At 72.5% G+C, this 56,147-nt stretch carries 57 protein-coding genes (2 of these 57 running past the window's edge); 35 read left to right on the top strand and 22 right to left on the bottom strand.

The genetic code is table 11. From position 1 onward, the window contains the following. The 8 genes in view from AB0L65_RS25480 to AB0L65_RS25515 are tightly spaced (at most 8 nt apart) and all read left to right on the top strand, a layout consistent with a single transcriptional unit that may run on beyond the window. Positions 1–404, top strand: the final stretch of a protein-coding gene (locus AB0L65_RS25480; protein ID WP_364249470.1) for an ABC transporter substrate-binding protein. The gene continues 1,093 nt to the left of window position 1, outside the view; 404 of the gene's 1,497 nt are visible here — the last part of the coding sequence; its start codon lies beyond the left edge, outside the window; the stop codon is at positions 402–404. Continuing rightward, positions 401–1,339, top strand: a complete 939-nt coding sequence (locus tag AB0L65_RS25485; RefSeq protein ID WP_364249472.1) for an ABC transporter permease — start codon at positions 401–403, stop codon at positions 1,337–1,339. Before AB0L65_RS25480 ends, AB0L65_RS25485 begins: the two co-directional genes overlap by 4 nt. 8 nt (positions 1,340–1,347) lie before the next feature. Further along, positions 1,348–2,169 (top strand): ABC transporter permease, encoded by an 822-nt coding sequence (locus AB0L65_RS25490; RefSeq protein WP_364249474.1) that lies wholly within the window; start codon positions 1,348–1,350, stop codon positions 2,167–2,169. Further along, positions 2,156–3,070 (top strand): ABC transporter ATP-binding protein, encoded by a 915-nt coding sequence (locus AB0L65_RS25495; protein WP_364249476.1) that lies wholly within the window; start codon positions 2,156–2,158, stop codon positions 3,068–3,070. Before AB0L65_RS25490 ends, AB0L65_RS25495 begins: the two co-directional genes overlap by 14 nt. After that, complete coding sequence (locus AB0L65_RS25500) at positions 3,039–3,839, top strand: ATP-binding cassette domain-containing protein (RefSeq protein ID WP_364249478.1); 801 nt, start codon at positions 3,039–3,041, stop codon at positions 3,837–3,839. Before AB0L65_RS25495 ends, AB0L65_RS25500 begins: the two co-directional genes overlap by 32 nt. Next, positions 3,836–5,008, top strand: a complete 1,173-nt coding sequence (locus AB0L65_RS25505; RefSeq protein ID WP_364249480.1) for a M20 family metallopeptidase — start codon at positions 3,836–3,838, stop codon at positions 5,006–5,008. The genes AB0L65_RS25500 and AB0L65_RS25505 overlap by 4 nt, the downstream gene beginning before the upstream one ends. Further along, positions 5,008–6,123, top strand: a complete 1,116-nt coding sequence (locus tag AB0L65_RS25510; protein WP_364249482.1) for a P1 family peptidase — start codon at positions 5,008–5,010, stop codon at positions 6,121–6,123. The genes AB0L65_RS25505 and AB0L65_RS25510 overlap by 1 nt, the downstream gene beginning before the upstream one ends. After that, positions 6,120–7,550: an aldehyde dehydrogenase family protein gene (locus tag AB0L65_RS25515; RefSeq protein WP_364249484.1), complete on the top strand. Its 1,431-nt coding sequence runs from the start codon at positions 6,120–6,122 to the stop codon at positions 7,548–7,550. The genes AB0L65_RS25510 and AB0L65_RS25515 overlap by 4 nt, the downstream gene beginning before the upstream one ends. Positions 7,551–7,598: 48 nt before the next feature. On the opposite strand, the gene AB0L65_RS25520 is transcribed toward AB0L65_RS25515, so the two are convergent. The 3 genes from AB0L65_RS25520 to AB0L65_RS25530 are packed head-to-tail and all read right to left on the bottom strand — an operon-like array spanning position 7,599 to position 9,790. Then, positions 7,599–8,360, bottom strand: a complete 762-nt coding sequence (locus AB0L65_RS25520; RefSeq protein ID WP_350727847.1) for an SDR family NAD(P)-dependent oxidoreductase — start codon at positions 8,358–8,360, stop codon at positions 7,599–7,601. Between the two features lie 53 nt (positions 8,361–8,413). Further along, positions 8,414–8,950, bottom strand: coding sequence for a GNAT family N-acetyltransferase (locus tag AB0L65_RS25525; RefSeq protein WP_364249486.1), 537 nt, complete (start codon positions 8,948–8,950; stop codon positions 8,414–8,416). Between the two features lie 9 nt (positions 8,951–8,959). Then, positions 8,960–9,790 (bottom strand): SDR family NAD(P)-dependent oxidoreductase, encoded by an 831-nt coding sequence (locus tag AB0L65_RS25530; protein WP_364249488.1) that lies wholly within the window; start codon positions 9,788–9,790, stop codon positions 8,960–8,962. Positions 9,791–9,838: 48 nt separating this feature from the next. On the opposite strand from AB0L65_RS25530, the gene AB0L65_RS25535 reads away from it, so the two are divergent. Together AB0L65_RS25535 and AB0L65_RS25540 are read left to right on the top strand one after the other, a co-directional pair. Further along, complete coding sequence (locus AB0L65_RS25535; RefSeq protein WP_364249490.1) at positions 9,839–10,663, top strand: MurR/RpiR family transcriptional regulator; 825 nt, start codon at positions 9,839–9,841, stop codon at positions 10,661–10,663. A gap of 75 nt (positions 10,664–10,738) precedes the next feature. Next, entirely contained in the window at positions 10,739–11,512 is a 774-nt protein-coding gene (locus tag AB0L65_RS25540) for an aldo/keto reductase (RefSeq protein ID WP_364249818.1), read from the top strand. Here AB0L65_RS25540 and AB0L65_RS25545 read toward each other — a convergent pair. Both AB0L65_RS25545 and AB0L65_RS25550 read right to left on the bottom strand, forming a co-directional pair. Then, positions 11,469–11,744, bottom strand: coding sequence for a hypothetical protein (locus AB0L65_RS25545; protein WP_364249492.1), 276 nt, complete (start codon positions 11,742–11,744; stop codon positions 11,469–11,471). The genes AB0L65_RS25540 and AB0L65_RS25545 overlap by 44 nt on opposite strands. Further along, on the bottom strand, positions 11,728–12,528 hold the full coding sequence (locus tag AB0L65_RS25550; RefSeq protein ID WP_364249494.1) for an MFS transporter: 801 nt from the start codon (positions 12,526–12,528) through the stop codon (positions 11,728–11,730). Before AB0L65_RS25550 ends, AB0L65_RS25545 begins: the two co-directional genes overlap by 17 nt. Before the next feature lie 140 nt (positions 12,529–12,668). Here AB0L65_RS25550 and AB0L65_RS25555 point away from each other — a divergent pair, with 140 nt between their 5' ends. Beyond that, positions 12,669–12,860 carry a DUF1918 domain-containing protein gene (locus tag AB0L65_RS25555; protein ID WP_364249496.1) on the top strand — a complete coding sequence of 64 codons (192 nt, stop codon included), beginning with the start codon at positions 12,669–12,671 and terminating at the stop codon, positions 12,858–12,860. Positions 12,861–12,862: 2 nt separating this feature from the next. On the opposite strand, the gene AB0L65_RS25560 is transcribed toward AB0L65_RS25555, so the two are convergent. After that, the gene (locus AB0L65_RS25560; protein WP_364249498.1) at positions 12,863–13,528 is read right to left on the bottom strand and encodes a TetR/AcrR family transcriptional regulator C-terminal domain-containing protein; all 666 of its coding nucleotides are present in this window, start codon (positions 13,526–13,528) and stop codon (positions 12,863–12,865) included. 30 nt (positions 13,529–13,558) lie between these two features. Further along, positions 13,559–14,482: a MerR family transcriptional regulator gene (locus AB0L65_RS25565; protein WP_364249500.1), complete on the bottom strand. Its 924-nt coding sequence runs from the start codon at positions 14,480–14,482 to the stop codon at positions 13,559–13,561. A 168-nt stretch (positions 14,483–14,650) separates the two neighbouring features. On the opposite strand from AB0L65_RS25565, the gene AB0L65_RS25570 reads away from it, so the two are divergent. Next, positions 14,651–18,667, top strand: coding sequence for a hypothetical protein (locus AB0L65_RS25570; protein ID WP_364249502.1), 4,017 nt, complete (start codon positions 14,651–14,653; stop codon positions 18,665–18,667). A gap of 59 nt (positions 18,668–18,726) precedes the next feature. On the opposite strand, the gene AB0L65_RS25575 is transcribed toward AB0L65_RS25570, so the two are convergent. Then, a complete protein-coding gene (locus AB0L65_RS25575; protein WP_364249505.1) occupies positions 18,727–19,962 on the bottom strand; it encodes an alpha/beta fold hydrolase in 1,236 nt (411 codons plus the stop codon). Positions 19,963–20,087: 125 nt separating this feature from the next. On the opposite strand from AB0L65_RS25575, the gene AB0L65_RS25580 reads away from it, so the two are divergent. Then, positions 20,088–21,068: an acetylxylan esterase gene (locus AB0L65_RS25580; protein WP_364249508.1), complete on the top strand. Its 981-nt coding sequence runs from the start codon at positions 20,088–20,090 to the stop codon at positions 21,066–21,068. Positions 21,069–21,111: 43 nt separating this feature from the next. Here the strand turns inward: AB0L65_RS25580 and AB0L65_RS25585 are convergent, their stop codons facing one another. After that, positions 21,112–21,399, bottom strand: a complete 288-nt coding sequence (locus tag AB0L65_RS25585; protein ID WP_364249511.1) for a Fe-S cluster assembly protein HesB — start codon at positions 21,397–21,399, stop codon at positions 21,112–21,114. 123 nt (positions 21,400–21,522) lie between these two features. Here AB0L65_RS25585 and fxlM point away from each other — a divergent pair, with 123 nt between their 5' ends. Further along, positions 21,523–22,704, top strand: a complete 1,182-nt coding sequence (fxlM, locus tag AB0L65_RS25590; protein WP_364249514.1) for a methyltransferase, FxLD system — start codon at positions 21,523–21,525, stop codon at positions 22,702–22,704. Here the strand turns inward: fxlM and AB0L65_RS25595 are convergent. Continuing rightward, complete coding sequence (locus AB0L65_RS25595) at positions 22,697–23,155, bottom strand: pyridoxamine 5'-phosphate oxidase family protein (RefSeq protein ID WP_364249517.1); 459 nt, start codon at positions 23,153–23,155, stop codon at positions 22,697–22,699. The genes fxlM and AB0L65_RS25595 overlap by 8 nt on opposite strands. Before the next feature lie 147 nt (positions 23,156–23,302). Here AB0L65_RS25595 and AB0L65_RS25600 point away from each other — a divergent pair, with 147 nt between their 5' ends. After that, positions 23,303–23,950 (top strand): DUF4142 domain-containing protein, encoded by a 648-nt coding sequence (locus tag AB0L65_RS25600; RefSeq protein ID WP_364249520.1) that lies wholly within the window; start codon positions 23,303–23,305, stop codon positions 23,948–23,950. Here the strand turns inward: AB0L65_RS25600 and AB0L65_RS25605 are convergent. Beyond that, positions 23,938–25,644, bottom strand: coding sequence for an exo-alpha-sialidase (locus tag AB0L65_RS25605; RefSeq protein ID WP_364249523.1), 1,707 nt, complete (start codon positions 25,642–25,644; stop codon positions 23,938–23,940). The two genes, AB0L65_RS25600 and AB0L65_RS25605, sit on opposite strands and share 13 nt — an antisense overlap. A gap of 357 nt (positions 25,645–26,001) precedes the next feature. On the opposite strand from AB0L65_RS25605, the gene AB0L65_RS25610 reads away from it, so the two are divergent. From AB0L65_RS25610 to AB0L65_RS25650, 9 genes are all read left to right on the top strand, one after another. Beyond that, a complete protein-coding gene (locus tag AB0L65_RS25610) occupies positions 26,002–26,784 on the top strand; it encodes a hypothetical protein (RefSeq protein ID WP_350727863.1) in 783 nt (260 codons plus the stop codon). 69 nt (positions 26,785–26,853) lie between these two features. Beyond that, positions 26,854–27,099, top strand: coding sequence for a hypothetical protein (locus tag AB0L65_RS25615; RefSeq protein WP_364249526.1), 246 nt, complete (start codon positions 26,854–26,856; stop codon positions 27,097–27,099). Between the two features lie 17 nt (positions 27,100–27,116). Next, positions 27,117–28,517 (top strand): FAD-binding oxidoreductase, encoded by a 1,401-nt coding sequence (locus tag AB0L65_RS25620; protein WP_364249529.1) that lies wholly within the window; start codon positions 27,117–27,119, stop codon positions 28,515–28,517. 79 nt (positions 28,518–28,596) lie between these two features. Beyond that, a complete protein-coding gene (locus AB0L65_RS25625) occupies positions 28,597–30,165 on the top strand; it encodes an MFS transporter (protein WP_357740135.1) in 1,569 nt (522 codons plus the stop codon). 26 nt (positions 30,166–30,191) lie between these two features. After that, positions 30,192–31,313, top strand: a complete 1,122-nt coding sequence (locus AB0L65_RS25630; RefSeq protein ID WP_364249533.1) for an FAD-dependent monooxygenase — start codon at positions 30,192–30,194, stop codon at positions 31,311–31,313. 228 nt (positions 31,314–31,541) lie between these two features. After that, positions 31,542–32,576 (top strand): acyl-CoA desaturase, encoded by a 1,035-nt coding sequence (locus AB0L65_RS25635; protein WP_364249536.1) that lies wholly within the window; start codon positions 31,542–31,544, stop codon positions 32,574–32,576. Between the two features lie 124 nt (positions 32,577–32,700). Beyond that, complete coding sequence (locus tag AB0L65_RS25640) at positions 32,701–33,183, top strand: cation:proton antiporter regulatory subunit (RefSeq protein WP_319713832.1); 483 nt, start codon at positions 32,701–32,703, stop codon at positions 33,181–33,183. A gap of 8 nt (positions 33,184–33,191) precedes the next feature. Next, a complete protein-coding gene (locus AB0L65_RS25645; RefSeq protein WP_364249539.1) occupies positions 33,192–34,352 on the top strand; it encodes a cation:proton antiporter in 1,161 nt (386 codons plus the stop codon). Between the two features lie 17 nt (positions 34,353–34,369). Then, positions 34,370–34,963 carry a pentapeptide repeat-containing protein gene (locus AB0L65_RS25650; RefSeq protein WP_364249542.1) on the top strand — a complete coding sequence of 198 codons (594 nt, stop codon included), beginning with the start codon at positions 34,370–34,372 and terminating at the stop codon, positions 34,961–34,963. Here AB0L65_RS25650 and AB0L65_RS25655 read toward each other — a convergent pair. Beyond that, on the bottom strand, positions 34,902–35,510 hold the full coding sequence (locus tag AB0L65_RS25655) for a hypothetical protein (protein WP_364249545.1): 609 nt from the start codon (positions 35,508–35,510) through the stop codon (positions 34,902–34,904). The genes AB0L65_RS25650 and AB0L65_RS25655 overlap by 62 nt on opposite strands. On the opposite strand from AB0L65_RS25655, the gene AB0L65_RS25660 reads away from it, so the two are divergent. After that, on the top strand, positions 35,503–36,018 hold the full coding sequence (locus AB0L65_RS25660) for a hypothetical protein (RefSeq protein WP_364249547.1): 516 nt from the start codon (positions 35,503–35,505) through the stop codon (positions 36,016–36,018). The genes AB0L65_RS25655 and AB0L65_RS25660 overlap by 8 nt on opposite strands. On the opposite strand, the gene AB0L65_RS25665 is transcribed toward AB0L65_RS25660, so the two are convergent. Beyond that, positions 36,008–36,862: a helix-turn-helix domain-containing protein gene (locus AB0L65_RS25665; protein ID WP_364249550.1), complete on the bottom strand. Its 855-nt coding sequence runs from the start codon at positions 36,860–36,862 to the stop codon at positions 36,008–36,010. The two genes, AB0L65_RS25660 and AB0L65_RS25665, sit on opposite strands and share 11 nt — an antisense overlap. 113 nt (positions 36,863–36,975) lie before the next feature. On the opposite strand from AB0L65_RS25665, the gene AB0L65_RS25670 reads away from it, so the two are divergent. Then, positions 36,976–37,560 carry an NAD(P)H-dependent oxidoreductase gene (locus tag AB0L65_RS25670; RefSeq protein WP_350727873.1) on the top strand — a complete coding sequence of 195 codons (585 nt, stop codon included), beginning with the start codon at positions 36,976–36,978 and terminating at the stop codon, positions 37,558–37,560. A 4-nt stretch (positions 37,561–37,564) separates the two neighbouring features. Here the strand turns inward: AB0L65_RS25670 and AB0L65_RS25675 are convergent, their stop codons facing one another. The 3 genes from AB0L65_RS25675 to AB0L65_RS25685 form a co-directional block, all read right to left on the bottom strand. Next, positions 37,565–38,578 carry a hypothetical protein gene (locus AB0L65_RS25675; protein WP_364249553.1) on the bottom strand — a complete coding sequence of 338 codons (1,014 nt, stop codon included), beginning with the start codon at positions 38,576–38,578 and terminating at the stop codon, positions 37,565–37,567. After that, on the bottom strand, positions 38,568–39,158 hold the full coding sequence (locus AB0L65_RS25680; protein ID WP_364249556.1) for a copper resistance protein CopC: 591 nt from the start codon (positions 39,156–39,158) through the stop codon (positions 38,568–38,570). Before AB0L65_RS25680 ends, AB0L65_RS25675 begins: the two co-directional genes overlap by 11 nt. A gap of 97 nt (positions 39,159–39,255) precedes the next feature. Beyond that, positions 39,256–39,792 (bottom strand): hypothetical protein, encoded by a 537-nt coding sequence (locus AB0L65_RS25685; RefSeq protein ID WP_364249559.1) that lies wholly within the window; start codon positions 39,790–39,792, stop codon positions 39,256–39,258. Positions 39,793–40,239: 447 nt separating this feature from the next. Here AB0L65_RS25685 and AB0L65_RS25690 point away from each other — a divergent pair, with 447 nt between their 5' ends. The 4 genes from AB0L65_RS25690 (at position 40,240) to AB0L65_RS25705 (ending at position 43,320) form a co-directional block, all read left to right on the top strand. Continuing rightward, positions 40,240–40,962, top strand: a complete 723-nt coding sequence (locus AB0L65_RS25690; RefSeq protein WP_364249562.1) for a hypothetical protein — start codon at positions 40,240–40,242, stop codon at positions 40,960–40,962. Between the two features lie 112 nt (positions 40,963–41,074). Beyond that, positions 41,075–41,719, top strand: coding sequence for a response regulator transcription factor (locus AB0L65_RS25695; RefSeq protein ID WP_364249565.1), 645 nt, complete (start codon positions 41,075–41,077; stop codon positions 41,717–41,719). Between the two features lie 93 nt (positions 41,720–41,812). After that, positions 41,813–42,241 carry an ATP-binding protein gene (locus tag AB0L65_RS25700; RefSeq protein WP_364249568.1) on the top strand — a complete coding sequence of 143 codons (429 nt, stop codon included), beginning with the start codon at positions 41,813–41,815 and terminating at the stop codon, positions 42,239–42,241. 80 nt (positions 42,242–42,321) lie between these two features. Further along, positions 42,322–43,320 (top strand): PAS domain S-box protein, encoded by a 999-nt coding sequence (locus AB0L65_RS25705; protein ID WP_364249571.1) that lies wholly within the window; start codon positions 42,322–42,324, stop codon positions 43,318–43,320. Here the strand turns inward: AB0L65_RS25705 and AB0L65_RS25710 are convergent. Together AB0L65_RS25710 and AB0L65_RS25715 are read right to left on the bottom strand one after the other, a co-directional pair. Further along, entirely contained in the window at positions 43,315–44,499 is a 1,185-nt protein-coding gene (locus tag AB0L65_RS25710) for an acetate kinase (RefSeq protein ID WP_364249574.1), read from the bottom strand. The two genes, AB0L65_RS25705 and AB0L65_RS25710, sit on opposite strands and share 6 nt — an antisense overlap. Then, a complete protein-coding gene (locus tag AB0L65_RS25715; RefSeq protein ID WP_364249576.1) occupies positions 44,475–46,778 on the bottom strand; it encodes a phosphoketolase family protein in 2,304 nt (767 codons plus the stop codon). Before AB0L65_RS25715 ends, AB0L65_RS25710 begins: the two co-directional genes overlap by 25 nt. 61 nt (positions 46,779–46,839) lie before the next feature. Here AB0L65_RS25715 and AB0L65_RS25720 point away from each other — a divergent pair, with 61 nt between their 5' ends. From AB0L65_RS25720 to AB0L65_RS25740, 5 genes are all read left to right on the top strand, one after another. Then, entirely contained in the window at positions 46,840–48,546 is a 1,707-nt protein-coding gene (locus tag AB0L65_RS25720; protein WP_364249578.1) for an IlvD/Edd family dehydratase, read from the top strand. A gap of 186 nt (positions 48,547–48,732) precedes the next feature. Beyond that, positions 48,733–50,364 (top strand): glucose-6-phosphate isomerase, encoded by a 1,632-nt coding sequence (gene pgi / locus AB0L65_RS25725; protein ID WP_364249580.1) that lies wholly within the window; start codon positions 48,733–48,735, stop codon positions 50,362–50,364. 1 nt (position 50,365) lies between these two features. After that, on the top strand, positions 50,366–51,763 hold the full coding sequence (zwf, locus tag AB0L65_RS25730; RefSeq protein ID WP_364249582.1) for a glucose-6-phosphate dehydrogenase: 1,398 nt from the start codon (positions 50,366–50,368) through the stop codon (positions 51,761–51,763). Positions 51,764–51,816: 53 nt separating this feature from the next. Further along, a complete protein-coding gene (locus AB0L65_RS25735; protein WP_350727886.1) occupies positions 51,817–52,167 on the top strand; it encodes a spore germination protein GerW family protein in 351 nt (116 codons plus the stop codon). A gap of 1 nt (position 52,168) precedes the next feature. Further along, entirely contained in the window at positions 52,169–52,705 is a 537-nt protein-coding gene (locus AB0L65_RS25740) for a hypothetical protein (protein WP_364249585.1), read from the top strand. A 78-nt stretch (positions 52,706–52,783) separates the two neighbouring features. Here AB0L65_RS25740 and AB0L65_RS25745 read toward each other — a convergent pair whose 3' ends face one another. From AB0L65_RS25745 to AB0L65_RS25760, 4 genes are all read right to left on the bottom strand, one after another. After that, positions 52,784–53,983 carry an MFS transporter gene (locus AB0L65_RS25745; RefSeq protein WP_364249588.1) on the bottom strand — a complete coding sequence of 400 codons (1,200 nt, stop codon included), beginning with the start codon at positions 53,981–53,983 and terminating at the stop codon, positions 52,784–52,786. Positions 53,984–54,097: 114 nt separating this feature from the next. Then, positions 54,098–54,973, bottom strand: coding sequence for a carbohydrate ABC transporter permease (locus AB0L65_RS25750; RefSeq protein WP_364249591.1), 876 nt, complete (start codon positions 54,971–54,973; stop codon positions 54,098–54,100). Further along, positions 54,970–55,956, bottom strand: coding sequence for a sugar ABC transporter permease (locus tag AB0L65_RS25755; protein ID WP_364249594.1), 987 nt, complete (start codon positions 55,954–55,956; stop codon positions 54,970–54,972). Before AB0L65_RS25755 ends, AB0L65_RS25750 begins: the two co-directional genes overlap by 4 nt. Positions 55,957–55,959: 3 nt before the next feature. Then, positions 55,960–56,147: the end of an extracellular solute-binding protein gene (locus tag AB0L65_RS25760; protein WP_364249597.1), read on the bottom strand. The gene runs 1,096 nt beyond the window's last position; the window shows 188 of its 1,284 coding nt (coding positions 1,097–1,284); the start codon falls outside the window, past its right edge; its stop codon occupies positions 55,960–55,962.

A 56,147-nucleotide genomic window follows, 5' to 3' on the forward strand; every position in this document is an offset into this window, starting at 1 on the left:
AGGTCGTCAAGTCGCAGCTCGCGCAGGTCGGCATCACCGCCGACATCGAGCCCCTGGAGTTCCCGGCCCGCTGGCTGGACGTGGTGTTCAAGCAGGGCGACTACGACCTGTCCATCATCAACCACGTCGAACCTCGCGACATGGGCATATTCGCCGACAAGTCGTACTACTTCCGCTACGACAACCCCGAGTTCGGCAAGCTCCTCGCCTCCGCCGACGAGGGCACCGAGCAGCAGCAGACCGACGACCTGAAGAAGGCCGCCAAGCTGCTGTCCGACGACGCGGCCGCCGACTGGCTCTTCCTCTTCCCCAACCTGATCGTGGCGAAGAAGGGCGTCACCGGGCTGCCGAAGAACGCCATCGCGGAGTCCTTCGACTTCACCGCGCTCTCCAAGCAGCAGTGACGCTTTACCTGGTCAAACGCCTGGCGGTGCTCGTCGCGAGCACCGCCGTGGCGGGCGTGGCGGTGTTCGCGTTCATGGCGCTGCTGCCCGGCGACCCGGCGGAGGTCGCGCTCGGCGTGAACGCCACGCCCGACGCGGTGGCGGCGCTGCGCAAGCAGTTCGGCACCGACCGGCCGCCCGTCGTGCAGTTCTTCGACTGGTTCGGCGGGCTCCTGCACGGCGACTTCGGCACCTCGTACGTGACCAGCTCGCCCATCGGCCCGCAGATCAGCGACCGGCTCGGCGTCACGGCCGTGCTGGTGCTCGGCGGGATGCTGGTGGCGCTGGTCATCGCGGTGCCGCTCGGCACGTTCGCGGCCGTGCACCACCGCAACCCGCTCGGGGCGGCCATCAGCGCGCTCAGCCAGGTCGGCATCGCGATCCCGGCGTTCCTTGCGGGCATCCTGCTGGTGTTCGTGTTCGCGGTGCAGGCCCAGGCGCTGCCGTCCGGCGGCTACGTGCCGATCGTGGAGGACCCGGCGCAGTGGCTGCTCAGCCTGCTGCTGCCGTGGTTGTCGCTCGGCCTCGTGCAGGGCGCGGTCCTGACCCGGTACGTGCGCAGCGCCGTGCTCGACGTGATGCGCGAGGACTACCTGCGCACGGCCCGGGCCAAGGGCCGGGGCAGCACCGGAGCCCTGTGGCGGCACGGCCTGCGCAACGCCTCGATCCCCGTCGTCACCGTGCTCGGCCTGCAACTGGCCACGCTGCTGATCGGCGCGGTCGTGGTCGAGCGGGTCTTCGTCATCCCCGGGCTCGGCGACCTGCTGCTCAACGGCGTCGCCGGGCGTGACCTGCTGCTCGTCCAAGGTGTGGTGATGGTGCTGGTGGCGGCCGTCCTGCTGATCAACTTCGTGGTGGACGTGGCCTACCGCGTGCTCGATCCGAGGCTGCGATGAGGGGCCGGATGAACGCCGGGCTGCTGGTCGGCGGCGTGCTCGTCGGGCTCGTGGTGCTGGCGGCGGCGGTGTCGTTCTTCTGGACGCCGCACGACCCGACGCTCGTGGACGCGGCGCGCAAGCTGCGGCAGCCGGGCGGCGGCTACCTGCTGGGGGCCGACAAGTTCGGCCGCGACACCTTCAGCCAGATCATGGTCGGCGCCCGGACCACGCTCTACGTGGGCATCGTGGCCGTCGGCATCGCCGCCGTCATCGGCACGCCGCTCGGCATGATCGCCGGGATGACGCCGCGCGGCTGGCTCTCCGAGCTGATCATGCGGGTCAACGACCTGGTGTTCGCGTTCCCGGCGCTGCTGCTGGCCGTCATGCTCGGCGCGGTCTACGGACCGGGCACGCTCACCGCGATGATCGCGATCGGCGTGGCCACCGTGCCCGCGTTCGCCCGGGTGGCCCGCGCCGCCACGCTCCAGGTCATGGTGACCGACTACATCCTGGCCGCCAGGGCCGCCGGGCGCCGCCGCCCGGCCATCGCGATGCGCCACGTGCTGCCGAACATCGGCTCCGTGCTCATCGTGCAGGCGTCGGTGTCGTTCGCGATCGCGATCCTGGCCGAGGCGGCGCTGTCGTTCCTCGGCTTCGGCACCCGCCCGCCGACCCCGTCGTGGGGGCGGATGCTGCAGGAGTCGCAGGAGCTGCTGTTCTCGACCCCGCGCCTGGCGCTCTGGCCCGGCCTGGCGATCGCGCTCGCGGTGCTCGGCTTCAACCTCCTGGGGGACGGCCTGCGCGACTACCTCGACCCGAAGCTGAGGAGGGTCCGTGCTGAGAGTTGAGGGGCTGACCGTACGGGCCGATTCCCTCGAATTGGTGCACGAGGTGTCGTTCGCCATCGCGCCCGGCGAGCGCGTGGGGCTGATCGGCGAGTCCGGCTCCGGCAAGTCGCTGACCGCGCTGTCGCTCATGGGCCTGCTCCCCGAGGGCGTCACCGCCTCGGGCACGGCCACGATGGGCGGGAACGACCTGGTCGGCGTGCCCGAGAGCCGGCTGAAGCGGCTGCGCGGCCAGGACGTCTCCATGGTCTTCCAGGAGCCCATGACCGCGCTCAACCCGCTCATGCGCATCGGCGCCCAGGTCGCCGAGGTCATGACCCTGCACGGCACGCCGCGCGCGCGGGCCCGGGAGAAGGCGCTCGACCTGCTGGAACGCGTACGCCTGCCCGAACCGGCGCAGATCGCCCGCGCGTACCCGCACCAGCTCTCCGGCGGCCAGCGCCAGCGCGTCATGCTCGCCATCGCGCTGGCCAACGAGCCGAGCCTGCTCATCTGCGACGAGCCCACCACGGCGCTCGACGTCACCGTGCAGAAGCAGATGCTGGAGCTGATCGCCGAGGTCGCGCCCGCGCTGCTGTTCATCACCCACGACCTCGCCGTCGTGGCGTCGGTGTGCGAGCGGGTCCTGGTCATGTACGGGGGCCGCGTCGTCGAGAGCGGCCCCATCCGCGAGGTCTTCACCCGGCCCCGCCACCGCTACACCGAGGGCCTGCTGGCCGCCTCCAGGCTCACCCCGCGCGGCACCCGGCTGCCCACCATCAAGGGCAGCGTGCCGCCGGCCGGGCAGTTCCCCGGCGGCTGCGTCTTCCGCAACCGCTGCCCGCACGCCACCGCCGAGTGCGAGACCGTACCCGCGCTGACAGGAGACGGCCATGCCCACGCATGCTGGCACCCCGCTGATTGAGGCCCGCGACCTCAGCCGCGTCTACCACCGGCCCCGCACCTCGCTCACCAAGGCGAGCGCCGCCGTGCACGCGCTCAAGGACGTGTCGCTCACGGTGGGCCGGGGCGAGCGGTACGGCATCGTCGGCGAGTCCGGCTCCGGCAAGTCGACGCTGCTGCGCCTGCTGTGCGGGCTCGATCAGCCGACCGGCGGGTCGATCCTGTTCGACGGGCAGGAGATCGCCGGCAAGCCGGAACGCCGGCTGCGCTTCCTGCGGGAGAACCTGCAGATCGTCTTCCAGGACCCGATGAGCTCGCTCGACCCCCGCATGCGCGTCCGGGATCTGGTCGCCGAGCCGCTCGTCGCGCTCGGCCTGCCGGTCGGCGACCGCGTGACCGAGCTGCTGGAGGGGGTCGGGCTGCCCGCCTCGGCCGCCGAACGCTACCCGCACCAGTTCTCCGGCGGGCAGCGCCAGCGCATCGCCATCGCCCGCGCGCTCGCGCCCCGGCCGAAGGTGCTGGTGGCCGACGAGCCGGTGAGCGCGCTGGACGTGTCCGTACGCGGGCAGATACTCAACCTGCTGGCCGATCTCGTGGACGAGCTGGGGCTCACGCTCGTGTTCGTCTCGCACGACCTGTCCGTGGTGCGGCACGTGTGCGAGACGGTCGCGGTCATGAGCCATGGGGAGATCGTGGAGAGCGGGCCGGTGGACGAGGTCTGGGCCGCGCCCGCCCATGCCTACACGCGTACGTTGCTGCAGGCCGTACCGACTCTGGAGGGATTGTTTTGATCGACGTCGATGCCGACGGAGTGGTGGGGTTCACCCAGGAGCTGGTGCGGATCCCCAGCACCAACGACCCCGGGCGGCGTGAGCGGGCCGCCGCCGAGCTGGTGGCCGCCAAGATGCGGGAGTGGGGCTGGGAGCCCACCGTGTACGAGGTGGAGCCGGACCGGCCGAACGTGGTGGCCGTGGTCGAGGGCGGCGGCGGTGCCGGGCCGACCCTGATGTTCGAGGGCCACACGGACGTGGTGACCGAGGGCGACCTGTCCACCTGGACCGTCGACCCGTTCGGCGGGGAGATCCGCGACGGGAGGCTGTGGGGGCGGGGCAGCGCCGACATGAAGTCCGGCCTGGCCGCGACCCTCTACGCCACCCGCGCTCTGCAGCTGGCTGGACCGTTCCCCGGGCGGATCAAGGTGTGCGCGCTGGCCGACGAGGAAGGCCTCATGATCGGCGCGCACCACTTCGTCTCCGAAGGGCTGACCGCCGACGTGGACGGCGCGATCGTCGCCGAGCCCGAGGCGGGCGAGATCTGCGCGGTGGCCAAGGGCGCGCTGCGGCTGCGCGTCGACTTCGCCGGCAAGATGGCGCACGGCGCCATGCCGCAGCACGGCCGCAACCCCCTCCCCGCCGTGGGCTCGCTGCTGGTGGGGCTGGGGTCGCTGCAGGAGGAGCTGCAGGGACGGCACCCGGCGCACGAGCATCTCGGCGAGGTGTACGTGACGCCGACCGTGCTGCGGGCCGGCTCCGAGGAACAGGTGAACGTGATCCCGGCGGCCGCCTCGGTCTTCGTGGACGTGCGGACGATCCCCGGGGTCGAGCACAAGCTGATCGCCGACCGGGTGGCCGCGCTCGCCTCCTGCGACGGGATCGCCGCCGAGGTGTCGGTGCTGGTGGACCGGCCGCCGGTGGACGTGCCCGTGTCCGACCCGGTGGTGGCCGCGCTGGCCGCCGCCCACCGCACCGTCACCGGCGCGGAGCCGGTCTACGGCGGGGTGCCCGGGTCCACGGACGGGACGGTGCTGACGCACTGGGGCGGGATCCCGTCCGTGGTGTACGGGCCCGGCGGGAAGTGGATCGCGCACCAGGCGGACGAGTTCGTGGAGGTGGCCGAGATCGTCCAGTGCACCCGCGTCTTCGCCGAGGCGGCCCGGCGCTTCCTCAACGGGGACTTCTGATGCGCGCTGGGCCTTCCAACTCGCTGATGGACGTGGCCGGGCTCCGGGTCGGCCACGCGCAGCGGGTCGGCGGCGGCTACCGCACGGGCACCACCGTCGTCCTGGCCCCTCCTGCGGGGGCCGTGGCGGGGGTGGACGTGCGGGGCGCCGCTCCCGGGACCCGCGAGACCGAACTGCTGGATCCGCGGAACCTGGTGTCGCGCGTGCACGCCGTGGTGCTGACGGGCGGGAGCGCGTACGGGCTGTCGGCGGCCTGCGGGGTGGTGGAGCGGCTGGCGGACGCGGGCATCGGGTACCCGGTGGCCGGCGGGGTGGTGCCCATCGTGCCGGCGGCGGTCATCTTCGACCTGGGGCGCGGTGGCACGTTCCGCGCCGTCCCGGACGCCGCCTTCGGCACCGCCGCCCACGACGCCGCCACCCCGGACGGTGGGTCGGCCGCTCTCCCGCCGTCCGTGGCGGGGGTCCCTTGGGGGAGGAGCGGGACGGGCTCGCCGGACGGTGTCGTCCCCGCCCGAGGGACCGTCACCCTCGACAGCGGGGTGGGGAGTGGGTCGGTCGGGGCCGGGACCGGGGCCAGGGCCGGTGGGCTGGCCGGAGGGGTGGGGACGGCGAGCGTCGTCCTGCCCGGCGGCGCCACCGTGGCGGCCCTGGTCGTCGCCAACCCCGTAGGCTCGGTCCTCGACCCCCGCGACGGCACGCTCGCCGGCGCGAGGTACGGCCTGCCAGGCGAGTTCGACCACCTCCAGCCCCCGCTCCAGGCGGAGATCGATGCCTGGCGCCCGCAGAACGCCCCCTCCTTCAACACCACCATCGGCGTGGTGGCCACCGACCTCACCCTCACCAAGGCCCAGTGCGGCAAGCTCGCCGCGGTCGCCCACGACGGCCTGGCCAGGGCGATCAGGCCGGCCCACACCATGACCGACGGCGACACGATCTTCGGCCTGGCCACCTGCGCCGGCCCCGAGCCCGACCACGACACGCTGCAGGAGGTCCTGGCGGCGGGGGCCGACGTGTTCAGCCGCGCCATCGCGCACGCCGTCCTCGCCGCCACCGGCCACGAGGACGCGCCCGCCTACCTCGACGTGTTCCCCAGCGCCCAACGGAAGCGAGCATGAGCATCGACACCGCATGGCCGTCCGGCCTGCCCATCGGCGACGGATGGGTGGACACGGCGGAAACCGACGACGTCACCTTCCCGTACGACGGCTCCCTCGTGGCCACGGCCCCGAGGGGCGACGCCGGTCTCGCCCGGCGGGCGGTGGACGCGGCCCTGGCCGTGGCGCCCGCCATGGCGGCGCTCCCGTCGCACGCCCGCCGCGCCGCCCTCATGAAGGCCCACGACGCGCTCGCCGCCAACCGGGAGGAGTTCGAGCGGCTGCTCGTCCTCGAGACCGGCAAACCGCTGGTCGACTGCAGGGTCGAGGTCGCCAGGACGCTCGTCACGCTGGCCACGGCCGCCGAGGAGGTGGCCAGGCTGCACGGCGAGACCGTGCCGCTCGACCTGCTGCCCTCGGGGGAGGGGCTGGTCGGGTTCTGGACGCGCCGCCCGATCGGCGTGGTCGTCGGGATCACCGGCTTCAACTACCCGCTGCTCCTCGCCGCCCACAAGATCGCCCCGGCCGTGGCCGCGGGCTGCCCCGTGATCGTCAAGCCCGCGCCCGCGACCCCGCTGGCCACGCTCTGGCTGGTGCACCTCATCAGGTCGGCGGACGCGCTCCCCCCGGCCGCCGTGCAGCTCGTCACCGGGGACGTCGAGGTCGGCAGGACGCTGGTGGAGGACCGCCGGATCGGCGCGGTCTCGTTCACCGGCTCGGCCGCCGCCGGGCACGCCATCGCCCGCAACGCCGCCCCCACCAAGGTCCTGCTGGAGCTGGGGTCGAACGCGGCGCTCGTCGTGGCGGCCGACGCCGACCTGGAGGCCGCCGCCGACGCCGTCGTGCGCGGCGGTTACTACGCCTCCGGCCAGGCGTGCATCTCCGTCCAGCGGGTGCTGGTCGAGGAGCCCGTACGGGAGCGGTTCGTGTCCTTGCTGGCCGACCGCGTCAAGAGCGTCACGGTCGGCGACCCCCGCCTGCCGGAGACCCGCGTCGCCCCGCTCATCGACGAGGCGGCCACGGACCGCGTGCTGGAGTGGGTCGCGGAGTCGGGGGGCGAAGTGGTCACGGGCGGGCACCGCGACGGCCGGGCCATCGCGCCGACCGTGCTCGCGGGCGTCGGCGACGGGGCCGCCGCGTGGGACGAGGAGATCTTCGGGCCGGTGGTGTGCGTGCGCCCGGTGCCCGACCTCGACGCCGCCTTCGCCGCCGTCAACGAGTCGCGGTACGGCCTGCACGCCTCGGTGTTCACCCGGTCGCTGGCCACGGCGTTCGCGGCCATCGAGCGGATCGAGGCCGGGGGAGTGGTGGTCAACGAGGTGCCGGGGTTCCGGGCGGACAACATGCCGTACGGCGGCGTGAAGGACTCCGGGATCGGGCGCGAGGGGCCCCGCTTCGCCATCGAGGAGCTGACGGTGACTCGGATGGCGATCATCCGGCCCGCCTAGCGGGTGGGCATGGCGACCGGGTCGCGGGACCCGGTCGCCGGCGCCTTTCTAGTTGGGCGGGTCGAAGCGGCCGTCCACGGCGGTCCAGCCGCCGTCCACGTACAGGACCGAGCCGGTCACGAAGCTGGCCGCGTCGCCGGCCAGGTAGACCACCGCGCCGGCCATCTCCCGCGCCGTCGCCCACCGGCCGAGCGCGCTCTTGTTCGCGTACGCGGCGTACCAGTCGGGGTTGTCCTTGATCTGCCTGGTGAGCGGCGTCTCCACCACACCGGGCGCGATGGCGTTCACCCGCACCCCGTGCGGCCCGAACTCGGCCGCCGCCGTCCGCAGCAGCTGCACCAGGCCCGCCTTCGTGGCCGAGTAGACGCTCTGCCCCGGCTCGGTCACGGACGCGCGGATCGAGGCGAACCCGATGATCGACCCGCGCCCCCGCTCGACCATGCCCGCCCCGAAGGCCCGCACCACGTCGAACGAGGCCCGCAGGTTCAGCCCCACCACCCGGTCGAACTCCTCGCCGGAGTAGTCGAGCAGCCGCTTGCGGACGTTCGTGGCGGCCGTGAACACCAGCACGTCGGCGGGCTCTTCCCCGGCGGCCCTCTGCACCTCGGCGGCGTCCAGCACGTCGAGCAGCCGTGCGTCGCCGCCGCACGCGGCGGCGGTCTCCTCGGCCGAGGCCAGGTCGCGGTCGGCGCACACCACGGAAGCCCCGTGGGCGGCCAGCGCCAGCGCCGCCTCCCGGCCGATCCCGCTCCCCGCCCCGATCACCACGGCCCGCCGCCCATCCAGGCGGAACAGCGCGTCATATCCCATACGAGGCACCCTAGCGACTGGTCCGACCAGTGCACCAGGTCGGGGTCAGCGCGTCAGCGCGTCTCCCATTCGGCGCGCGTCAGCTCGTACTCCACCTCGCCGTGCTCGGTCCCGGGCAGGGGGTCCTCCCACTCCGGGTGGAACGTGCGGGTGTGGCGCAGCCCGCACTTCTCCATGACCCGTCGCGAGCGCACGTTGACCGCCATGGTCTGGGCGAAGACCCGGCGCGCGCCCAGCTCCCGGAACGCCTTGTCGATCAGCGCGAGCGAGCCCTCGGTCGCGTACCCCCTGCCCCAGGCCGACTTGTGCAGCCGGTAGCCCAGCTCCGGCTCGTCGTCCGGCGAGCCCTTGGGCGCGCGCAGGTGGAACCACCCGAGAAACGCCCCGGACGGCTTCTCGATCGCCGCGAAGAAACCGGTTGCGATGAACGCGGGCAGCGTCTTCCCGACGATCACCTCGTGCGGCGTGGGCTTGCCGCCGTTGAGGAACTCCATGACCTCGGGGTCGTTGTGGAGGGTGAAGAGGTGGCCGGCGTCGGACTCGGTGAAGCGGCGCAGGGTCAGCCGCCCGGTCTCCAGATAGATGTGCACCGGCAAACGCTAGTGAGCCGGTGGCCGCGCCTTCGACAGGTTTTCCGACAGCTCGCGCAGCCGGGCCCGCGCCCCGGCGTCGTACGCCTGCTCCAGCGCCTGCGAGGGCCGCAGGCCGTCGAAGAAGCGCCCGGACACCTCGTCCAGCTCGGGGTCGGTGATCAGCCGCGACGTGGCCTCCACGCCCTCCCGCAGCTCGCTGACCGGTGTGGCGACCATTTTGGTCGGCATGTACGTGGCCGGGTGCAGGGCGTTGGCGGTGACCCCGGTGCCCGCCAGCTCCTCGGCCAGGTCCACGGTGAACATCACCTGCGCGAGCTTGCTCTGGCAGTACGCGCGCACCCCGCTGTAGCCGGCGGCCTGCATGACGTCGCCGAAGTCGATCGGGGCCTGGCCGAGGCTGCTGACGTTGACGATCCTGGACGGGGCCGACTCGCGCAGCACCGGCAGCAGGAGCCGGGTGAGCAGGTAGCCGGCCAGGTAGTTGACCGCGAAGCGCAGCTCGTGGCCGTCCGCGCTCTCCTGCCGTACCCCGCCGCCCGGCACGGTCGTGCCGATCCCCGCGTTGTTCACCAGCGTGTCGAGGTCCTTGTGGTCGGCCGAGACGGCCTGCGCGAGCTCGCGTACCTCGTCGAGCGAGGCCAGGTCGGCGCGGTACCAGTGCAGCCGGGCGGCGGGAACGGCGGCCCGGATCTCCGCCAGCGTGTCGTGGCCGCGCCGGTCGTCGCGGCCGTGCACGAGGACGGTCGCGCCGCGTGCGGCCAGGTCTGCGGCCAGCGCCCGGCCGAGCCCGTCGGTCGCGCCGGTGACGAGGATCGTCCGCTGCTCCATGGGACGCATGCCACCACGGTACCAAGACGGAATTTCGTTCTCTGATACTCTGCCGCCATGGAACGCAATTCCCTCACGGCTACCGTGCGGGCCAGGCTCACCGGGCTGCACGACGCCGAGGCGCGGGTCGCGCAGGTGGTGCTCGACCAGGGCGCCGGGCTCGTCCACCTGAGCGTGAGCGACGTGGCGCGGCTGGCCGGCACGTCGGCGTCCACCGTCGTACGGGCGTGCCGGCGGCTCGGGTTCGGCGGCTACCAGGAGCTGAAGATCGCCTCTGCCCGCGAGACGCCGCGAGTGCCTGAGCCCCAGGACGACCGCGACCCGCTGGCCGCGACCGTACGGGCGGCGCAGGAGGCGCTCGGCGGGCTGGGCGCCACGCTGTCGCGCGACGACCTGAACGCCGCCGCCGAGGCGCTCAGCGGGGCCGCCCGGGTGCTGTTCGCCGCCACCGGCCTGTCGGGAGCGGTCGCCGTCGACGCCGCCTACCGGCTGCGGGCCCTCGGCCTGCCGGTGGACCTGCCGCCCGACCCGCTCACCGCGCACCTGGCCGCCGAGCTGCTGCCGGAGCCGTCGGTCTGCCTGGCGATCAGCCACAGCGGCGCCACCCGCTCCACCGTCGACACCGCCCGCCGCGCCCGCGCCGCCGGGGCGCGGGTCGTGGCGATCACCAGCTACGCCAGCTCGCCGCTGGCCGAGGAGAGCACCTGGGTGCTCGTCGGCGGAGGGCAGGACCTCGTCTTCGGGATGGAGGCGGTCGCCAGCCGCCTGGCCCACCTCACCATCGTCGACACGCTGTCCATGATCGTGCTCGCGCTGCGCGGCGGCGCGGCCGAGCGGGCGGTGTCGGCCTCCGCCGACATCACGGCGGACCACAGCTACTGAGAGGACACAGTGATCAGTCAGACTTTCGACATCGCCGGCGAGCTGCGGGTCAACCGGCTCGGGTACGGCACCGGCATGCTCACCGGGCCCGGCTACTGGGGGCCGCGCCTCACCCCTGACGAGGCCGTCGCCATCCTGCGCCGCGCCGTGGAACGCGGGGTGACGCTCGTCGACACGGCCGACAACTACGGGCCCGACCTGGCAGAAGAGCTGGTGGCGCGGGCGCTGCACCCGTACCCGGACGATCTGGTGGTGGCGACCAAGGGCGGCGTCGTCCGTACGGGCCCCAACGTCTGGCACGTCTCCGGGCGGCCCGAGCGGCTGCGCGCCATGTGCGAGGCGAGCCTGCGCCGGCTCAAGACCGACACCGTCGACCTCTACCAGCTCCACCGGATCGACCCGGACGTGCCGCTGGCAGACCAGCTCGGCACGCTCGCCGAGCTGCGGCAGGAGGGCAAGATCCGGCACATCGGCCTCGACACGGTCACCGTGGAGGAGCTGGAGCGGGCGCTGGAGATCACGGAGATCGCCTCGGTGCAGAACCGCTTCAACCTGCTGGACCGCGAGTCCGCGTCGGTGCTGCGGGCGTGCGAGGAGCGCGGGCTGGCGTTCCTGCCGTGGTTCCCCCTGGGCAACGGCTCACTGGTCCGCGACGGCCTGCCGGAGGCGGCGCGGCGGCACGGGGCGAGCGCCGGTCAGGTGGCGCTGGCGTGGCTGCTGCACCACTCGCCCGTCATCCTGCCCACGCCGGGCACCGGGTCGCTCGCCCACCTGGAGGAGAACCTGGACGCGGCCGCCGTCGAGCTCACCCCCGACGACCTGGCCGCCCTGGACGCCTTCCAGCCCTAGCGGCGGCGACCAGCTCCCGCATGCTCCCGACGCCGGGCTCGGGCGGGGTTCCGGTGTCGTCGCTGCGGAACAGCACGGCACGCATCCCCAGCGAGCGCGCCGGGGCCAGGTTAACCGGCCGGTCATCCACGAACAACACCTGCCCGGCGGGCACGCCCAGCTCGTCCAGGGCCTCGCGGGTGCCGGCCGTGAGCTCGTGCAGGACGCCCATCGCATCAAAGATCACCTTCACGAAGATCTCCTCTCACCTCGACGCTACTGCGGCGCGGGATGGCGGAGGCGATCGCGGCCACGGCGAGGGCGGCGAAGGCCGCGAACGCGGTCGTGTAGCCGGACTCGGCCGGCACCGGGCCGGGGCCCGGCGTGCCGGCGGCCAGCAGGGCGGCGGCGAGCTGGGCGCCGGCCGCGCCGCCCACGGTGCGCACGATGGTGTTGACGCCGGTGGCCAGCCCGGTCCGGTGCGGTTCGACGGCCTCGACGACGAGGTTGCCGATGGAGGCGAACGCCAGCCCGTACCCGATGCCGACGAGGAGGCCGGCGGCGTGGAAGTGCCACAGCCGGTCGTGGACGGCCGCCAGGACCAGGAACGACACGGCGGCGCAGGCGGCCCCGGCCTGGAGTGGCAGCCGCGTCCCGAACCGCCGCCCCAGGCGCGGCGCCAGCGGCGTGGCCACCAGCATGGCCAGGGCCATCGGCAGCATGACCAGCCCGGCCTGCGCGGCCGGCGTGCCGAACCCGTACCCGGCGGCCGGCGGCGTCGCGGGGGATGAGCGTGATGACGCCGGGCACCCGGCCGGGCGGCGGCGGTGGCCGAGCAGGTCGCCCAGCCGCCCCGCGACGGGCGTGGCCACCGCGCTGGACAGCATGAACGCCGTGAGCACCCACGTCACGGCGGTCGCCGAGGCGTCGAGCGCGGGCCCGAGCGCGGGCAGCACCGCGATCACGATCGTCTGCGCGAGGCTCGCGGTCAGCGCCGCCAGCAGCAGCGCCCCCACCACCATCTTCCGTCTCATCATAGTTAGGCGACCCTAAGTTTTGCGGACGGCTGTCCACAAGCCGCGGCATGAGAAAGGCATGCCCTTTGCGGGACGGCCCCGCGGGTGCAATGTGGGAAGGAACCTCAAAGTTGCCCAAGACCAGCTGAGAGGAACTCATCATGCGCGCGAACGTCGGTGACCACCTGATCGTCCACGGCAACGTCGTCGGCCACGGGGACAGGAGAGGCGAGATCATCGAGGTCCGGGGCGAGAACGGCGCGCCGCCGTTCCTGGTGCGGTTCGAGGACGGGCGCGAGGAACTCGTCTTCCCAGGACCCGACTCGGTGGTCCAGCCCGCCGGCTCCGTCTGACCTTACGAGGCGGCCGCCCTGATGGCCTCGACGAGCATGTCCAGCTCGGCCTCGAAGACCTCCTCGGCCGAGACGGCGCGCAGGTGGGGCTCGGCGGCGCGCAGCCGGGGGTGATCTTCGGCCTGCCCGGCCAGGGCGAGCAGGCTCGCGGTGCGGTGCGCGGACACGGGGTCGCCGTGCAGTTCGCGGTGGAGCCTGCCCAGGACGAGGTCGATGAAGATCATGTAGTGCCGGGCCGCCTGCCGCTCGTCGAGCCCGGCGTCGGCCAGGATCGCCAGGATGGTCTCGACCAGGTTGAGCGCGCCCGGGCCGTGGTTGGCCCGGGTCATCAGCACGTCCACCATGCCCGGGTACGCGGCCAGCTGCCGGCGCATCGCTGCGGCCAGCAGGCGCAGCCGGTGCGGCCACGGGCCCTCGTCGATGCCGGGCGGGACCAGGTCGTGCTCGGCGATGGCGTTCATGACCAGGTCGACGAGGGCGTCCTTGTCGGCGACGTGGCGGTAGAGGGCCATCCGGGAGGCGCCGAGGTCGGCCGCCAGGCGGCGGACGGTCAGCGCCTCCATGCCCTCCGCCCGGGCGATCTCCAGGGCGACGGAGACGATCTGCGCCTGGCTGAGGCTGCCCCAGGCGCGGCGGCGGGGCGGCTGCTGGTCGGCGGATGAACCCACGGTGAAACCGTACTGGACCTGCCGGGAACGTCAGCCCAGGCGGGCGCGCAGGGCCTCGGTGAACCAGCCGAGAGCGGGGCTCAGCGGCTCCGGCGCGGTCCAGCCGTTGATGACCGCCAGCAGTTCGAGGTAGCGGTCCCTGCGCGGGTCGTCCGCCTCCTCCAGCCGGTCCAGCAGCCGCCGCCGGAGGGCGGGGGAGTCCGGGAGGCCACGGTCACGCGCGTACGCGGCCACGACCGCCGCCACCACGGAGTCCGCCTCGGGGGCCGCGGGGGCGAGGCCCGCCGCGAGGGCCGGGCGGGCGTGGTCGCGGGCCAGCGCGGCGGGGTCGGGGCGCGGGGGCGCGTCGGCCTCGCCTCGTTCGGCCGCGTGCCGGGCGAGCGTGCGCCGGACGGCGGCCCGGAAGTCCGGGTCCTGCGTGAGCTCGGCCAGCTCCACCCAGGCCTCCACCTGCTCGGTCGAGGGGTCGTCGGGCAGTTCGGGCGTCATCGAGCGCATGATCCCCGCGAACCCCGGAACGGTGTCCAGGCCGTCGAAGGCGGCCTCCAGGAAGTCGTCGACGAGGCGGCGGCGTTCGTCCTCGGAGAGTTTTGCCAGTTTGTGCATGAGATCCATTTCCTCGGGGTTGGAGCCGCGCCTGGCCACCGCCGTGAGCACCGCGCGCCGCAGCCGGAGCGTGCGGATCTGCACGGCCAGCGCTTCGGCGTGCGCCGCGGCGACCTCGGGGAGCGAGACCTCGCGTGCCACGACCCGCCGGATCGTGGGCAGGTCCACTCCGAGGTCGCGCAGCGTCCGTACGAGCTCCAGGCGTGCGACGGCGTCGAGGTCGTAAAGGCGGTACCCGGTGGGGCTGCGGTCGGTAGGCGGCACGATCCCCCGATCGGAGTAGAACCGGATGGTCTTGACCGTCAGCCCGGTGCGCCGGGCCAGGTCACCGATGGAGTAGAGCGCCATGTCTCCACCTTCCCGCCTCCCCTAGGTGGAGACTCAACCGCTTGCCAGTGATCCTGAAAATTGGGGTCCCATGTCCAGGCGGGTTTGACTACCTGTGAGGAGATGTGGTCGCATCGTGACCTATGTTTCTGATGGGATGAATTAGACCGGTCCGGGGGAGAACGTTTCATGCCGCACGCCCTTCTGCGCGTGCTCGCTTCGACGTCCATCGCAAGCGCCACAGTCCTGGTGGCCCTGCCACCGAGTGCCCAGGCCCAGACGCCGGGCCACGCCCAGGTGAGGGTCCAGCCCGTGCCCGCCGTGCAGGAGCCGCCGGCCGCCGCGGTCAGCGTTCCGACCCGGCCCTCGCTCGCCGTCAGGCCCGCGGGCACCGGGCGGGTGGGGCCCGACGAGCCCGAGGTGACCACGCCCGCCGGGCCGCGGCTCATCGACGAGGTCACCGCCGAGGCCGCCTCCGTCCAGGAGGAACAGGGTTTCGGCAGGCAGGCGCCCGACGTCCGGAGTGTGCTGCCCGACACGGCGGACGCCGAGCCGCTGACGCTGATCAAGCCGCTGGCGCCGATCCTCAAGGCGTTCGACGGGCTGGGCGGGCTGGGCAAGGTGGTGCCGGGGCTGACGTACCGGCTCTGCGTCCAGAGCGAGGCCGTGCCGGTCTCCTGCTCGATCTCGCAGCCGATCGCCACGCCGGCGGTCGCCGACGTCACCGGCGACGGCAGGCCCGACCTGGCCGCCGACCTCCTGCCCACGGCCAACCCCATGGAGGGGGCGGCCGGGCTGGGCTTCGCGGTCAAGCGGCTGTCGCAGGCGAAGGTCAAGGCGCTGGTCTGGGCCGAGTACGACGGCAAGGTGTCGGTCGGGTTCGACGGCCTGCGGCACGGCGCGTCGCTGTCGGCCTTCGACTGGGGGACGTTCGGCGTCGACCTGACGGGCAAGCGGGTCAAGGCCAGCGTGAAGCGTACCGATCCCGGGAAGTCCGCGGCCCTGGTCGCGGGGCTGACCGGCCGCAGCGTGGTGAGCCTGCGCCAGACGCCCGCCACCGAGAAGCTCAGCGTGACCGCCGCGCTCGACTCGCCCTCCCTGGACGTCCACGCCTCCGCGCCCGCCAAGCTGGAGGCGCTGGCGGTGAACGGCCGCCAGTTCACCCAGGCCGTGCTCGACCGCATGCCCGCCCGCGCCGCGGTGCGGCTGTCGGACGGCGAGGTCCGCTTCACCAGCCCGTCCTCGATCGCCCGCGCCCGGCTGCACAGCTTCACCTACCGTGACGGCAAGCTGGCCGGGGTGCTGAGCGCCCAGGTCAGGAAGGTGCCGCCGACCCTGACCGCCAAGTACGCGGCCGCGGACGGCAAGCAGACCCTGACCGTCGAGTCCGCCAAGGGCCGGGCCGGGGCGGCTTCCCTGCTCTTCTTCGACCGGGCCGCGGACAAGACCGTGCTGAAGACCGAGCTGAGCGACCTGCCGGCCAAGGTGCGCCTGGTCAACGACCTGGCCGAGCACCGCGTCACGCACACGACCAGCTCGCCCATCGGCCGGTTCTCCGTGGTGCTCCAGCGCAACGAGGGCGCCATCTCCAGCCCGCGCGGCGGCCACGTCACCATGATCAAAAAGGGTGACGCGGTCGGGGTGTCGGGGCTGCTGTCGGGGCTGTCCGGGTTCGACGTCACGTACGGGGCCGTGCCGCACGCCCACCTGGAGGTGGGCTCCAGCGGGCGCTCGTTCGTGGGGGCGGCCAGCATCGACGGCACCCACGTGGCCCGCCTGGAGATCTCCAACACGCCCGCCACCGTGGACGTCACCCTCGACCCCGCGAGCCGGAAGGCCGAATACCAGGCCAGCGGCGTGATCCGCAGCATCCGCGCCGCCTATGCGAATCTCGAGAAGGGCCCCACCGTCGACGGCACCGTTCTGGGCGTGCGCGACGACGTCAAGGCGTCGTGGGAGCTGGGCGAGCGCTCGACCGTCAAGGTCGCCACGTCCGCCAAGATTGACCAGATCAAGATTTATGCCAATAAAGCGCACGTGACCTCGCCGTCCGGGGAGGACCTGGAGGCGACCGTCGAGGGTGTGCGCAAGAGCGTCGAGCTGGTCGCCGACACGGGCGCCCGGACCCTCACCTGGACCGCGGACGCGCCGGTGGCCAAGGTCTCGGCCCTGGCCAGGGTCAAGCTCGGCGACCGGTACGCCAGGGCCGCCGCCGAGGTGAGCGGCGTGCCGGCCCGCTTCGACGCCTCGTGGGACCCGGCCTCGTACCGCTTCCGCGGTCTGTCCGGTCCGGTCGGGTCGGCGGAGGTGGCGTTCACCAACCACGACGGGGCCAAGGCCCCCACCGGGCCGCACCTGTCGGCCCACTACAGCCAGGCGACCGGTGACCTGGACGCCAGCGTGCTGGTGAAGGGGCTCAAGCAGGTCGGGTTCACCCCTTTGAAAGGCGCAGGGGCGCAGGGGTTCAGCGCGGACTTCCGCTCGGCCCGGCAGCGGCTGGCCGTGGACGCCGACGTCACGCAGGGTGACGCCCGCTTCGGCCTGATCGGCACGCTCGGGCCCGTGCCCGGCCGCCTGTCGGTCACCTCCGACGGGGGCAAGCTCACCTATGCCGGCTCGCGCCTGGACGTGCGCGCCCGCGCCTGGCTCGGCAAGGCCGGGGCGCTCGACCGCATGCGGGCCGCGCCCGCCGTGCCCGGCGGCGTGTCCCTGGTGGACGGCGGCTGCGCGGCCGGATCCGCGGGCTGCTCCCAGGGGCCGTTCTGCACGCCGGATCGGGGCTGCTTCGGCCTGCAGGGATACCTGGACGTGAGCGGGCTGCCGGACCAGGTGACCGTGGACATGACGGGTAAGACGTTCGCGTTCTCGGGGTTCAGCCCGCGGCGCAAGAGCCTCGGCGTCTACCTCGCCAGCAGCGTCCTTTCACCCGTGCCCGTCAAGGCCAGGGCCACCCTGACCGGGCTGCCCTCCCGGATCACCAGCATGTTGCTGGGGCCGTTCGGCGTGGCGCAGGGCAACGCCGTGCAGGCCGCGTACCGCATCGAGCCCGCCGCCACGCTCGGCGCGCTCGACGTGCAGGCCGAGGCCGGTGACCTGCGCGGGCACGTGTCGATCGACCCCGTGCCGGCCTCGGTGTCCGTCCAGGGCACGTACGGCGCCCAGACCCGCATCCGCGTGAACAACTCCGCGGCCGTCAAGCGCCTGGACGCCAAGGTCACCCTGGCCGGGAAGGGCACCGGCGAGCTGCGCTTCGCGGACGTGCCGGCCTCGTTCGGGGTGGACGCCGACGCCTCGGCCGCCGGGCTGAGCGTGCCGGCGCTCACCTACAAGTCGAACGTCAGCACCCTCGACGGCTACCTCGGCGTGGAGGGCGGCCTCGTGGACCCGCAGGGCAGGCTCGGGGACGTGTCGTTCGCGGTCAAGGACCTGGCCGCCGACACCACGATCCGCATGAACCCCGACCAGTCGCTCGACCTCGTCTCCCGTCCCGTCCCCACGGGCCGCCTGTCGCTGCACGCGGGGCTGCGGGTGGACGCGGTCGCGCCGCAGCAGATCTCCGTGAGCAAGGAGGTCCCGTACACGACGGGCTTCCTCACCTACAACGTCGGCGGGAAGTTCGGGCTGCAGGCGAGCGCGGTCAAGGACCTGTCGCTGGACGCGCGGCGCGTGTCGTGGCTGCGCATCCGGCCCGGCAAGGTCCCGTTCGGGCTGAAGGCGCCCCCGGCCCTCGGGTACGTCGCGCCCGGCTTCGAGGGCGACTACGGCCAGCTCAAGCTGGCCGCCAAGGGGGTGGACCTGCGGCCCGACGTCTCCCTGGACGTGCGGCTGAGCAGGGAGGTCGGCAGCGACGTCTTCCGCGACTCGGTGCGGCTGGCCCCCACCGACTCGCTCGCGCTGCGCCGCTACGACCAGCGGATGCGGCGGATCGGGGCCAAGCAGGAGATCAAGGCGGCGGGGATCAGCCTGGCGTGCGTGACGGTGGACGCCAAGCCCGGCTTCGCGGCCGGGAACGGGTCCAGCTCCATCACGCTGCGTGGCGCCGACGGGCCCCAGATGGTGTCGCTGCTGGATCCGGGGGGCCAGGTGCCGGACTACGCGGTGGACCTGCTGACCCACTTCATGAGCCCGTTCCCCGGGGCGGAGTGGAAGGTCGCGGGCACCAAGGCGGGCGGCTGCGACCCCGAGCGCCGCCCGGCCTCCCGCTGACCCGGCCCTGCTGCTCACGGGCCTGCTCACCCGGCTGACCGCCGCGCCCGGCGCGGCGGTCAGCTCGGGCCGCGGTAGCCGGGCGGCGGGCGCTCGCCCTCGTACGCCTTCACCGGACGCCCGGACAGGAACGCCCGCAGGACCCCGAGGTACGGCTCGCTCGCGTAGGCGTTTGTGGAGGCCTCGTCGTCGAGGTAGGCGAGCGTGGCCGACGGCAGCGCCCGCCGGTAGGCCATGGCCGACGTCCAGCCCTCCTCGTCACACCGGCTCTTGACGATCAGCACCGGGGCCTTCGCCTCGGACAGGCTCAACGGGAGCGAGGAAGGCGCCGTCCGCCCGGTCAGGCCGACGTAACCCCCGGAGCCGGTCGCGGCGGCGGCCGGGCACGGGTGCGGCGCCCCCTGCCGGACGAGGCCGAGGTAGGCGTCCAGCTCCCGGTCACCCGCGAAGGCGTGCGCGGCCTGCGGGTCCACCCGCAGCAGCGTGGAGACGGCGAGCAGGCGCGGATCCGGCGAGCCGCCCGGCCCGAACATCGCCGCCAGCTCGACCTCGCCGTCCGGCTTCCGCGCCGGAGGCAGCCCGGTGGGGGAGGCCAGGACGGCCTTCGCCACCCGGTCGGGGTGCGCGGCCAGGTAGGCGGTGGCGAGCTGCGCGCCGTAGTCGCGGGCGATGAGGTTCAGCCGGTCCGCGCCCACGGTCTGCCTGATGGCCTCCAGGTCCTCCACGTCGCGCGTCAGGCCGTACTCGCGCGGGTCCCGCAGCCGGGCCGAGCGCCCGGCCCCGAGCTGGTCGTAGACGTACACCTGGTAGCCGTCCGCCGTCAGCTTCCTGAAGAAGGCCGAGGACGCCGCCAGGTCGGCCACGCCGGGCCCGCCGTGCAGGAACACCACGGGGTCGGGGCGCGTGACCCGCTTCGGCGCGAAGCGTACGTACGCCAGCTCCGAGCCCGTCGGCAGCCGCCACTCGCGCTGCCCCGCCACCGGCGCCGGGGGAGCGGAGGGCTGCGGCGGGCGCAGCGTGGCGACGCCGACCGGCCACACGACGGCCGCCTCCACCCCGAGGATCACCAGCGCCCGCAACCAGCGCCCCCACACGGCCCTCGGCCTGGGCACGCACAGCAGCAGCCCCAGGAAGAACACCGACGCGAAGACCGCCAGCCCCGTCACCGTGAACGTGGCGGCCTCCGCGCCCACCATCGCCATCCCGGCCAACGTGGCCAGCCCGAGGACCGGCGACAGGGCCAGCACCCCGGCGCCCGCCACCGCCCGTCCGGCCAGCCTGGCGAAAGAAGCCACAAGGGGACGTTAGTGCACTCCACGGGTTTCGGTCAGGTGGATGGGATTCCGGACGCGGAGTGGGATAGCGCTTACCGGCGGGATGAGGTGAAATATCAGCGTCCCTCTACAAGGCTGGAGATTCCGTGCCACTGTTCGACCTGCCGCTTGAGCAACTCCGCAGCTACCTCCCCGAACGCGACGAGCCCGCGGACTTCGACGCGTTCTGGTCGCGCACCCTGGCCGAGGCCAGGGAGTTCGACCTGAGCGCCGAGTACGTCCCGTACGACCTGCCCCTCGCCACCGTCGACGTGTTCGACGTGTCCTTCGCGGGCTGGGGCGGGCACCGGATCAACGGGTGGTTCCTGGTGCCGCGCGGGGCCGAGGGCCCGGTGCCGTGCGTGATGCACTACATCGGCTACAGCGGCGGTCGCGGGTTCGCCAAGGACCACCTGTTCTGGCCGTCGGCCGGGTACGCGGTGTTCGTGATGGAGACGCGCGGCCACGGCGGCGCGAACGCCGGCAGCCCCGGCGCGACCGGGGACCCGCACGGCAGCGCCTCGCCGCAGGCGCCGGGCATGATGACCCGGGGCATCCTCGACCCGGACGACTACTACTACCGGCGCGTCTTCACCGACGCCGTCAGGGCCGTGGACGCGGCCCTCGAGCACCCGGCGGTGGACGCGAGCCGGGTCGTCGTCTCGGGCGGCAGCCAGGGCGGCGGCATCGCGCAGGCCACGGCCGCGCTGCACCCGGCGGTCAAGGCGGCGCTGATCGACGTGCCGTTCCTGACCCACTTCCGGCGAGCGGTCGAGATCACGGGGAAGGACCCGTACCAGGAGCTGGTGCGTTTCCTCTCCACCCGCAGGGACACCGCCGACCAGGTCTTCCGCACGCTGTCGTACTTCGACGGGCTCAACTTCGCCGCCCGCGGCCAGGTGCCCGCGCTCTACTCGGTGGCGCTGATGGACGACGTCTGCCCGCCGTCGACCGTGTTCGCCGGATACAACCACTGGCAGGGCCCGAAGGAGATCTCCGTGTGGCCCTGGAACGGCCACGAGGGCGGCGGCGGCTTCCAGACGGAGGAGCAGTTGCGCTACCTCCACAAGCTCCTCAGCGACGGCTGATGGGCGCGCCCGCCGTGCCGGTGCGGCACGGCGGGCGCCCAGGTCACGCCATCTGATCCTTGACCAGGAACGACACGCTCCCCTGGTCGTCGGCTCCGGCGTCCAGTGACTTGTCCTCCAATACGGTGGCGGCCACGGGGTCGAGGTAGACGCGCGCCCCCTCGGCCTCGACGACCTCGTCCGCCGGCTCCGGAGCGGTGGCCAGCGTAAGGGTGAGCGAACTCGCGCCTTCTCCCTGAGACGAGATGCGAATCCCGCTCTGGGCAGGCTCGGGCGCGGACGCGGTGAGATCGCGGATCGCCTGGGCAGCGTTGGCTGTCAGGGTGAGCACTACGGCTCCTCCTCACGGTCGACGTTCAGGAGTTGCCTGCCCTTCCCCCAACTCAGCGGCTCAACCCTTCTTGACTGTTTCTTTACTCAGATTTCCTGGAGCTCCCTGTGGAGAATGGGGGCCATGGATTTCGCGGAGCAGAGGCAGGCCATGGTGGCGCACCTGCGGAAACGCCAGGACATCAGCGATCCCGTGGCCGCCGCGCTGCTGGCGGTGCCGCGCCACCTCTTCGTGCCCGGTGTCGACCCCGAGGACGCCTACCGTGACGTGCCCATCGTCACCAAACGTGACGACGCGGGCCGGCCGATCAGCTCGTCCTCGCAGCCCGCGATCATGGCCACGATGCTCGACCAGCTCGGCGTGGAGCCGGGGCACCGGGTGCTGGAGATCGGCGCGGGCACCGGCTACAACGCGGCGCTGCTGGCCCACCTCGCCGGGCCCGCCGGGCACGTGGTGAGCGTCGACATCGACGAGGACATCGTCGCGCGGGCCGGACGGCACCTGTCCGCCGCCGGGGCGGAGCGGGTGGAGGTGGTGGGCGCGGACGGCGTCCAGGGGTACGCGGAGCGGGCCCCGTACGACCGCGTGATCGCCACGGTCGGCGTGTGGGACCTGGCCCCGGCGTGGCTGGAGCAGCTGGGCGCGGGCGGGCGGCTGGTGGCGCCGCTCGACCTGCGGGGCGTGCAGGTGTCCGTGGCCCTCGAACGCGCCGGCGACCACTGGGCCGGCCGGTCGGTGGCGCCGTGCGGGTTCATGCGGATGCGCGGGGCGTTCGCCGGGCCCGAGGCGATCGTGGTGCTGCGCCAGGATCCCGAGCTCATGCTGGGCCTGCCCGAGTGGCGTGAGATCGGCGACGTGCTGGCCGCGCTCGACGACGAGCCGGACGAGGTCGCCGTCGACGGGGGCGAGGAGGTGGCGTACGGGCCGGGTGTCACGCTGTGGCTGGCCCTGCGCGACTCCCGGTGCTGCGTCCTGACCGGCAGGCTGGGGCAGGGGTACGGCATGAGCATCGGCCTCGTCGACGGTGACGCCATCGCGCTGCTCGGAGGGCGGGGCGCGCACGTGGCCCGCGGCCGGGGACCCACCGGCCCCGGTCTGGCGGCCCAGGGCCACGGGCCGGGCGGCGCCGCGCTGGCGGCCGACCTGGCCGGGCACGTGCGGGCCTGGAACGAGGCGGGCCGCCCGGAGACGGGCGACCTGCGCATCCATGCCTACCCCGGGGCCTATCCCGGGCGCGCCGGCGACGACGGTCAGGGGACGGTGGTCCCGAAGCGCCACACGACCCTGGTGGTGACCTTCAACTGACCGTCCACCCGCCGTCGCGGATGAGGTCGCGGTCGCGCAGCTCGTTCGCCTCGCGCCAGGCCTGCAGGCGCACCGGCGTGATGCGGAAGTAGTGGTAGGACTCGGGCTCCTTGCGCGGGTCGAAGCCCGTCTTCGCCGCGAACGCGTCGCCGACCTCGGCCGGGATCTCGGCTTCGGGGACGGCCTCGGCCGTGCCCTCGACGAGGACGACGTCGCGCACCAGCCCCACGCCCACGCGCAGCCGCCCGGAGGCCAGCAGGTTGCGGGCGGTCCGGCTGGCGCTGGCGGTGGAGATCAGCAGGGTCGTGCCGTCCCACAGGAACGACAACGGCACCAGGTACGGCACCCCGCCCTCGTCCGCCGTGGCCACCCAGGCGTCCACGTCGTTCTCGAGCCGGTCGAGGGTGTCCCGCTTGCGCTGGTGGGGCGTGCGGGGATCTGGCTGGGTCATCCGGGCTCCGGTCACATCGGCCTCATGGTCGTCGTCATTATCGTTCGCGCCCGGCTCCGCGCGCCCGGGGGTGGGATGTCGGGTTTTGGGGGAAGGGGTGATTACGCACTGTATTTGAGTCGTATCACAATGTCATAGGAAATGCTCATGCGCACACTGTTGCTGGCCGCCGTGGCCCTCGCCGCTCTCGGGGGCTGTGCCGACGTGCCGACGGACACCGCGGGCCTGGTGTCGCGTACCGACACCCAGCCGTCCGAGCAGGACAAGGCCTGGATGCGGGGCATCCACGAGGCCAACCTGGCCGAGGTCCAGGCGGGGCAGCTCGGGGTGGGCAAGGGGAGCACGGCGCGGATCAAGGCGATCGGCAAGATGCTCGTCGTGGACCACACCAAGCTCGACACGCAGGTGACCAACGCGGCCACGCGGCTCCGCATCCCGCTGCCCATGTCCCCGAGCGCCGACCAGCGCGCCATGCTGGCCGAGCTGCAGGACTCGCCGCGCGACGAGTTCGACCAGGACTTCACGGCCGCCATGATCAACGCGCACCAGCAGACGCTGGCGGCCACGAAGGTCGAGATCTCCCACGGGACCTCGCCGACGGTGGTGGCGCTGGCCAGGACGGCCGAGCCGGCGCTGGTGGCGCACCTGACCGCGTTGCGGCAGTCCGGAGGCGGCCCGCCCACGCAGACGCCCACAGAGTCGCCCACTGGGTCGCCCACTGGGTCGCCCACCGAATCGTCCATCGGCACGCCCACGGAGACGACCCCGGGACCGGAGACGCCTCACGGCGAGTAGAGCTCGATCTCGTTGAGCATGCTGCACGTCCGGCCGAGCTCCGGCTCGCAGTCGGAGGTCGGCTCGGTGACGATCTTGATGTGCCGGCCGGTGCGGTCGATCTCCTGGTACCGCATCGCGTAGTCCGTCCGGTCCGTGATCGTGACGACGGGTTCGCCCCAGGAGCGGCCGTCCTCGGAGACGTACACGCGGGCCCCGGCCGGATGGCCCGGGCGCAGGCTGAGGCCGATCCGGGTCAGCGCGTACGGGCGGTCCAGGTGCAGCACGTACCGGCCGCGGCCCCGGGCGACGGCGCTCGACCAGTAGCCGGTGCTGCCGTCGAAGGCCCCGCCGGGACGGCTCCTGGGCCGGCCGGACCAGCGCATGGTGGTCTCGACGCCCAACCGGCCGGTCCGGCGCATCGCGGCCAGGTCCAGCAGGCCGGGGCCGGGCGGATCGATCGTGAACAGCTGCCGCTTGATCGCGTACCAGCCGTGGTTCTCGAAGCGCCCGTGCGCCGGGCAGGCGGTCTCGTCCAGCAGGCCGTCGCGGCGCACGCCGGGCAGCTTGCAGTTGTCGAACACCTGGATCAGCCGGTGCGGGCCGAGGGCCGCGATCCCGGTGTAGCCGGACGAGCCGTGGACCGGCCAGATGCCGTCGCGGTTGTGGTAAGTCACCCGCGGCTCCAGCCACTCCGCGCCGAGCCCGTCGGGGGAGACGGCCAGCCAGTTGTCCGGGCGCCCGGCGCTGAGCACGAGGACGCCGTCCGGCATCAGCAGCAGCCGGGGCGCCACGCCGCGGACCACGCAGTCCTGGCCCGCGAAGCGCAGCTCGCCGACCGGCGACCAGGTGCGCCCGCCGTCGGTGGAGCGGCTCTGGTGCAGCGTGGAGAACCGGCCGCCGTCGCGGCGCAGCACCGCCAGCAGGCTGCCGTCCATCGTCTGCGCGATGCTCGCCTCGTTGTAGACCAGCCCGTCGGACGGCGGCGCGATCACGCCGCGCCGCTCGAAGGTCCGGCCGCCGTCCCGGCTGGCGTACAGCTCGGCCTGGTACGTCCCCGTGTCGCGGTACTGGGCGTACATCGTGATCAGGATCGTGCCGTCGGCGAGCTGCACCGGCAGCCCGTGCGTGGCCCCGCCGGGCAGCAGCTCGCCGGGCGTGGTCAGCGCCGCCTCCGAGCGCACCCAGCTCTCCCCGTCCTCCAGCGACGAGGTGGTGAGCACGCCCAGCGTGCCGGTGTGCGGGCCGGTGACCTGCAGGTAGTACTCGGTGGCGAAGTAGCGGCCGTCGAGCAGCTGGATGGGCGCCTCGCGGAGCGGCGTCAGGTTCGCCGGGCCGAACGCGAGCCCGCCGTCGTCGGAGACCGCGACCGAGTTGGTGAGCGTGACGATCTGGTCCACGTTCGTGGTGAAGGTGCTGATCACCTTCTGCCGGGGAGCCCCGCCGGGGCCCACGACGTCGAGGACCGAGACGTTCGGGAAGCCCGCGAAGTCGAGCCGTTCGGACTCCGTCGGCTCGCGGTCGACGGGCGGCGGATTGGGATGGATCCAGTCAGGTGAGGAAGCAGTATCGATCAGGTAAGCCTCGCCCGGGATGGACGGCTGGGAGTGATCCGGTAGCTGGCAGTAACCGGCCGCCGCCTGCGTCGCGTCGGGCGGCGCGGGCAGTCCCGCGGCCACCGACAAGGCCACGACCACGGATCTTGGCACCCACACCGGCTCGCTCCCCGCATCTCTCCCGAACTGACCGAACCGTTCGGACTCTAGATGATCCACGCTCCGTAACACCGGATTCACCTGCGGGAAGTCGCGGGTTCACGGCTGCCGCCGATCGGGCGGCGGGGGACCCATGCTGGTTTTGTTAAGTACCAGTTGACAGAAAACCCCTCTCTGACGACGATCGGGACGGCACTATTAAGTGTCAATTTACGTAGGTCGTGGGTCGGGAGGTGGCCCCAGATGAGCATCGAGCCGAGGGCGAGAGTGGCCCCAGAGCGAGTGCTGCCAGGCCCGGTGCCCCTGGCGCCGGAGACAGCCGCCCAGCAACGGGTGGTTCAGCGAATCTGCGCCAGAGTGGCGCCCGCCGGCGTGGACGTCGGCGTCGACGAAGTACCCCCGGGCGGCCTGCAGGTGTGGATCGACACCCCGGTGCCGGTCCCCGCGCAGGAGTCCTGGGTGCTCTACCACCGCATGGCGCGCGAGGTCGCGCTGGTCGGCTGGCACTGCGAGGCCGACGCCGACCGGCTGCTGGTCCTCGGCTGGAGCGCCGCCTGCCTGCACAACCGCGTACGCCTGCTCCAGAGCGGGCTGCGCCGGCTGACCGACTTCGAGTCGACCGCGCAGCGGGCCGTACAGCTCGAAGGGCGGCGCCCGGACGAGCCCGCCACGGAGATCGTCGCCGCCGTGAACGCCTCGGTCGAACGGCGGCTGCGCTGGCCCGAGCGGCTGGCCGAGCTCGACGGGTTCGAGCGCAGCTCGGGGCTGTCCCACCTGCAGCTGCTCCTCGCCCAGGTCATCGGATTGGAGGCGAAGGTCTCGGCCGCCTGCGCGGAGCACCTCGTCATGGCGCGGGTGCTGGCGCGGGCCGTCTGCGAGCAGTACGCCCGCCACTCAGACCTGTCGCGCGCCCAGCGCGACGTGCTGCTGGAGTCGCGCCGATGGGTGCACGCCAGCTCCATGATCCGAGGCTCGGCCGGCGCCCGGCCGAGCACCGGTGGCACCGCCGGCCGTCCCCACATGGGGCTGGCGGAGCGCCGCATCGCCGCGAGCGTCATCAACCACGGCGTGCCGCGGGCGACCCCCGCGGCCGTCACTCCGGTGGTCGACCACCTCGACCACAGGGAGGGCGCACGCTGACCCAGATCCGCTCAACGGCGAGCGGTCGCCCGGAAAAACCCCATCGAGTCCGGTAGGAGAGCTCCCGTCATGCGAACCCCCCCGCACCTGCCCGCCAGAACCATCCGCGACACCCGGGACACCGACATCCGGCCCCGCCGGCACCCCTACGGCCTGCACGAGGTCCCCGTGCAATCGGCGCCGCTCGGAACCCTCGACCTCCCCGACACGACCGCCGAGCCCGACGAGTACGTCGAGCAGCGGCTGCTCGGCATCAGGGAGATGTCCAACCAGGCCATCGGCTCCATCGACGACCTGCTCCAGCACACCGCGTGAGCCGAAAGAGGAGAGTCATGCAGGACCTAGAGCGACTGGAGCTGAAGTCGCACGACGTCGGGGGTCACCAACCGCGTTCCGTGGCGGGCATCGACGCTCCGCGCAGCCTCGACGAGGTACGCGCGCTCGTACGGCAGTCCATGAGGACCGGCCGCCGCCTCTACCCGATCAGCACCGGCAAGAACTGGGGCATGGGCTCGGCCGTGCCGGTCACCGACGACAACCTGGTCGTCGACCTGAGCGGCATGAACCGCATCCGCGGCCTCGACCTGGAAGCCGGCTTCGCGGTCATCGAACCCGGGGTGACCCAGGCACAGCTCGCCGAGGCGCTGCGCGACACCCCCTGGATGCTGAACGTCACCAACTCCTGCGCCGACACCTCCGTCGTCGGCAACGCCCTGGACCGCGGCGACGGCACCTTCCGCTCCCGGGTGCACGACGTGGCCGGGCTGGAGGCCGTGCTGGCCGACGGCAGCGTGGTCACCACCGGCGGGCTGGACCCGGCGGGGCGCTATCACGGCCGGGTCGCCGGGCCCGACCTGACGCCCGCCTTCGTCCAGCACAACCTGGGCATCGTCACCGCCATGGCCGTCGCCCTCGTTCCGCGCCCGCAGACCGTCGGCCTCGTCTACGGCCGTATGCCGCGCGCCCAGGTCGGCGTCGCGCTCGACGCGATGGCCGGATTCCTGCGCCGCGGCAACCCCGCCGACGGGATGTTGCGCGTGCGCGAGCTGGCGCTCGTTCCGAGTCACGGCGACTGGTTCCTGCCCAGGGGCGTCGACCCCGACCTGTTCACCGTCATGGGGCCGCTGCTCGGCAGCGACGCCGCCGTCGAACTGGCCGAGGAGCTGCTGCGCAAGGCGCTCATCGAGGTCGAGGGCGCCGAGTCGCTGCGCGTGGTCGACGCGGCCGAGGTGGGCCCCGACGACCCGCTCTACCCGAGGGCGCTCATGTCCCAGGGCATCCCCACCTGCCTGGGCGTGCGCAACGCCCTCCGCGTCACCTCCTGCGACCAGATCGACGAGGGCCAGACCGGCTTCCTGGCCTTGATGCCGCTGATGCCGACGCACGCCCGCAGGACCGAACACATCCTGGCCGCCCTCCAGACGGCCGTGGACGCGCACACCACCGCGCTCATGGTCGAGTGGAACCTCGTCAGCCGGCACATGGCCAACGGCGTCATCCAGATCTTCTTCGAACGCGGTGCGCCGGACGCCCCCTACCGCGCCCACCAGCTCCGCAACGACGGCAACTGCCTGCTGCGCAGCCACGGGTGCGCCATCTACCGCTCCGACATCGACCACGCCGCCGCCGACGTGTGGTCGGAGACCAGCACCGCCAGCCTGGGCATGCTGCACCGGCTCAAGACCGCCCTCGACCCGGACGGCCTGCTCTCGCCCGGCCGCTACGGCGCATAACCGAACGACCCACCTCCGCCGGTCGCACAACCGGAGTGTGCCGGTCGGCGGAGACCACTCATAGCTTGGAGGTGACCACGTGCGTTCGTCACCAGCGCGGGGGACGAGCACCATCGACCGTCGTCACGCCGTGATGCTGCGGCTGGTCGGTGCGGGTGTCATGTTGACGGTGATGGCCGACACCACGGCCACCACCCTGGCAGTCGGAGTCCTGCGGTACACACCCGCCGGGGCCGGCATGCCGCTGGGCGACCTGGTCTGGCTGACCAGCGCGGCGTTCATCCCGATCGCGGCGCTGCTGGCCACCGCGGGCCGCTGGGCGGACCTGTTCGGCCGCCGACGGGTCCTGGCCGTCGGGCTCGTGGTGTTCGTCCTGGGCGGTGTCGCCACCGTCCTGGTGGACTCCTGGTCGTACGTCCTGGCGGCACGGGCCGTCCAGGGCGCCGGTGCCGCGGCGATGATCCCGGCCAGCCTCGGGCTGCTGCTCGGAGAGCTGCCGGAGTCGCAACGGCGCGGCGCGATCGCTCTCTGGAGCTCCGCCTCCGGGCTGGGCTGCCTGCTCATGCAGGCGGGCGGCGGCTGGCTGGTCGTCTCCGTCGGCTGGCGGGCCCTGTTCGTCCCCGACGTCGTCATCGGCGTCGCGCTCCTGATCGCCTGCGCCGCGCTTCCGCCGGGTAAGCGCGCCGGCGCCAGGGGCCTGCCGGACGTCCTCGGCGCGTGGCTGCTCGCCGCGGGCATCGCGGTCATCGTGCTGGCCATCTCCAAGGCGATGGCCTGGGGCATGGACGTGGTGTGGCTGGCGCTGGCCGCGCTGGCCCTGCTGGGCGGCGCGTTCGCGCAGGCCAAGCACCACCGCCTGCCCGCGATCGACCTGGCCCTGTGGCGGCGTCCCAGATTCGTCTGGGGCTGGCTCGCGACCTGGGGCTTCGGCGCCCTGTCGTACGGGCTGCTGACCGTGCAGCCGCTGTACCTGCTCCACCTGGGCTACCCCATGCTCGAGGTGGCCATGTGGCTGACACCCACGTCGGTGGCGGTCGTCGTGACGAGCTTCCTGGCCGGGCGGATCGTCAAGCGGGTCGGCGCGTACGGGCTGATCTACGCGGGCTCGCTGCTGTGCGGCGGCGCCTGCGTGCTCGTGCTGACACAGGCCGGGCCCACCGTGTGGGGCCTGATCGCCAGCGTCGTGGTCGGCATCGGCGTCGGCGCGCTCGCGCCGGGCACCTCCGTCGCCACCACCCTGGCCGCCCGCCCCCACCAGTACGCCTCCGCCGTCGGCGCGGCCACCATGGCGCGCATGGTCGGCGGGGCCGTCGGCGTCGCCGTCGTGTCGGTCGTCATCGACCACCCGTTCATGACCGGCCCCTTCGCGGGGCTGGCCGGCGCGCTCGCGCTGTGCGTGGCCATCTCCGTGCTGATCGGCGCGCTGGCCCTCACCAAGATCACCCGGCTGCGGACCGACCCGGGCGACGTCATGATCAAAGTGCCGCGCCGGATGCTGCTGGAACTGCGCATGACTCTCGCCACCGTGGCGGCGGAGGCCGACGCGTTGCTGCCTGCCGAGACCCGCACACCCCCCACGGACCACATCCCGCGGCCGCGGGCGGCCGAGCCAGGCCCGCTCGCCGGTTCCCGCGGGAACCCGAACTAGTTCAACCATTCGAAAGGGCTCTCGTCATGGCAACCACATCGTGCGACGTAGCGATCGTCGGCGCCGGGCTCGGCGGCTGCTTCCTCGCCTTGCTGCTGCGTCGCCGCGGACAGCGCGTCGTCGTCATCGAACAGGGACCATCGGTCCCCAGCGCGGGCGCGGACTTCCTCAAGCCCCCCGGGCTCCGGGTGTTGGCCCGGCACGGGCTGGCCGACTTGGTCGGACGCCATGGCCTCAGGCGCGACACCATCCGCTACTACCACGACGGCGAACCCATCCAGGAGTGCCGCTTCCCGGAGGGAGGCTTCCTCGTCCGCCCCTACCGGGAGCTGGTCGAGCTCATCTACACGAGCTGCGTCATGGAGGGCGTCGAGTTCTGGTTCGACGCCAGCATCGACGACATCGCGATCGGCGACGGCCGCGTGGAGGAGCTGACGCTCTCGAACGGGCGCAGGCTGCGGGCCGGCGTCGTGATCGGCGCCGACGGCACCAGGTCGGCCGTACGGCAGGCGCTCGACATCGAGCAGCGCACGCTGCCGTACGAGCGGCTGCTGATGCGGGTGGCCACCGTCCCGCTGACCGCCAGCGTCGCCCAGCTCAACCGGCTGTACTTCAGCTCGGAAGGCTGGTTCGCCTACCTCTATCCGGTCAACAGGGACCAGGCCAGGGTGTTCGTCGGCCTGCCCCCCGAGGACGACAAGGAGATCTTCCAGGACGGCATCCCCGCGCTGCTCGACGCGCTGAAGAAGTTCGTCACCGACAGCTCGGACGCCTTCAACGTCCTCCAGCCCGCGACCTGGCAGCGGATCAAGGTCTCCTCGATGCGGGTGGCGGAGTACCACAAGGGCAACGCGGCGCTGCTGGGCTCGGCCGCGTTCGCCTGCCACCCCATGACCGGGATGGGCATGAGCTACACGCTGCACGACGCCGAACTTCTGGCCGACGTCATCTGCGCGGCCGGCGGCGACGCGGACCTGCTCGACCGGCTGCTGTCCGCCCGCTACGAGCCCCGCAGGGACGCCCACAGGCAGCTGATCGACTACGGGGACGCCCTGGCCGCGACCTTCCACGACCGGGTCGCCTACCTCGCGGCCTTCCGCCCGGACCTGCACATCTACGGCGACGCCGCGGCCCTGCAGCCGATCTGAGCCGGTGTCCCCGCCGCCCGCCATTCCCGACCAGAGGTGAGGTCGTCCAGTGCCACGCTGAGTGCGATGGACCGGCCCTGTCCCCAGGCGGCGGGGGCGCCCACCGGGCGCCCCCATGGTAGGGCAGGCACTACCAAGAGAACGGGTGACAGCGGGGGTCCGCCGGACCCCCGTCTCTCGCGATGCTGATGAGTGATCACATACGACTCGTCAGCATCGGAGAGAAACGTGGGGACTGTGGGGACCGCCGCCGTTCGGCGCGGCAGCGACTTCGCGAGACTGTCACGCCGCATCGCCGAGGCGGGGCTGCTGGACAAGCGGCCAGGCTATTACGCGGCCAGGATCGGCATGGTGTCCGGGCTTTTCGCGGGGAGCTGGGCGCTGTTCGCCATGGTCGGGGACTCCTGGTGGCAGATCCCGGTCGCGGTGCTGCTGGCCGTGGCCTTCGCGCAGGTGACGCTCCTGGCCCACGACCTGGCGCACGGGCAGATCTCCCGGTCGCGGCGCGTCAGCAGGATCGCCGGGCTGCTGGTGGGCAACCTGGCCGTCGGGCTCAGCTACGGCTGGTGGATGGACAAGCACACGCGCCACCACGCCAACCCCAACCATGAGGAGCACGACCCCGACGTCGCGCCCGACAGCCTGATCTGGTCGCGGAAGCAGGCCGAGGAGGCGCGCGGGATACCCCGGTTCATCGGGCGCTGGCAGGCGTTCCTGTTCTTCCCGCTGCTCACCCTCGAAGGCGTGAACCTGAAGGTGTCGAGCTTCCGCGCGTTGCGCCGCCCCTCGCTCAAGAGCAGGGGGCTCGAAGGGCTGCTGCTGAGCGCGCACGTGCTCGCCTACCTGGGGGCGGTCTTCCTGGTGCTGCCCTTCGGCACGGCGCTGGTGTTCGTGATCGTGCACCAGGCCTGCTATGGCGTCTACCTCGGCTGCACGTTCGCGCCCAACCACAAGGGCATGCCGGTCCTGACCGCCGAGGACGAGCTGGACTTCCTCCGCCGCCAGGTCCTGACCTCCCGGAACGTACGCGGCGGACGCCTGGTCAACACCGCGCTCGGCGGCCTGAACTACCAGATCGAGCACCACCTGTTCCCCAGCATGCCGACCGCGAACCTGCGTAAGGCGCAGCCCATCGTCCGCGAGTACTGCGAGCGGCTCGGCGTCGACTACCTCGAATGCGGCCTGTTCGCGTCGTGGGGCCAGGCCCTGCGGCACCTGCATGAGGTCGGACGCCCGCTACGCGAGGGAGCGGCGGGAGCGTAGCGACCAGAGCGGGGGAAGGCGGCGGCATCGAGGGCGACCGGGCCCGCCTTCGCGGAGCAGAGGCCATGAGCAGGTATTGGTAGGGTTTAGTCGCAAATAGGCGGATCTGAGCGGGTGGGGATAGGTGGAGGTCGAACAGACAGCGCTGCCGGGAATCGGGCTACGACACGACTTCACCACCCGCAAAGGACAGCGGGTCGGCGTCGTGTCCCATCGCACCGGTCGCCGGGACCTGGTGATCTACGACGCGGACGATCCTGACGCCGTCTGCCACGTGGTCAAGCTCAACGACGAGGAGGCCGACGCCCTGGCCGAGCTCCTCGGCGCCCCCCGCATCGTGCAGCGGCTCAACCAGCTGCACGAGCAGGTCGAGGGCCTGGTCAGCGTGCAGCTGCCCGTCCCGGACGGCTCCCCCTACGCCGGGCGTCCCATGGGTGACGCCCGGGTGCGGACCCGTACCAGCGCCTCCATCGTGGCCGTCGTGCGCAGCGGGCGGGTCTTCGCCAGCCCCGGCCCCGACTTCGTGTTCGCCGCGGGCGACGTCGTGGTCGTCGTGGGCAGCGAGGACACCACCGCCGAGGTGGCCGGCATCCTGGCGGACGGGTAGGGCCGCGGGTGCACCACACCGCGGTCCTCTTTCTCGAGTTCGGTGCCATTGTCCTCGCCCTGGGAATCCTGGGCGCCCTCGCGCTGCGCGTGGGCATCTCGCCCATCCCGCTCTACCTGATCGCCGGCCTGGCGTTCGGGACCGGCGGGGTGCTGCCGCTGGCGACCAGCGACGACTTCGTCTCCGTCGGCGCGGAGCTGGGCGTCGTCCTGCTGCTGCTGACGCTCGGCCTGGAGTACAACGCCGACGAGCTGGTCACCAGCCTGACCGGCAACATCCGCGCGGGCATCGTCGACCTGGTGTTGAACGCCGCCCCCGGCGCGATCTGCGCATTACTGCTGGGCTGGGGCCCGGTCGCGGCCGTGGCCATGGCGGGCGTCACGTACGCCACCTCCTCCGGCATCACCGCCAAGGTGCTGTCCGATCTGGGGTGGATCGGTAACCGGGAGACGCCGACGGTGCTGTCGCTGCTGGTCTTCGAAGACCTGACGATGGCCGTCTACCTGCCGATCCTGACGACCATCCTGGCCGGGCTGAGCCTGGCCAGCGGGGCGGTCGCGGTGGGCGTCGCGCTGCTGACCGTGAGCGCGGTGCTGGTGGTGGCGCTCAAGTTCGGGCGCTTCATCGAGGCGTTCGTGGCCAGCCCCAACAACGAGGTGCTGCTGCTCAAGGTGGTCGGGCTCGCCCTGCTCGTGGCCGGGCTCGCCCAGCAGCTGAACGTGTCGGCGGCGGTCGGCGCGTTCCTGGTCGGCATCGCGCTGTCCGGCGAGCTCGCCGAGGACGCGCAGGCGCTGCTGGCGCCGCTGCGCGACCTGTTCGCTGCGGTGTTCTTCGTCTTCTTCGGCCTCCAGACCGACCCGGCGAAGATCCTGCCCGTGGCGGGGCTGGCCGCGCTGCTCGCGGTGGTCAGCATGATCACCAAGCTGCTGACCGGCGCGTACGCGGCCAGGCGGGCGGGCATCGGCAAGGCGGGCCAGGCGCGGGCGGGCATCGCGCTCATCCCGCGCGGCGAGTTCAACATCGTCATCGCGGGCCTGGCGGTGGGCGCGGGAGCCCACCCCGACCTGGGCGCGCTTGCGGCGGCGTACGTCCTCATCCTGGCGGCCTTCGGGCCCCTGGCGGCCAAGCTCGTGCAACCTCTCATCACCTCCATCGCCAAGCGGTCCTGATCCGCTAGTTTGTTCGCATGACCCAGCCCACCGAGAAGACGATCTGGTCCACCGACTGGGACAGCCTGGAGATCTCCGGCGAGAGCCATCGCCGGGTGCTGTTCCAGGACGTGGACATGACCGAGCTGGTCGACCACGGCTCCTCCTTCGAGGAGTGCCACTTCAGCAACGTGCGCTTCAACGTGTCGGTCCACGACGGCGCCCGCTTCGTCAACTGCTCGTTCACGCGGTGCTCGTTCTTCGACGCGACGTTCGACGGGTGCAAGCTGACCGGCAGCGTGTTCGACGGGTGCACGTACGGGCTGCTCAAGGTCGAGGGCGGCGACTGGTCCTACGTCGGCCTCGCCGGCGCCGACCTGCGGGGCAGCGTCTTCCGCGGCACCCGGCTGCGGGAGGCCGACCTGTCGGGCGTCCGGCTGGAGGGCGCCGAGCTGCGGCGGGCCGACCTGTCGGGCGCGTCGCTGCGCGGCGCCGACCTGACGCGGTGCGACCTGCGCGGCAGCGACCTGAGCACGCTCGACCCCCTCACCGTCACGCTCAAGAACGCGATCATCGACCCGTTCCAGGCGACGGTCGTGGCCGGCGCGCTGGGGCTCGACGTACGCGAGTAGGCGGCCACCGAGATCGGCTGCGGATACCGGGCGGGCACCGCAGTATGGCCGTGTGAAAATCACCGATCTCCTCCCGGCCGAGCGGGCCGTGGCCGAAGCCGTGCCCCGCGGCAGGGAAGTCGACCTGCGCTCGGGCGACCTCGACCCGGCCGTTCGCGCGCAGGCCCTGGCCGAGCTGCTCCTCGGCGAGCACGACGGGCCCAAGCCCGCGCTGCGCCTCATCGGCGCCCGGATCACCGGCCTGCTCCACCTGGCCTTCGCCGAGATCGGCTTCCCGATCACCCTTGAGCAGTGCGCGTTCGACGAGGCGCCCGACCTGTACCAGGCGCGCACCCGCTTCCTCAGCCTGAGCGGCTCCACGCTGCCCGGCCTGATCGCCTCGAACATCCAGGTGGACGGCAACCTGCGCCTGGCCGGCTGCCACGTCACCGGCGAGCTGCGCCTGTCCGGCGCCCGTGTCAGCGGCAACCTCAACCTCAACCGCGCCCACCTGGACAACCCGGGCGGGGTCGTCGTCAACGGCGAGCACCTCGACATCGGTGCGCACCGCCGCGCCCGTCCGGGGCACGGTGGAGCTGCGCCACGCGCGCATCGGCGTCCTGCGCGACGACCCCGGCGTCTGGCCGGACGCGATGCGCATGGACGGGCTCGCGTACGAGGTGCTCGACCCCATGCTGCCCGCCGCCGGGCGGCTCGGCTGGCTGCGCAGGGATCCCGAGGGCTACCTGCCGAACGCCTACGAGCAGCTCGCCGCGATGTACCGGCGGCTGGGCAGCGACGCCGACGCCCGCGACACGCTCCTGGCCGGCCAGCGGCGGCGGCGCGCCACCCTCCCGTGGTACGCGGGACTCTGGGGTCACCTCCAGGACGTCACCGTCGGGTACGGCTTCCGCCCCTTACGCGCGGCCGCCTGGCTGCTGGCGCTCCTGGCCGTGGGCACGATCGTGTTCGGCCTGGCCGAGCCGCCGCCTCGCCGCCGGCTGGGTGCTGGCCACCACGATCGCCGCGGGCCTGACCAGGTCGCTGCGCCGCGCGTAGCAGCGGTCAGCCGCTGACGGCACGCAGGGCGCCCGGAAGGCGGCCGGTCAGGCGGTCGAGCGCGGCCGAGGTGGCGGCGTCGGCCGGCAGGTAGACCACCACCCGCTGGTCGTCGTAGGAGAGCTCGAGCTGCTCGCGCTTGAGCCGCAGCTCCCCGGCCAGCGGATGTGCCAGCCGCTCCACCGGGGCCGGCAGCGGCGGGGCGGGCCGGGCCGGCCGCCCGCTGAAGGCCTCACCCGCCGCGAACGACAGCTCCGCGACCAGCTCCTGCGCGAACGGGTCGGCCTTGGTCGCCGCCAGCTTGAGCGCGGCCGCGTGCTCGTCGGCCACGCGGTCCCAGTCGGGGTAGGCGGCCCTGGCCCGCGCGTCGGCGAAGACGTACCTGACCATGTTGGGCGGATCGCCGTCGAGCAGCCCGACCGGGCCGTACAGCCGCTCGAACCCCGTGGTGTGGGCGAGCACCTCGCCCACCCGGTTGAGCAGCACGGCGGGCGCGGGCTCCAGCCGGTCGAGCACCGCCCGCACCGTCGGGCGCACCGTGCGGGCCGGGGCCTCGGCCGCGGCCGGGCACAGCCGCACGTCGCCGCTGGCCACCTTGGCCAGCTGACGCACGTGGACACGCTCCTCGTGGGTCAGCCGCAGCGCGTCGGCCAGCGTGATGAGCACCTGCGTGGACGGGTTGCGGTCGCGGCCCTGCTCCAGCCTGGTCAGGTATTCGACGCTCACCCCCGCCAGGGTGGCCAGCTCGGACCTGCGCAGCCCCGGCGTGCGCCGCCGCGGGCCGCCGGGCAGCCCGACGTCCTCGGGCCTGACGGCCTCCCTGCGGGAGCGCAGGAACGCCCCCAGTTCGTTGTCATCCACGGGCCACGAGTGTAGGCCCGGCGACCGGCCCGTAGCGTGGCCCCGTGAGGGCCAGTCTCAGCGCGGTCTCCCTAGCCCGCCCGGTGTCCACGAGCCTGGGACGCATGGAGAACATGACATTGGCAGTGATCACCGGCAGCGTTCGCGAAGGGCGGTTCGGCCCCAGGATCACGGAGTGGCTCACGGAGCGGGCGCGCACGCACGGGCTGTTCGACCTCGACGTGATCGACCTGGCGCAGACGCCGCTGCCCGCGGTGATGCCCGCCACCCCCGAGGAGCTGGCCGACGTGGAGTCCCGCCCGGAGGACCTCAGGCGGCTGGCCGCGCGGCTGGCGGCGGCGGACGCGTTCGCGGTGGTGACGCCGGAGTACAACCACAGTTTCCCGGCCTCGCTCAAGAGCGCCATCGACTGGCACTTCACGGCGTGGATGGCCAAGCCGGTCGCGCTCGTCTCCTACGGCGGGTACGGCGGCGGGGTGCGGGCGGCCGAGCACCTGCGGCCGGTCTTCGCCGAGGTGCACGCCGTGACGATCCGCAACACGATCAGCTTCGACCAGCACTGGAGCCGGTTCGGCCCCGACGGCGAGCTGCTGGACCCGGAGGGGCCCGACGTCGCCGCCAAGGCGCTGCTCGACCAGCTCGGCTGGTGGAGCGGGGTGCTGCGGGACGCCCGCCGGACCACCCCCTACGTGGCCTGAGGCCCTAGCACAGGGCCATCGCCGTCTGCCACACGCCGGGCAGCGCCGCCAGGACCAGGTCTCCCTTGCGGCGCCGGTCCCGGCGGGTCTCCGCCCCCAGGTCGGCCAGCAGCTCGCGGAAGCCGTCCTCGTATCCGTGCTCGCCCGCCTGCTCACCCGCCTGCTCACCCGCCAGGGCCCGCTTGGCCAGGCAGCGCGCGTAGGTGGCCACCAGCCAGAAGACCGCCTCCCGGTGCAGGCCGCGCCCGATGAGCTCGCGGGTGCCGTCGATGGCGATGGGCCGCGCGGCCGGGGTGATGTCCGAGTCGAACGGGTAGGAGGGGACGCGGACGGCCGCCGCGGCGTCGAACACCTTCTCCAGCACGGCCAGGTGCCGCTCGACCCGGGCCGCGCTCAGGTGCGCGGCGCCCAGGAGTTCGAGCAGGCTCTCGTGGAAGTCCAGCCGCCCGTGCTCGGCGAGCAGCTCGCCCACGTCCACGTAGCGGCGCCGGATCGTGGGGTTGCGCAGCGCCGCCACCAGCAGCACGTGGGCGGTCACCCCGGTGCCGAACAGCCACGAGTTGACCTGGTCGGGCAGGGGCGCCCGCTCGTCGATGCCGTTGATGAACCCGCGCACCCGGTCCATCGCGTTGGTGCACCGGGCCAGGATCCACGGCCGCTCGGCGAAGTCGCGCGAGACCACCCGCTGGATCTCGGTCAGCCGCCCGGACGGGTCGGCCAGCACGCAGGGGAGGTGGAAGCTGCCGGCCAGGTGGTAGTCGCTCAGCACCTCGTGGGTGGAGCCCAGCTCGGAGACGGAGGAGACCTCCAGCACGACCCCGCGGTAGGCGAACTTGCCCAGGCGGACGGGCTGGTCCGCGACCACGATGACGTCCACGTCCGAGGTCGCGGCCAGCTCGGCGGCCGGGTCGGCCCACAGGGCCGACCCGGTCAGGAAGGCCCCGTCGAAGCCCGGCAGCGCGGCGCCTTCCTCCAGCACCCACTGCCGAGCGATCTGTCTGGCTTCCTCAATCCGCATCCACTTCCTCCCGATCTGGGCCGCGGCGCGCGGTCCGGATCAGAACGAACGCGCCCAGCACGACAAGCACCACCAGCCCGCCCCAGATCCAGCCGGGAACCCCCGCGGAGGCCGCGGACCGCTCGCCGGCCGCCGCGGCGGACCCTACCGCCTGGGGCGGCGTGCTCGCCGTCGGCCCCCCGCCGATGGACGGGGGCGAAGCCGATGAAGAAGGTGATCCTTTCACGCTGAAGGGGATTTCGCCCTCAATGGGATGCCCGTCGGACGAAACCACCCGCCAGGCGATGACGTACGGGCCCGGGGGGAGCGGCTGCGGGACGTCGGTGAGCACCTTCGGCCCCTCGAGCACCGGCTTGCCGAGCGGGACCTCCTTGCCCGCCGCGTCGTGCAGCACGACGAACGGGAACTTCACGCTCGCGCTGTATTCGAGCTCGATCTCGTCGACCGAGCCGACCTGGGAGTTCTTGGCAGGCGAGCTGCTCTTGAGCGCGTCGTGCGCGAACGCCGGCGACGCGGGGAATATCAGGACGAGGGCGCACGCGAGTGCCGCCCCGATGATGTTTCGTGGCAGGAACGCCATGATGGGTCTCCAGAACGATCTCCCGGACGCGCGCGTGGCGCCGTCCGGACGCAGGCAAGGGTACGCGCCCCGCCGGGCGCGCCAAGGAACTCGTGCGTCAGCCGAAGTGCCTCGGCCCCCGGGGTGGGCCTCGCCTGAGGATCGCGCCGGAAACGGTCCTTCCCGCGTACGCGGTCAGATACGGGGTGACCGGCCGCCACGAGGGCCGCACGGCCCCGGCCGGGACGGCGGCGGCGGGCAGCGGGACGATCATCCGCGGCGCGCCGTACAGGCGGATCATGAGCCACAGCGCGCGCTCGCCCCGGTGCAGCCACCAGGCCGTCAGCCCCGCCATCGTCAGATGGACCAGCGCCATGCCGGGCGCGGGATGCCCGTGCGCCGGACCGGCCTCGGCCACGGGGGTGAGCCGCTCGAAGAGCTGGTGCAGCAGCATCTGGGTGCCCACGGTCGCCACCAGCACCGCCACGGGGCCGCGTTCGCGCCCGTCGATCAGGTACGCCAGCCCGAGCGCGGCCAGCACCCCGGCCAGGTAGACCTCGAACGGCACCAGGCCGCCGCCCGCCAGCGCGTGCCCGCCCGCCGACACCGCGCCGCAGACCGTCGCGAACACGACGGCCCGCACAAGACGCAGCACTGACGACGCGCAGGACACAGCCGATATTCTCCTGGAAGGTCGGGAGAAAGTCTCAGATTTCTACGGGGAATTACCCTTTTGGCCGGCCCGGACGGCCCCGCAATCGGCGTCGTAGCAGGTCATCCGGCCCATATCCGGCTCTCCGGACACAGGCTCGGCGACGCCGGAACGCCGCGATGTGCGTTTGTGAAAGGGACGACCCGCTATTGACACTTTTTCACCGGCGCTTTCCCAGCATGGGATATTCGCCTGCGGCGTGGCGTTGAAGAGCACCTCGCCGCAACTGTAACCATCGTACCGATCTTGTCGGCCGCTCGACGGGCGGCACAGGCCGGACCCTGGCCTGACGCATCCCGAAAGGTACGGTACATGTCCACTCCCAATTCACGGACAATTGCCCCAGTCAATTCCGCTTGGCCCAAGGCGCGTCACGCGATGAGATGGGCAGTGAGCGGCTCTCTTTCGATGGTCATGGTCGCCGCCCTGGTGCCGGCGGCGAGAGCGGACGACGACGACACCGACCGCACCGACCGCACCGTCGAGGCCGCTGACACCAACACCGACACCGCCGACACCGGCACCGCTGACACCACCGGCACCGCCGACACCACCGACCGCCGCCGCCGTCACCGTAACCGTCACTTCCCCCTCATCCACGGCGACAGATGCAGCCCGCACCTCTTCTTCAAGGTGCACTCGCTCTCTCCGCGGAACTTCTTCCTGCCCCGCACCAACTTCGTCGACGGCCCCGGCGGCACGGTCACGGCGTCGGTCACCCGGGAGCACGAGGTCCGCGCGTTCCTGGAGACCGAGAACGAGAGGCGGAAAGCCGTCTCCACGAATGAACCGCTCACCCTCGTGGAACCGATCACCACCCGCGAAGTGGTGCACGAGATGCGCAGGATGGGGCTTCCGCACCTCGAAGAGCGTCACATGGTCTTCACCGGCCACGAATACAGCCGGGAGATCACCAAGGGGATGTACGGCCATCTGTGGTACCGCGTCTTCGGTTACCGCATCGGCTGGTCGGCCTGGCAGGTGATGGGCACGTGCCGCGACGTCAGGGTCGCCCGCGGATTCGCCAACATCCCCGCCAGGGTCGAGGGCTGGCGCTACTGGGAGACCAAGTATCCGACCTTCAAGCACCGCCGCCTGCCCTGGAAGCCGTGAGCGTACGGCGCCGTTGGCCACGGGCGCGCGGGCCGTGGGACACTGCTCGTGGCGCCGGGCCGGCGTGCGCCCCGCGCGGGCGCGGAAACCGCGGACAGAGGCAGCGGCAGACATGGCGACTCCCCCTTCGATCCGGGTGGTTCTCGTGGAGGATCACGCCATGGTCGCCGAGGCCATCGGGCTGGCGCTGGCGCGGGTGCCCGACATCGAGGTGGTGGCCCAGACCGGCAGCGTCGCCGGGGCGGTGGCCGAGACCGGCAGGTGCCAGCCGGACGTTGTCGTGCTCGACCGGCGCCTGCCCGACGGCGACGGGATCGCGGCCATCGGGCGGCTGGTGGCGGCGGCGCCCAAGGCGCGGGTGCTGGTGCTGACCGGCGAGGCGACCGTCTCCGTGGCGGCCCGCGCGGTGGCGGCCGGGGGCGCCGGGCTGGTGGTGAAGTCGTCCCGGCTGGGGGAGCTGGAATCGGCGGTGCGCGAGGTGGCGGCCGGCGGGGTGGTGTTCGCGCCCGGGCTGCTGCCCGGGGTGCTCGACCGGCTGACCGGGCGCGCGGGGCTCCTGGGGTCCGCGCTGACGGCTCGCGAGCGGGAGACGCTGCTGCTCCTGGCCGACGGCATGGGCGCGCGCGAGATCGGCGAACGGCTCGGCGTGGCCCGCAACACGGCGCGCAACCACGTGCAGCACGTGCTGGAGAAGCTGGGCGCCAGGACCAAGCTGGAGGCGGTCGCGCTGGCCCGCAGGGAAGGGCTGCTCGATTGACGCAGGTGCACCATCTCGCGTCCCACAGGTGTACCAGGCGGCCTGGCGCGGATGCGTCTCGTGATCGGATAATGGCTACCCGAAAGTAGAGGGGTGGTCAGCGAGAAGGCCGGTCAGTACCAGGTGGACACGCCCCTGCCGAAGGAGATGGACAGCATCACGGCGGCGCGCCGGATCGTCCGTCGAGCCCTGGCGGAGTGCGGCTACCAGGGCTACCACGAGGACGTCCTCCTCGTGGTGTCCGAGCTGGTGACCAACGCGCTCGTGCACGGCGACGGCCCGCCGTCCCTGAGGATGCGGGGCAGCGCGGCGCAGGTGCGGGTCGAGGTGGGCGACGCCGGGGAGCGGCTGCCCGAGCCCCGCGAACCCGGCCCGTCCAACGGCTGGGGCCTGCACGTCGTCCGGCTCCTGTCCACCGGCTGGGGGACCACGCCCGTCGACGGGGAGAAGGGCGGAAAGGTGGTGTGGTGCGAGCTGGCGCCCCGCCTCGCCCCGCTCCAGGCCCGCGCTTACGACTCCTGAACCTGCCGGGAGGGTTTGGGTCATAGGGCCACGTCGTGAAAAGCTGCGGTATGGCCGTGGATAATCCTCCACAAGCGGATATGGAGTTGCTCGTCCAGAGCATCCGCGATTACGCCATCTTCATGCTCGATCCCCGCGGCAGGATCGTGAGCTGGAACGCCGGGGCCGAGCGCATCAAGGGCTACACGGCCGAGGAGATCATCGGCACCCACTTCTCCGTCTTCTACCCGCCCGAGGACGTCGCGGCCGGCAAGCCGTTCGCGGGGCTGGAGGCGGCCGCCACCGACGGCCGCTGGGAGGAGGAGGGGTGGCGGGTCCGCAAGGACGGCACCAGGTTCTGGGCCAGCGTGGTCGTCACCGCCCTGCGCGACGGGCGCGGCGAGCTGCGCGGGTTCGGCAAGGTGACGCGCGACCTGACCGAGCGGCGCAGCATGGCCAGGGCGCTGGACGAGCGCGGCCTGCTGCTCGGCCACCTGGTCCAGGCCCAGGAGCGGGAGCGCCGCCGCATCGCCTCCGACGTGCACGACGACACCATCCAGTCCATGGTCGCCGTCGGGATGCGGCTGCGGGCGATGGAGGAGGGCCTGCCCGAGGAGCACGCGGCCGGCGTGCGCGCGCTCGGCGACGCCGTCGAGGCCGCCGTGGGGCGCCTGCGCGACCTGGCCTTCCGGTTACGCCTGCCCGGCGAGGGGCTGGCGGAGGGGCTCGCCTCGTACCTGGAGCGGGAGATGGCGGGGGTGGCGTACGAGCTGGTGAACCGCCTGGACGGCGAGCCGCCCGCCGAGGCCGCGATCACCGTCTTCCGCATCTGCCAGGAGGCCCTCACGAACGTCCGCAAGCACGCCGGGGCCGCCGCCGTCGCCGTGGAGCTGGCCTCGCTCGACAAGGGCGTCCACGTCCGCGTGCGCGACGACGGGGTCGGGATCACCCGCCGGGACGGCCAGGACGGCCACTTCGGGCTGATCGAGATGCGCGAGCGGGCCGAGACGGCCGGCGGCTGGTGGAGCATCCGCGGCGCGCCCGGCGCGGGCACGACGGTGGACTTCTGGGTGCCGGCCGTCGCGCGCCGCCCGTCATGATCCCGGCGCGATCAGCGCGAGGGTCTGGCGGGCGATCTCCCATTCCTCGTCCGTCGGGATGACGAGCACGGCCACCTCGGCGCCCGGCGGCGAGACCGCCCGCTCCCGCGCCGACCCGGCCTGGTTGAGCACGGGGTCCACGGTGACGCCGAGCCGGTCGAGCCCGGCCAGGGACTCGGCGCGGGTGGCCGCGTCGTGCTCCCCGACCCCGCCGGTGAACACGATCGCGTCCAGCCGCCCGAGCAGCGCGTAGTAGGCGCCGACGTACTTGCGGATGCGCCGCGTGTAGACCGCCAGGGCCAGCCGGGCCTCGGCGTCGTCGCGGGCGCGCACCTCGCGCATGTCGCCCGTCCCGGCCAGCGCCAGCAGGCCGCCGTGGCGGTCGAGCCCGCTCTCCACCTGCCGCGCGTCCATCCCGTTCACGCGTGCCAGGTAGCCGGCGAGCGCGGGGTCGACGTCGCCCGAGCGGGTGCCCATGACCAGTCCCTCCAGGGGCGTCAGGCCCATGGAGGTGTCGACGCTGCGCCCGCCGGAGATCGCGGTCGCGCTGGCCCCGTTGCCCAGGTGCAGCACGATGAGGTCGAGGGTGGCCGGATCGCGGCCGAGGAAGGCGGCGGCGCGGCGGGAGACGTACGCGCAGGAGGTGCCGTGGAAGCCGAAGCGCCGCACGCCGAGCCGCTCGCGCCAGTCGCGCGGGACCGCGTACGTGTACGCCTCGGGCGGCAGCGCCAGCTGGAACGCGGTGTCGAACACCGCCACCTGCGGCACCCCGGGGAAGGCGCCGCGCGCCACCCGGATCCCGGCGAGGTTGACCGGATTGTGCAGGGGCGCGAGCGGCGCCAGCTCCTCGATCGCCCCGATCACGCCGTCGTCGACGAGCACCGCCTCGGTGAACCGGGTCCCGCCGTGCACGACGCGGTGCCCGACCGCGACCGGGTCCAGCTCCGGCCCCGCCGCCTCGAACGCCTTCATGACCGCGGCCAGCCCCGCTTCGTGCCCGGGGAACGGCTCCTCCGACACGTAAGGAGGCCGGTCCCCGGCGTGGTGCGTCAGCCGCCCGCGCTCCTCGCCGATGCGCTCCACCAGCCCCCTGGCCGGGCGCTCGCGGGTGCGGACGTCGACGAGCTCGTACTTGATGGACGACGAGCCCGTGTTCAGTACGAGGATGCGCCCGGCCACGTCCACGACCTGATCTCGGGGGTGTCCTCGCCGGTCTCGCGCGTGTGGGCGCGGGCCCGCAGCCGCTCGTCGCTCATGCGCTGGCGCAGGTGCGCCGCCGTGGTGCCGAGCCCGGGCACCCGGTCGATGACGTCCATGACCAGGTGGAAGCGGTCGATGTCGTTCATCATGGCCATGTCGAACGGCGTCGTCGTGGTGCCCTCCTCCTTGTAGCCGCGCACGTGGATGTTGGCGTGGCCGTGGCGGCGGTAGGTGAGCTGGTGGATCAGCGACGGGTAGCCGTGGAAGTCGAACACGACCGGCCTGTCCGCGGTGAAGAGGGCGTCGAACTCGGCGTCCGACATGCCGTGCGGGTGCTCCGTGGGCGGCTGGAGGCGCATGAGGTCGACCACGTTGACGACCCGTACCTTCAGCTCGGGCAGGTGCTCGCGCAGGATCGCGGCGGCGGCGAGCGTCTCCTGGGTGGGCACGTCGCCCGCGCAGGCCAGCACCACGTCCGGCTCGGCGCCCTCGTCGGTGGAGGCCCACGGCAGGATGCCCAGGCCGCGCGTGTTGTGCGCGACGGCCTCCTCCATCGTGAACAGGTCCAGCACCGGCTGCTTGCCCGCCACGATCACGTTGACGTAGTCGCGCGAGCGCAGGCAGTGGTCGGCGACCGACAGCAGCGTGTTGGCGTCCGGCGGCAGGTAGACCCGCACCACGGACGCCTTCTTGTTGATCACCACGTCGAGGAAGCCGGGGTCCTGGTGGCTGAAGCCGTTGTGGTCCTGGCGCCACACGTGCGAGGACAGCAGGTAGTTGAGCGAGGCGACGGGTCGCCGCCAGGGGATCTTCCGCGATGACTCCAGCCATTTCGCGTGCTGGTTGAACATGGCGTCCACGATGTGGATGAACGCCTCGTAGCAGTTGAACAGCCCGTGCCTGCCGGTCAGCAGGTAGCCCTCCAGCCAGCCCTGGCACAGGTGCTCGCTCAGCACCTCCATCACCCGGCCGCCGGGGGCCAGGTGCTCGTCCGTCGGCAGCACCTCGGCGTTCCACGCCCGGTCGGTGGCCTCGAACACCGCCGACAGCCGGTTCGACGCGGTCTCGTCCGGCCCCATCAGCCGGAACGTCCGCGGGTTGGCGATGATCACGTCACGCAGGAACCCGCCCAGCACCCGCGTCGGCTCGCTCGACTGCCCGGCGGGCGCCTTGACCTCGACCGCGAGCCGGCGGAAGTCCGGCAGCCGCAGCGGCTCCAGCAGCTCTCCGCCGTTGGCGTGCGGGTTGGCGCTCATCCGGCGCGTGCCGCGCGGCACGGTCTCCAGGACCTCCCGCACGGGCCCGCCGCCGGCGTCGAACAGCTCCTCCGGCCGGTACGAGCGCATCCACTGCTCGAGCATGCCCAGGTGGGCGGCGTTCTCGCGGACGTTGGCCAGCGGCACCTGGTGCGCCCGCCAGGTGCCCTCGACCTGCTTGCCGTCCACCTCGCGCGGCCCCGTCCAGCCCTTCGGCGTCCGCAGGACGATCATCGGCAGCCGGTCGGCCCTGCCCTGCTTGTACGCGGCCATCTGGTCGAAGGCGGTGTCCAGGGCGCGCGCCATCTCCTCGTGGTCCGGCCCCACCACGTGGGGGCGGTAGCCGTAGCCCTCCATGAGCTTGAGCAGCTCGGGTTCGGGGATGCGGGCGAGCACGGTGGGGTTGGCGATCTTGTAGCCGTTCAGGTGCAGGATGGGCAGCACGATGCCGTCGCGGTCGCGGTCCGCGAACTTGTTGGAGTGCCAGCTCGCCGCGAGCGGGCCCGTCTCGGCCTCGCCGTCGCCGATGACGCAGGCCACGACCAGGTCCGGGTTGTCGAAGGCGGCCCCGTACGCGTGCGCCAGCGAATAGCCCAGCTCCCCGCCCTCGTGGATCGACCCCGGCGTCTCGGGCGCCACGTGGCTCGGGATCCCGCCGGGGAAGGAGAACTGGCGGAACAGCCGCCGCATGCCCTCCGCGTCCTGCGAGACGTCCGGATAGCGCTCCGAGTAGGTCCCCTCCAGCCACGCGTGCGCCACCGCGGCGGGGCCGCCGTGCCCGGGACCGGCGATGTAGATCATGTCCTGGTCCCGCTCCCTGATCACCCGGTTGAGGTGGGCGAAGCAGAAGGTCAGCCCCGGCGTGGTGCCCCAGTGGCCGAGCAGGCGCGGCTTGATGTGCTCGGGCCGCAGCGGCTCGCTCAGCAGCGGATTGTCCAGCAGGTAGATCTGCCCGACGGACAGGTAGTTCGCCGCCCGCCAGTACGCGTCGATATGGTCCATACTCTGCTGCTTCCTCCACAGAACATGCTGAATCCACCAAACGCCGGATAAGGTGCCGAATATGGCATTCAGGAGTTCGCGCTGGTACTCGGGGAACGACCGCAACTCCTACATCCATCGGGCATGGATGCGGCGTGGCCTGCCCCGCGAGGCGTTCGAGGGCGGCAAGCCGCACATCGCGATCGCCAACACCGCCTCCGACCTCACCCCCTGCAACTCCCACCTGGACGAGGTCGCCGAGAGCGTCGCCAACGGCGTCTGGGAGGCCGGCGGCGTGCCGCTCAACCTGCCGGTCGTCTCCCTCGGCGAGACGAACGTCCGCCCCACCGCCATGCTCTGGCGCAACCTGGCCGCCATGGCCACCGAGGAGATGCTGCGCGCCAACCCCATCGACGGCGTGGTGCTGCTCGGCGGGTGCGACAAGACCATCCCGTCGCTGCTCATGGCCGCCTCCTCCGTGGACCTGCCCGCCGTCGTGATGCCCGGCGGCCCCATGCTGACGGGGCACTTCCGCGGCGCGCCGCTCGGCTGCGGCACCGACGTGTGGCGCCTCAGCGAGGAGGTACGCGCGGGCACGCTGTCGCGCGAGGCGTTCCTGCGGTCCGAGTCGTCCATGATCCGCAGCCGCGGCCACTGCAACACGATGGGCACCGCCTCCACCATGGCCTGCATGGCCGAGGCCCTCGGCATGACGATCCCCGGCACCGCGGGCACCCCCGCTCCCGACAGCCGCCTGCTCGAACGCTCCCACGAGACCGGCCGCCTGGCCGTGGACCTCGTCCTTCAGGGCCGCCGCCCCAGCCAGGTCATGACCAGGGCCGCGTTCCTCAACGCCATCGTGACCCTGGCCGCCGTCGGCGGCTCCACCAACGCCGTCGTCCACCTGCTGGCCGTGGCGGGCCGGCTCGGCGTGGACCTCACCCTGGACGACTTCGACCGCACCGGCGCCGGGGTGCCGCTGCTCGTGGACCTCCAGCCCGCCGGACGCCACCTGATGGACGACCTGTTCCGGGCGGGCGGCCTCACGGCCGTGCTGAAGGAGGTCGAGGACCTGCTCGACCCGGCGGCGATCACCGTCACGGGCCGCCCGCTCGTCGAGCACCTCGCCGAGGCCGAGATCTGGGACGAGAGCGTCATCAGGCGCCGCTCCGACCCGCTGCTGCCCGACGCCGGCATCGCCGTCCTGCGCGGCAACCTCGCCCCCGGCGGCGCGGTGATCAAGCCCGCCGCCGCCTCGCCCGAGCTGCTGCGCCACCGCGGCCGGGCCGTCGTCTTCGACAGCATCGAGGACGTGTACGCCCGCCTCGACTCGCCCGACCTCGACATCGACGAGACCTCGGTGCTCGTGCTGCGCGGCTGCGGCCCCAAGGGCTACCCCGGCATGCCCGAGGTGGGCAACCTGCCGCTGCCCGCCAAGCTGCTGGAGAAGGGCGTGCGCGACATGGTGCGCATCAGCGACGCCCGCATGAGCGGCACCGCGTACGGCACGGTCGTCCTGCACACCGCGCCCGAGGCGGCGGCCGGCGGCCCGCTGGCGAAGGTGCGCACCGGCGACCCGATCGTGCTCGACGTGGCCGCCCGGCGGCTCGACGTGGACCTCCCCGACGCCGAGCTGGCCGCCAGGGAGCCCGTGAAGATCGGGTACGCCCGGCCCTTACGCGGCTGGGAACGCCTCTACGTCGAGCACGTCACCCAGGCCGACCGCGGCGCCGACCTCGACTTCCTCATCGGCTCCAGCGGCGACCACGTGGGCCGCGAATCCCACTGAGCCCAAAAACTCCGCTCCGCCGTGCGCGGAATGAGGCCCCGTGGGTAAGCGGTTCCAGTGGGAGATCTGCGAAGCTGGCTGACGCCACGGTCTTAACGGAGCACGACAAAGGTGCGGCGGTGAGCCGAGCAGGTTTCCCGTTGGCAGGGACAATGGTGATCCGGTTTGGCGACACGAGGAGGAAGCGTGAACGGCGACATCACCCAGAGCCAGGAGTGGGCGGCTCTCGGCAAGCACCATGAGGAGCTGGCGGGCAGGCGGCTGCGGGAGCTGTTCGCGGAGGACCCGGGCCGTGCCGGGCGCATGACCGTGACCGCCGGCGACCTCTTCCTCGACTACGCCAAGCAGCGCGTCACCGGTGAGACGATCGACCTGCTGGTGGCCCTGGCCGAGCGGGCGGGGCTGCGCGAGCGGATCACCGCGATGTTCGGCGGCGAGCACATCAACGTCAGCGAGGACCGCGCCGTCCTGCACGTCGCCCTCCGCCTGCCGCGCGCCGCCGAGCTGGTCGTGGACGGGCAGGACGTGGTCGCCGACGTGCACGCCGTGCTCGGGAAGATGAGCGCCTTCGCCGACCGGGTCAGGTCCAAGGAGTGGAAGGGCGCCACCGGCAAGCCCATCGAGACCGTGGTCAACATCGGCATCGGCGGCTCCGACCTCGGCCCCGCCATGGCCTACGAGGCGCTGCGCGACTACGCCGATGCGGGCGTGGCGGCCAGGTTCGTCTCCAACATCGACCCGGCCGACATCACCGGCAACCTCGCCGGCCTCGACCCCGCGACCACGCTGTTCGTGGTCAGCTCCAAGACGTTCACCACGCTCGAGACGCTCACCAACGCCCGCGTCGCCCGCGGTTGGCTGGTCGAGGCGCTGGGCGAGGACGCGGTGTCCAAGCACTTCGTGGCCGTCTCCACCAACTCCGCCAAGGTCGCCGAGTTCGGCATCGACACCGACAACATGTTCGGCTTCTGGGACTGGGTCGGCGGCCGCTACTCCTACGACGGCGCCATCGGCCTCTCCCTGATGATCACGATCGGCCCCGAGCGGTTCCGCGAGATGCTGGCCGGCTTCCACCTCATCGACGAGCACTTCCGCAGCGCCCCGTTCGAGGCCAACATGCCGGTGCTGATGGGCCTGCTCGGGATCTGGTATACCGACTTCTTCGGCGCCGAGACCCGCGCCGTGCTGCCCTACAGCCAGCGGCTGCACCGCTTCCCCGCCTACCTGCAGCAGCTCACGATGGAGTCCAACGGCAAGTCCGTACGCGCCGACGGCACGCCCGTCCCGGCCGCCACCGGCGAGATCTTCTGGGGCGAGCCGGGCACCAACGGGCAGCACGCCTTCTACCAGCTCCTCCACCAGGGCACCCGGCTGGTGCCCGCCGACTTCATCGGCTTCGCCGAGCCGTTCGAGGACCGCGAGGGCATGCACGACCAGCTCACCGCCAACCTCCTCGCCCAGACCTCGGCGCTGGCGTTCGGCAAGACGGCCGAGGAGATCGCCGCCGAGGGCACGCCGCCCGAGATCGTGCCGCACAAGGTGATGCCCGGCAACCGGCCCACCTCCACGATCCTCGCGCCCAAGCTGACCCCCTCGACGCTGGGCCAGCTCGTCGCGCTCTACGAGCACATCGTGTTCGTCGAGGGCACGATCTGGGGGGTCGACTCCTTCGACCAGTGGGGCGTCGAGCTGGGCAAGAAGATGGCGCTCGACCTGGCGCCCGCGCTCACCTCCGAGGACCCGCCCACCGGGCTCCCCGACGCCTCCACCGAACAGCTCGTCCGGAGATACCGCGAGCTGCGCGGAAGGCGTGTCTGACATGCGCCACGCGACCGAGCACAGGAGGGGCGCGGAGCGGGCGGGGGCGCTGGTGCTGTTCGGCGTCACCGGCGACCTCGCGCGCAAGATGATCCTGCCCGCCCTCTACCGCCTGACCGCCGACAGCCGGCTCGACCTGCCCGTCATCTGCGTGGCCAAGACCGACCTCGGCCTCGACGGGCTGCGCGAGCACGTCCGCCAGGCCGTCGGCGGCGTGCGTGACGCGGCCTTCGACAAGCTCGCCGGAAACCTGCGGCTGGTCGCGGGCGACTACCGCGACCCCGAGACGTTCGCCAGGCTCCGCGAGGAGGCGGCGGGCAAGGGCTTCCTCGTCCACTACCTCGCGGTGCCGCCGTCGCTGTTCGCCACGGTCGCCGAGGGCCTGGCCGGGGCCGGGCTTAACCACGACGCCAGGCTCGTCGTGGAGAAGCCGTTCGGCCACGACCTCGCCTCGGCCCGCGAGCTCAACGAGGAGCTGCTCAAGCACTTCGACGAGGACCACGTGCGGCGGGTCGACCACTTCCTGGCCAAGGAGCCGGTCGAGGACCTCATGGTGTTCCGGTTCGCCAACACGCTGCTGGAGCCCATCTGGAACCGCAGCCACATCCGCAGCGTCCAGATCACCATGGCCGAGGACTTCGACGTGCGCGACCGCGGCGCCTTCTACGACGCCAACGGCACGATCCGCGACGTGGTGCAGAATCACCTGCTCCAGCTGCTGGCCATCCTCGCCATGGACCCGCCGCCGTCCACCGACGCCCGCGCCCAGCTCGACGAGAAGTGGCGGGTGCTGCGCGCCGTGCAGGCCATCGACCCCGCCGACGTCGTACGCGGCCAATACTCCGGCTACCTCGACACCCACGGCGTCCGGCCCGATTCCACCACCGAGACGTTCGTCGCCCTGCGCGCCTACATCGACAACTGGCGCTGGGCCGGGGTGCCGTGGTGCATCCGCTCCGGCAAGGGGCTGCCGACCACCGACCTGGAGATCGTCGCCGAGCTGCGCAAGCCGCCGGTGACGATGTTCCACGGCGGCGACGCGCCCCCCGCCCCCAACCTCATCAGGTTCCGGCTGCAGCCGGACGCGGGGGTCACCTTCGACCTGCTGGCCAAGGAGCCGGGCAAGCAGCACACCAGGCCGGTGCCGGTCAGCGTCGACTTCACCAAGGTGCTCGGGCCGATGGAGGCCGCCTACGAGCGCGTCCTGGCCGACGCCGTCAGCGGCGACCCGCGGCGGTTCGCCAGGTTCGACCTGGTGGAGGAGTCATGGCGGATCGTCCGGCGGGTGCTCGACCTGCCGGAGCGGCCGCTGCCGTACGAGCGGGGCTCCTGGGGGCCCGAGGCGGCCGCGAAGATCGCGCCGGGCGGCTGGCACGAGATCTCGACGACGTTCGACTGACGCGGGAGCGACGCCGGTGGCGAGAGGGGCGAGCTGTGGTTGACCATGGTGGGATGGACATCATGAAGGTGGTCGAGCAGGCGAAGGACGCCGCGACCGTCAAGCGCGTCTTCGGTGAGCCCGTCCAGCAGGGCGACGTCGTCGTCATCCCGGTCGCCCGGGTCGTCCAAGGGGGCGGCGGCGGGGACGGCCGGGGCAAGGGGGAGAGCGGCGAGGGCGGGGGCAGCGGCGGCGGCTTCGGCTTCAGCGCCACGCCTGCGGGCGTCTACGTGCTGAAGGACGGTGAGGTCAGCTGGCGGCCCGCCGTCGACGTCAACCGCATCGTGCTCGGCGGCCAGATCGTGCTGATCGTGGCGGCGCTGACCGTCCGCTCCATCCTCAAGAAGCGGCGGCGCGGGCGCTGACGTGCTGATCGACCTGCTCGACGCTGAGCTGCCCGCCCGGGACTTCCTGGTCCCGGGCTCCAACCTGCCGGTGCGCCAGGCCCGGCTGGACGGCATGTCCTCGCTCGTCCGCTTCCCGCCCGGCTGGGCCCGGCCCCAGCGCGGCCACTATCTGGCGGGGGAGGAGTTCGTGCTGCTGGAGGGCGAGCTGTCCGTCTCCGGCATCACGTACGCGGCCGGGCAGCACGGCTGGCTGCCCGCCGGGACGCTGCGCCACTCCGGCGCGGCCCCCGGCGGCGCGCTGGCGTTCACGGCCTTCGCCGGTGAGGACACCTGGGTGCCCAGCGATCTGGACGAGCCGGACGGCCCGAGCCTGCGCACGCCCCTGGAGAGCGTCGTCATCCCCGGGGGCGGCCTGCGGCTCACCCCGCACTCCGTCCTCCTGGACACGCCCGTCGCCCTCGGCGGCCCCGCCGAGATGATCACCGTGCCGACCTGGACGTGGGAGCGGTCGGCCCTGATCCCCGAGGGGCGGGTCCTCGTAAGGTGGGCGCCATGACCGCTGTGGCATGAGGTGATCAGGCGGCGCTCGGTGCCCGGTGGTCCGGGAGGACCCGGTCAGGCGGGCGTTCGGCGGTCAGGCGGTGCTCGGCGTCCGGTGGTCCGGGAGGATCGGTTCGGCGGGAGCCGGCGTCCGGTGGTTCGGGAGGGCCGAGCCGGCGGCCAGGACGGCGAGGCTGGCGAGGGTGATCGCGGCGCCGACCCAGAGCGGTGAGACGAACCCGAAGCCGGACCCCAGGGCCAGCCCGCTCAGCCAGGCGCCCAGCGCGTTGCCGACGTTGAAGGCCGCGATGTTGGCGCCGGAGGCCATCGTGGGCGCGTCCTGGGCGTACCGCATGATCCGCAGTTGCAGCCCGGGCGCGGTGGCCAGCCCGACCGCGCCCATCAGCAGCAGCGAGACGATCGTCATGACCTTGCTCTGCGCGGTCAGCGCGAACACCGCGAGCACCGCGGTGAGCAGCGCCAGGATCGCAGCCAGCGACGTGTTCAGCGCCCGGTCGGCGAACTTGCCGCCGAGGAAGTTGCCCGCGAACGTGCCGGCCCCGAACAGCACCAGCAGCCAGGGCACCGTGGCGCCGGCGAACCCGCTGACCTCGGTGAGCGTGAACGCGATGTAGGTGAACGCGCCGAACATGCCGCCGAAGGCGAGCACGGTGACCGCGGCGGAGACCCAGACCTGCGGCCGGCGGAACGCGCCCAGCTCGGCGCGCAGGCTCGTCCCGGCCGGCGCTGGCGTCGGCGGCACCAGCAGCCGGATCCCGGCCAGCGCGACCACGCCGATGACCGTGATCGCCCAGAACGTCGAGCGCCACCCGAGCTGCTGGCCGAGCAGCGTGCCCAGCGGGACCCCGAGCACGTTGGCCGCGGTCAGCCCGCCGAACATCAGCGCGATGGCGCCGGCCCGCCGGTTCGGCGCGACCATGTCGGCGGCGACCACCGAGCCGACGCCGAAGAACGCGCCGTGGCACAGCGCCGCCACGACCCGGCCCGCCATCAGCACCGGGTAGACCGGCGCGATCGCGGAGATCAGGTTGCCCGCGACGAACAGCACCATCAGCGCCAGCAGCACCTTCTTGCGGTCGAACCGGGCGATGGCCGCGGTGAGCCCGATGGCGCCGACCGCCACGCTCAGCGCGTAACCCGAGACCAGATATCCGGCGACCGGCTCGCTGACGCCGAAGTCCGCCGCGACCTCGGGCAGCAGACCGATGATCCCGAACTCGGTGAGCCCGATGCCGAAGCCCCCGAGTGCCAGGGCGAGAAGCCCGACAGGCATGTCAATCCTCCATTGCAGTGCGTCCGCCTTTATGCGGCGTCTGCAATTATTGCCAGCGCTGCCTGACCTTCACCAGTGGCCGGTGAGTCACTATGCGAAAGAATCAGGCCATCCTCAGGACTTCGTCGCGCCGGCCGTGAGGCCGGTGATGAGGTGGCGCTGGACGAGGAGGAAGACGGCGCCGGCCGGGATGGCGATGAGCACGGCCGAGGCGGTCATCAGCCCCCAGTCGGACCAGTGCTGGCCGACGAACTGCTGCAACCCGACCCCCAGGGTGCGCTTGTCCTCCTGGGACATGAACACGGTGGCGTAGCCGACCTCACCCCACGCGGTCATGAAGCAGTAGAACGCGGTCACCGCGATCCCCGGCCGCGCCAGCGGCAGCACCACCCGCCAGAACGTGCCGAACGGGGTCAGCCCGTCCACCATCGCCGCCTGGTCGATCTCCACCGGCACGGTGTCGAAGTAGCTCTTCATCATCCAGGCGCAGAACGGCACCGAGATCGTCATGTACGCGATCACCAGCCCGGGGATCTGGTTGAGCAGCCCGAGCCCGGCCATCAGGTTGTAGAGCGGCACGATGAGGATGGCGACCGGGAACATCTGGGTGATCAGCAGCAGCCACATGACCGAGCGGTGCCCGGGGAAGCGGAACCGGCTGACGGCGTACCCGGTGGTCGCCGCCAGGAACACCCCGGCCAGCATGGTCAGACCGGCGGTGAGCACGCTGTTGAGCAGCCACCGCGGGAACTCGGTCGCGGTCAGCACGCGGACGTAGTTGTCGAGCGAGGAGTGGTCGAAGAGCCGCAGCTCCGCCGACAGCCAGCTGTCGCGCGGCTTGAGCGAGGTCAGCACCAGCCACACGACCGGGAACAGCGAGACGGCCACGGCGAGCAGCAGGCCCGCGTGCAGGCCGATCGAGGCCAGCGGGCCGCGCTCGCGGCGCCCCCGACCGCGCCCTCGACCGTGCCCGCGCGTCGTCGTGCTCACCAGGGATCTCCTTGACTACGCAACGTGCGGCGGTAGCCGACCGCCAGCACCACCAGCATGAGGAGGATGATCACGCCCCAGGCGGCCGAGCCCGCGTAGTCGCGCACGCCGGTGAAGGCCTCGCGGAAGGCGTAGGTGACCAGGATCTCGGTCTCGCTGCCGGGGCCGCCCCGCGTCACCAGGAAGATGATCGGGAACATGTTGAACGTCCAGATCGTGCCGAGCAGGATCACCGTGGACGACACCTGGCGCAGCCCGGGGAGCGTGATCGCCCGGAACCGCTGCCACGCGTTCGCCCCGTCCACCTCGGCCGCCTCGTACAGCTCGGCCGGGATCGACTGCAGGCCGCCGAGCATGGCGACCATCATGAACGGCACCCCGATCCACACGTTCACCGCGATCACCGCGATCTTGGCCGTGGTCGGGTCGTCCAGCCAGCCCACCGCGGCCAGCCCGGCCACCTTGAGCAAGCCGTTGATCACGCCGTAGTCGCTGTTGTACAGGTAGCGCCAGACGAAGGCGGCCACGAAGGCGGGCACCGCCCAGGGCAGGATCAGCAGCACGCGGTAGACGGAGCGGAAGCGCAGCCGGCGGTTGAGCATCACGGCCAGGCCGAGGCCGATGCCGTAGTGCAGGCCCACGCAGACCACCGTCCACACGACGGTCCAGGCGAGCTTGTCCCAGAACAGGCCGGAGGTCAGGATCCGGAGGTAGTTGTCCAGGCCGACGAACTCATAGGTGGCCGGGATGACGTTCACCCCGATGGTCCGGCCGATGTTCGCCTCGGTGGCGTCCGTCAGCGACAGGTACACCCCGCGCGCCAGCGGCCAGCCGATCAGCACCGCCATCACGACCACCACCGGCGCGATCATCGCCCACGCGTACCAGTGGGCCGACAGCGCGCGCCGTAACCGCCCTGGCCTGTCGTGACGGCCGCGAGCCCCCTCGCCCGCGGCCGCCACCCGTCCGGTCGAGACCGCCACCGGTCAGCTCCAGTCCTTCATGATCCCGCGGTACTGCTCGTCGACCTTCTTGAGCAGGTCCGCGGGCGCGGACTTGCCGCCGACGAGCGCCTGGTAGCCCTCCAGCAGCGGCTGGAACAGCTGTCCGCCCTCGGGGATCCAGGGCCGCGGCACGGCGGTGTCCATGATCGGCTTGAAGACCACGACGTCGG

Origin of the sequence: Nonomuraea sp. NPDC052116 (assembly GCF_040680035.1) — a bacterium.
In the GTDB taxonomy this organism is placed as follows: domain Bacteria; phylum Actinomycetota; class Actinomycetes; order Streptosporangiales; family Streptosporangiaceae; genus Nonomuraea; species Nonomuraea angiospora_A.

Coding starts and splice junctions, on each gene's coding strand:
- AB0L65_RS25620 (WP_364249529.1), top strand. CDS start 27,117: ATGCAGGACCTAGAGCGACTGGAGCTGAAGTCGCACGACGTCGGGGGT.
- AB0L65_RS25520 (WP_350727847.1), bottom strand. CDS start 8,360: ATGGGATATGACGCGCTGTTCCGCCTGGATGGGCGGCGGGCCGTGGTG.
- AB0L65_RS25705 (WP_364249571.1), top strand. CDS start 42,322: ATGGAGTTGCTCGTCCAGAGCATCCGCGATTACGCCATCTTCATGCTC.
- AB0L65_RS25595 (WP_364249517.1), bottom strand. CDS start 23,155: ATGACCCAGCCAGATCCCCGCACGCCCCACCAGCGCAAGCGGGACACC.
- AB0L65_RS25615 (WP_364249526.1), top strand. CDS start 26,854: ATGCGAACCCCCCCGCACCTGCCCGCCAGAACCATCCGCGACACCCGG.
- zwf (WP_364249582.1), top strand. CDS start 50,366: ATGCGCCACGCGACCGAGCACAGGAGGGGCGCGGAGCGGGCGGGGGCG.
- AB0L65_RS25745 (WP_364249588.1), bottom strand. CDS start 53,983: ATGCCTGTCGGGCTTCTCGCCCTGGCACTCGGGGGCTTCGGCATCGGG.
- AB0L65_RS25570 (WP_364249502.1), top strand. CDS start 14,651: ATGCCGCACGCCCTTCTGCGCGTGCTCGCTTCGACGTCCATCGCAAGC.
- AB0L65_RS25550 (WP_364249494.1), bottom strand. CDS start 12,528: ATGATGAGACGGAAGATGGTGGTGGGGGCGCTGCTGCTGGCGGCGCTG.
- AB0L65_RS25510 (WP_364249482.1), top strand. CDS start 5,008: ATGCGCGCTGGGCCTTCCAACTCGCTGATGGACGTGGCCGGGCTCCGG.
- AB0L65_RS25500 (WP_364249478.1), top strand. CDS start 3,039: ATGCCCACGCATGCTGGCACCCCGCTGATTGAGGCCCGCGACCTCAGC.
- AB0L65_RS25675 (WP_364249553.1), bottom strand. CDS start 38,578: ATGCGGATTGAGGAAGCCAGACAGATCGCTCGGCAGTGGGTGCTGGAG.
- AB0L65_RS25565 (WP_364249500.1), bottom strand. CDS start 14,482: ATGGCGCTCTACTCCATCGGTGACCTGGCCCGGCGCACCGGGCTGACG.
- AB0L65_RS25540 (WP_364249818.1), top strand. CDS start 10,739: ATGCTCACCGGGCCCGGCTACTGGGGGCCGCGCCTCACCCCTGACGAG.
- AB0L65_RS25535 (WP_364249490.1), top strand. CDS start 9,839: ATGGAACGCAATTCCCTCACGGCTACCGTGCGGGCCAGGCTCACCGGG.
- AB0L65_RS25680 (WP_364249556.1), bottom strand. CDS start 39,158: ATGGCGTTCCTGCCACGAAACATCATCGGGGCGGCACTCGCGTGCGCC.
- AB0L65_RS25715 (WP_364249576.1), bottom strand. CDS start 46,778: ATGGACCATATCGACGCGTACTGGCGGGCGGCGAACTACCTGTCCGTC.
- AB0L65_RS25670 (WP_350727873.1), top strand. CDS start 36,976: ATGACATTGGCAGTGATCACCGGCAGCGTTCGCGAAGGGCGGTTCGGC.
- AB0L65_RS25600 (WP_364249520.1), top strand. CDS start 23,303: ATGCGCACACTGTTGCTGGCCGCCGTGGCCCTCGCCGCTCTCGGGGGC.
- AB0L65_RS25720 (WP_364249578.1), top strand. CDS start 46,840: ATGGCATTCAGGAGTTCGCGCTGGTACTCGGGGAACGACCGCAACTCC.
- AB0L65_RS25735 (WP_350727886.1), top strand. CDS start 51,817: ATGGACATCATGAAGGTGGTCGAGCAGGCGAAGGACGCCGCGACCGTC.
- AB0L65_RS25530 (WP_364249488.1), bottom strand. CDS start 9,790: ATGCGTCCCATGGAGCAGCGGACGATCCTCGTCACCGGCGCGACCGAC.
- AB0L65_RS25490 (WP_364249474.1), top strand. CDS start 1,348: ATGAACGCCGGGCTGCTGGTCGGCGGCGTGCTCGTCGGGCTCGTGGTG.
- AB0L65_RS25515 (WP_364249484.1), top strand. CDS start 6,120: ATGAGCATCGACACCGCATGGCCGTCCGGCCTGCCCATCGGCGACGGA.
- AB0L65_RS25695 (WP_364249565.1), top strand. CDS start 41,075: ATGGCGACTCCCCCTTCGATCCGGGTGGTTCTCGTGGAGGATCACGCC.
- AB0L65_RS25630 (WP_364249533.1), top strand. CDS start 30,192: ATGGCAACCACATCGTGCGACGTAGCGATCGTCGGCGCCGGGCTCGGC.
- fxlM (WP_364249514.1), top strand. CDS start 21,523: ATGGATTTCGCGGAGCAGAGGCAGGCCATGGTGGCGCACCTGCGGAAA.
- AB0L65_RS25555 (WP_364249496.1), top strand. CDS start 12,669: ATGCGCGCGAACGTCGGTGACCACCTGATCGTCCACGGCAACGTCGTC.
- AB0L65_RS25650 (WP_364249542.1), top strand. CDS start 34,370: ATGACCCAGCCCACCGAGAAGACGATCTGGTCCACCGACTGGGACAGC.